The organism is Caldimonas thermodepolymerans, assembly GCF_015476235.1.
GTDB lineage: Bacteria > Pseudomonadota > Gammaproteobacteria > Burkholderiales > Burkholderiaceae_C > Caldimonas > Caldimonas thermodepolymerans.
Window position 1 is genome coordinate 331,010 of the sequence record NZ_CP064338.1, and the last position, 55,240, is coordinate 386,249.

Consider the following 55,240-nt stretch of genomic DNA (forward strand, 5'->3'; position numbering starts at 1 on the left):
CGGAAGCCGCCTGGATACAAAAGGCGCCCCGAACCGATACGCCCAAGCTAGGTGAGGGAGGGTCGGAGAGGGAGGAGCGAACCGGTGTTGACTCGGGGCACCATCAACCGTCGCCGTACTCCAAGCAACGGGCGTGCCCATGACCCCGACCGGCCGGTGCGCCGTCACCGGCGGTGCGGGACGCCCCCGATGCGTCGCGGGGCCGGCCGCCGGCACACTGGCGCGCGATGAACCCGCTTGCCGTCACGCCCGCGTCCACGCTGTCCGAACTTGCCCTGGCCGACGGCACCCGCCTGGCACTGCGCCACTGGCCGGCGCCGGCTGCGCCCGCGCGCGGCACGGTGCTGCTGGTCCACGGCCTGGGCGAGCACAGCGGCCGCTACGAGCATGTCGCGCAGTGGCTGCGCGGGCAGGGCTTCCAGGTGGTGGCCTACGACCATCGCGGCCATGGCCGCTCGCAAGGCCCGCGCGGCGGCCTGCGCCGGCCGGACGACCTGCTCGAGGACCTCGCCGCGGTGCTCGACCAGGTGCGCGCACAGGCCCCGGCGCCGCTGGTCCTGCTCGGCCACAGCATGGGCGGGCTGGTGGCGGCGCGCTTCGTCGCCGGCGCCTTGCGGCCGGTGGAGGGGCTGGTGCTGTCCTCGCCGGCGCTGGACCCGGGGCTGTCCGGGCCGCAGCGCGCGCTGCTTGCGCTGATGCACGCGCTGGCGCCGGACCTGCCGGTGCCCAACGGGCTGCGCGTGCGCGACGTCTCGCACGACGACGCGGTGGTGCAGGCCTACATGGACGACCCGCTGGTGCACGCCACGGTCACCGCCAGGCTGGTGCGCTTCATCGTCGACGGCGGCCGCCAGGTCCGCGCACAGGCCGCGCAGTGGCGCGTGCCGACGCTGCTGATGTGGGCCGGGGCGGACCGCCTGGTCGCGCCGGCGGGCAGCGCGGCATTCGCCGCCCGGGCGCCGGCCGGCGTCGTCGAGGCGCGCTGCTTCGAGGCGATGCGCCACGAGATCTTCAACGAGCCGGACAACGACGCCGTGTTCGCCTGCCTGCAGCGCTGGCTGGACGCGCGCTTCGGTGCGCCCGGGGCCCACTGACGTCGCGGCCTTCGCCGCCGCGCTGCGCACGCGCGCGCCGCGCGGCCTACACTGGTCGGGTTGCCTGCCGATTCCCGAGGAGCCTGTCGTGAACGCCCCCGAACGCCTGCCGCTGGATCCGCTGCAAGATCCCGCCGCCCTGCAGACCTTCGTCGACGAGGTCTGGGACCGCGAGATCGTCCCCGCGCTGACCGACTACATCCGCATCCCGGCCAAGTCGCCGGCCTTCGACGCCGACTGGGTGCGGCACGACCACATCGAGACCGTGGTGCGCAACGCCGCGGCCTGGGTGGAGAGCAAGAAGCTGCCCGGGCTGAAGCTGGAGGTGGTGCGCCTGGCCGACGCCCAGGGCCGGCCGCGCACCCCGGTGATCTTCTTCGAGCTGCCGGCCGCGCGCACCGACAGCACCCAGACCGTGCTGATGTACGGGCACCTCGACAAGCAGCCCGAGTTCAGCGGCTGGCGCAGCGACCTCGGCCCCTGGACGCCCAAGTACGAGGACGGCAAGCTCTACGGCCGCGGCGGCGCCGACGACGGCTACGCGATCTACGCCTCGATCACCGCGCTGCTGGCCCTGGAGCGCCAGGGCCTGCCGCGCCCGCGCGTGGTGGGCCTGATCGAGACCTGCGAGGAAAGCGGCTCGTACGACCTGCCGGCCTACATCGACGCGCTCAGGCCCCGGCTGGGCGACGTCGGCCTGGTGGTCTGCCTCGACTCGGGCGCCGGCAACTACGACCAGCTGTGGCTGACCACCTCGCTGCGCGGCATGGTCAGCGGCGTGCTCAAGGTCGAGGTGCTGACCGAGGGCGTGCACTCGGGCGATGCGAGCGGGCTGGTGCCGTCGAGCTTCCGCATCCTGCGCCAGCTGCTCGACCGCCTGGAGGACAGCCGCACCGGCCGCCTGCTGCCCGAGAGCTTCCACTGCGAGATCCCGGCCACGCGCATCGAGCAGGCCCGAGCGGCGGCGCAGATCCTGGGCGACGAGGTCTGGAAGCGCTACCCCTGGGCCTGCGGCGCCGACGGCGCGTTCACGCTGCCGACCACCACCGACCCGGCCGAGGCGCTGCTGCGCCGCACCTGGCACCCGACGCTGAGCGTCACCGGCGCCGAGGGATTGCCGGCGCTGGACAGCGCGGGCAACGTGCTGCGCCCCTACACCGCGTTCAAGCTCTCGCTGCGCCTGCCTCCGCTGGTCGACGGCGCGCAGGCCACGCAGGAGCTCAAGCGCCTGCTGGAGGTCGATCCGCCCTACCAGGCCCGGGTCACCTTCGAGCCCGACCATGCCGCCACCGGATGGAACGCGCCCGAGCTGACGCCGGCGCTGCACCGCGCGCTGGACGAGGCCTCGAAGGCCTTCTACGGGGCGCCGCTCGGCTTCATCGGGCAGGGCGGGACCATCCCGCTGATGAGCATGCTGCAGGAGGGCTTCCCGAAGGCGCAGATGATGGTCTGCGGTGTGCTGGGGCCCAAGAGCAACGCGCACGGCCCCAACGAGTTCCTGCACGTGCCCTATGGCAAGCGCCTGACCGCCGCGGTCGCGGCGGTGATCGCCGCCCAGCCCTGAGCGGGCGCGTCAGCGCAGGCCCAGCAGCGCTAGCGCCGCCAGCGGCGCGGTCTCGGCGCGCAGCACGCGCGGGCCGAGGCTTGCGGCCCGGAAGCCGGCCGTGCGCGCCAGCGCCTCTTCCGCCGGGGCCAGCCCGCCCTCCGGGCCGCTGAGGAACACCGCGCGCGCGCCCACCGGCAGCGCGGCGAGCGGCTGCGCGTCCTGCAGGCTCAGCACCGCGCGCAGTTCGTCGTCCGCTGCCGCGGGCAACGCCTCGCACCAGGCGCGCAGCGGCTGCACCGGCGCGATCACCGGCACGCGGGTGCGCCCGCACTGCTCGCTCGCGCTGATCGCCACGCCGCTCCAGTGCGCCACCTTCTTCCCGGCGCGCTCGCCCGCCAGGCGCAGCACCGAGCGCTCGCACACCAGCGGCTGGATGGTGGCGACGCCCAGCTCGGTGGCCTTCTCGACCAGCCAGTCCATGCGGTCGTTGGCCGGCATGCCGACCGCCAGCGTCACCGCCACCGGCAACTCCCGGTCCGCCGGGTCGTGCTGCAGCACCTGCGCGTCCACGTCGCTGCGGCCCATGCGCACGATGCGTGCGGCCCATTCGCCGCCGTCGCCGTTGAACAGCGTCACCGCGTCGCCCGGCTGCAGGCGCAGCACCTGGGCATGGCGGCTCGGGCCGGGCGGCAGCGTGAGGGTGAGGCCGGCGGCCAGCGGGGCGGGGACGTACAGGCGGGGCGCGGTGCGGTTCGACATGGCGCGCAGTGTGCCTGAACGCTGCGCCGTCCGCGCGCTGCTGACACGCGTTGTCAGCAGGCTGTGCCACGATGCGGGCCATGAAGGAGGCCCCTGCCGCGCCGCTGCTGAAGGACGGTTTCGACGCCGCCACCGTGCGCGCGATCGCCGAGGCGGTCGCGGCGGCGCATCCCGGCTTCGCGGCCGACCGCTTCACGGCGCACTGCCTGGACGGGTTCGCGGCCCTGAGCCTGATGGCGCGGGTGCACCGCGTCGCGCAGGCGTTGCACGCGCACCTTGCGCTGCCGTTCGGGCCGGCGGTCGCGGTGCTGCGGCAGGCGATGGGCGAGCCCGGGCCGTCGCGCCGCGCGCCCGAGGGCATCACCGTGTTCCGCCACGCGCCGTACCTGCAGTTCGTCGCCGAGGCGGGCCTGGGCGAACCGGAGGCAGCGCTCGACGCGCTGGAATGGATGACGCGCCACTTCACCGGCGAGTTCGCGATCCGCCCTTTCCTGCAGCACCACCTGGAGCGCACGCTGGCGCGCATGCAGCGCTGGTGCGCCCATCCCGACGCGCGGGTGCGGCGCCTGGCGAGCGAAGGCGCGCGCCCGCTGCTGCCCTGGGGGCGGCGCGTGGCGCAGCTGATCGCGCAGCCGGCGCTGACCGTGCCGCTGATCGACGCGCTGGCCGGCGACCCGGACGAGGTGGTGCGCCGCTCGGCCGCCAACCACCTGAACGACCTCAGCCGCCTCGATGCCGCGCTGGCGCTCGAGGTGGCGCGCCGCTGGCAGGCCCGTGCACTGCCCGACGGCGGGCGCACCCTGCAGCGGGCGCTGCGCACGCTGGTCAAGCAGGGCCGCCCCGAGGCGCTGGCGCTGCTCGGCTACGCGGTCGATGCGCCCTTCGTGCTGGAGGAGTTCGAGCTGGACCGCCGCGAGGTGCCGATCGGCGGACGGCTGGTGCTGTGCTTTGCCCTGCGCTGCGCGCCGGGGCGCGGCGGGCGGGCCTGCGTGGACTATGCGATCGGCTATGCGAGCGGCAACGGCCGGCCGCGCCGCAAGGTGTTCAAGGGCACGGTGCGCGAGCTGCCGGGCGGCGCGGTGCAGCGGTTCGCGTTCGCGCGCGACTTCGTCGTGCGCAGCACGCGCCGGCTGTACTCCGGGGCGCACCGCGCCGAGGTGCTGGTCAACGGCCGGGTGCTGGGGGCGCTCGACTTCGAGCTGACCGACGGCGGCGCCTGAACCGGCGCGGTGCCCATGAACGAAACAACCCGCCGCAGGCGGGTTGTCTTCCAGGGGGCTTGCGGCCGGCGTACCGGCCGCGGCATCGTGCGGGATCAGCCGCCGATGTTGTATTCGTCGACGACGTTCGAGCGGCGACGCTCCTGCATGGCCTTGATCGCTTCCTCGCGCACTTCGGCGCGAGTGCGGCCGGGCTGGGCGCTGCGGTCGGCCGGGAAGTAGGTCGCTTCGCCGGCGAACACGGCCTGGCGGCCACCCTGCTTCAGCGCTTCGGCCAGTTCGGCCTTGACCTGCTCGCGGGTCTTGGTCGAGACGATGCTGTCGGCGATCGAGACGTCGTCCTTGGTGGCTTCCTGTGCATAGGCACCGGCCACGGCGAAGGCGGACAGGGCAGCGACGGTGAGGGTCTTCTTGATGTTCATTTGTTGCTCCAGAACTTCGAGTGGACGATCCGGACGGTGGCGAGGCCGCCATCCGCGTCGGTGAGTCACGCGCTTCGGTTCGTCGGGCTCATCGATGGCTCCACTGTAGGGGTTTACCCTGATTGGAAAAATCGCGTTCCGGTCAACGGATAATTGCAGTTTCAGCAACAAACCTCAGGGGGAGCGATGGATCGACTGCATTCGATGCGCGTCTTCGCGAAGGTGATCGAGGAAGGCAGCTTTGCCGGGGCCGCGCGGGCGCTGGACCTGTCCGCGGCGGTCGTGACGCGGCTGGTGGCCGACCTGGAGGCCCACCTCGGGGTGCGGCTGATCCAGCGCACCACGCGCCGGCTGGCGCTGACGGCGGTCGGCGAGACCTACCTGGAGCGGGTGCGGCAGATCCTGTCGGACATCGACGAGGCCGAGGCGCTGGCCAGTGCCTCGGTCAACGACCCCAAGGGCCACCTGCGCGTGCTGGTGCCGGCCTCGTTCGCGGTGCACCAGCTGGCCAAGCACCTGCCGGCGTTCCGCGAGCAGTACCCGCGGGTGACGCTGGACATCGCGGCGGCGGGCATGATCGACACGGCCGACGAGGCCTACGACGTGTCCATCCTCATCGTCGGCCCGCGCCCGCTGAGCGGCGACTTCGTCGCGCGACGCCTGGCGGTCAGCGAGGCGGTGACCTGCGCCGCGCCGGAGTACCTGAAGCGCTACGGCCGCCCGCAGCGGCCCGAGGAGCTGGTGCGCCACGAATGCCTGGTGCCGGACCTGCCGAACACCCCGCGCCTGTGGCGCTTCCAGCGCGGCGCCGAGGGCCAGGCCTCGCCCGAGACGGTGGAGATCGAGCCGCGCGCGACGCTGACCGCCTCGCACGTGGGCACGCTGCGCGCGGCCGCGTTCGCGGGGCTGGGCATCGTCGCGCTGCCCTCGTTCATGGTGGACGACGCGCTGCGCGAGGGGGCGCTGGAGCGCATCCTGCCCGACTGGCGCATCGTGACGCTGACCATCTATGCCGCGATGCCCAGCCGCAAGTACGTGCCGGCGCGCACGCGGGCCTTCATGGATTTCCTGGTGCAGGCCTTCGGCGCCAGCGAGCACGACCCCTGGCTGGCTGCGGCCGGCTGCGAGACCGCGCTGCCCGCCCCGGGCGCCGCGTCGGCGCCGGGCCGGGCGGCGGCCTGAGGCGCCGGCTCAGAAGGTGTAGCCGACCTGCGGCTCCTGCCCGACCAGGCGCTCGAGCAGGCGCGCCAGCGGCGTCAGCACGCTGTAGCGGGTCGCCACCCGGTGGGCGTAGCGCCACACCAGCGGCAGGTCCTTGAGGTAGCCGTCCTTGCCGTCGCGGTAGTTGAGGCGGCAGAAGATGCCCAGCACCTTGAGGTGGCGCTGCAGCCCCATCCATTCGAAGTCGCGCCAGAACTCGCCGAAGTCGGCCGCCACCGGCAGGCCGGCCTTGCGCGCCTTCTCCCAGTAGCGCACCGCCCAGTCGATCTGCTGCTCTTCCTCCCACTCGATGTAGGCGTCGCGCAGCAGCGAGACCAGGTCGTAGGTGATCGGGCCCCACACCGCGTCCTGGAAGTCGAGGATGCCGGGGTTCTCCGGCGAGCCGACCGGGCCGCTGACCATCAGGTTGCGCGAGTGGTAGTCGCGGTGCACCAGCACGCGCGGCTGCGCCAGGCACACGCGCAGGATCAGCGCGAAGCTGCGCTGCAGCTGCTCCTGCTCCCGGGCGCTCAGCTGCAGGCCGCTGTGGCGGTTGATGTACCAATCGGGAAACAGCTGCAGCTCGCGCGTGAGCAGGGCCTCGTCGTAGGGCGGCACCTCGTGCTCCGCGTCGATCTGCTGCATGCGCACCAGCGCGCTGGTGGCGTCGTCGTACAGGCCCGGGGCGCTGCCGGCGTCGAGCTGCGCCAGGTAGGTCGTCGAGCCCAGGTCCGACAGCAGCATGAAGCCCGCGGCCTCGTCCCACTCGAGCACCTGCGGCGCGTTCAGCCCCGCGCCGCGCAGCAGGCCGGCCACCTTCACGAAGGGGCGGCAGTCCTCGTGCGCGGGCGGCGCGTCCATCACGATGTAGCTGCGCGTGCCGCCGTCGACGCGGAAGTAGCGGCGAAAGCTCGCGTCGGCGCTGGCGCTGCGCACCGATTGCGGGTCGATGCCGTGGCGGCCCAGGCGGGCGATCCAGTGTTCGAAGGCGGCCCGGCGGCGGTCGTCGGCCCAGGTGATCGTGGACGTCATCTCGAGAAGGCGATGGCGGGAAGGGGGACTCACATCGCGCAACCCCGTTGCGCGGGCGCCTGCGGTCGGCGCCGGGTGAGGCTCGTGGAATAATCGACGATTCTACAAACCCGCCTTGCAGGCGGTTCCGTTGTCCTCCCTCCCGTTGCCACCGCACCTTGGTCCGCCTGCTGTCCGCAGACTCGTTCCTTCGTCGTCCTGCCGCCGTCGCGGCGGCAGGGCTGCTGGCGGCCGCGTGCGCGGCGCAGGCGCAGGGCCGCGGCGAGGCCCAGCTGCCGATCCGCATCGAGGCCAATGAGCTGACGGGCCGCCCCGACCACTCGACGGTGGCCGAAGGGCAGGTGGAGCTGTCGCGCGGCGCCACCAGCATCCGCGCCGACCGGCTCGAGTACCGCCAGGCCGACGGCATCGCGCGCGCCACCGGCAACGTGCGCATCAGCCGCGAGGGCAACGTCTTCACCGGTCCCGAGGTGCAGATCCAGCTCGACCGCTACGAGGGCCACTTCGTCGAGCCGACCTATTTCTTCTCCGCCACCCAGGCCGGGGGGCAGGCCGAGCGCATCGAGTTCCTCGGCCGCGACCGGCTGGCCGCCAGCAACGCCAGCTATTCGAGCTGCACGCCCGACGATGACGGCGGCTATGCCTGGCTGCTGACCGCCTCGCGCGTGACGCTGGACTTCGAGAACAACGAGGGCACCGCCGAAGGCGCGGTGCTGCGCTTCTACGGCGTGCCGCTGCTGGCGGTGCCGTACCTGAGCTTTCCGGTCAGCGAGCAGCGCAAGTCCGGCTGGCTGCCGCCGACCTTCGGCCTGGACAGCAAGAGCGGCTTCGAGCTGGCGGTGCCGTACTACTGGAACATCGCGCCGAACTACGACCTCACGCTCACGCCCACGCTGATCACCAAGCGCGGCGCGGCGCTGGGCACCGAGTTCCGCTACCTGCAGCCGGGTTTCTCGGGGGAGCTGTCCACCCATGTGCTGCCCGACGACCGCGTCCACGGCGGCACGCGCTGGTCGACGCACTTCCTGCACCGCGGCCGGCTGCCGGGCGACGGCCTGTACGAGATCGACGCGCAGCGCGTCTCCGACGACGACTACTGGAAGGACCTGGACCGCCACATCGACGGGCTGACCGAGCGGCTGCTGGCCGGCAACGCGCGCGCCCAGTGGTGGCACGGCAACACCGAGCTCTATGCGCGGGTGCAGCGCTGGCAGGTGCTGCAGGACCTGGACGCGCCGATCGACTCGCCCTATTCGCGCGAGCCGCAGCTGGGCGTGCGGCACCGCCACGAGTTCGGCGCGGGCCTGCGCGCCTCGGTCGAGGCCGAGGTCAACCGCTTCGCGCAGCACGACCAGGGCGTCCTGTCGCAGCGCCCCGACGCCACCCGTGCCCACGTGCTGGGCAGCCTGAGCTGGTCGGTGGTCGACACCCCGGGCTGGTTCCTCACCCCGAGCGTGAGCTTCAACGCCGCCAGCTACCGCATCGACCGCGACGACGGCCGGCGCAACGTCTCGCGCGTGATCCCCACCTTCAGCGTCGACACCGGCTGGGTGTTCGAGCGGCCGAGCACATGGTTCGGCCGCCGCTACGTGCAGACTCTGGAACCGCGCCTGCTGTACGTGAACACGCCGTACCGCCGGCAGGACGACATCCCGACCTTCGACACCGCGCCGAAGGACCTGAACTTCACCAGCCTGTTCACGCAGAACCCGTTCTCGGGCGTGGACCGCGTGGCCGACGCGCACGAGATCACCGCCGGCGCCTACACCCGCTTCTTCGACGAGGCCACCGGCGCCGAGGCGCTGCGCCTGGGGCTGGCGCAGCGCTACCTGTTCCGCGAGCAGCGCATCACCGCCGAGGGCACGCCCTCGGACGAGCGCTTCAGCGACGTGCTGCTGCTGGGCTCGACCAACCTGATCCCGGACTGGACGCTGTCCGGCTTCGCCCAGTACAACCCCGACCGCGAGCGCACCGTGCGCTCGACCCTGTCGGCGCGCTACTCGCCCGGGCCGTTCCGCACCATCGGCGGCAGCTACAGCCTGGTGCGGAACTCCAGCGAGCAGCTCGACATCGGATGGCAGTGGCCGGTGTACGAGGCGGACCGCTCGGCCGCCGGCTCCGGCGCCTGCGTCGGCTCGCTCTACAGCGTCGGGCGCGTCAACTACAGCATGCGCGACGAGCGCCTGACCGACACGCTGTTCGGCTTTGAGTACGACGCGGGCTGCTGGATCGGCCGCCTGGTGATCGAGCGGCGCTCGATCAGCCGCAGCGACGCCGCCACCCGGCTGATGTTCCAGCTGGAGTTCGTGGGCCTGTCGCGGCTGGGTTCCAGCCCGCTGCGGGCCTTGAAGGACAATATCCCCGGCTACCAGCTGTTGCGCGAGGATCGCGCGCAGCCCTGATGAGAAGGCCCTGGCACCTTCCCGAGACTGCATCCATGACCCGTCTTCCTTCCTTCCGGCGCCACGCCGTCCGCTGGACCGGCGCGCTGCTCGCCGCCTGGTCCGTCCTGCTGTCGCCCGCCGTGCAGGCGCAGCCGGCTGCGGCCGCGCCGCGCACCGTGGACTACATCGTCGCCGTCGTCGACCAGGAGCTGGTCACCAACAGCGAGGTGCAGCAGCGCCTGCAGCGCATCGAGCAGGAGGCCGAGCGCAACGGCGCGCGCCTGCCGCCGCGCGACGAGCTGCGCGCCCAGGTGGTCGAGGCGCTGATCAACGAGCGGGCGCAGCTGTCCTACGCCAAGCTGGTGGGCCTGCGCATCGACGAGGCGGAGATCGACCGCGCGGTCAACAACGTCGCCGCCCAGAACCAGCTGACCCTGCCGCAGCTGCGCGAACGCCTGCGCGAGCAGGGCATGGACTTCGCGCGCTTCCGCAACAACATCCGCGACGAGCTGCTGCTGGTGCGCCTGCGCGAGCGCGAGGTGCAGCGCCGCATCAAGATCAGCGATGCCGAGATCGAGGACTACCTGCGCCAGCTGCGCGCCCAGTCGGGGGGAGCCACCGAGTACGACATCGCGCAGATCCTGATCGCGGTGCCCGAAGGGGCGACGCCCGAGCAGGAGGCCGAGCTGCAGCAGCGCGCGCAGCAGGTGCTGGAGCAGGCGCGGGCCGGCACGCCGTTCGAGGAGCTGGTGCGCTCCCACTCCCAGGGCCCCAACCGCGACCAGGGCGGGCGCCTGGGCCTGCGTCCGGCCGAACGCCTGCCCGACCTGTTCGTGCAGTCGGTGGCCGGCCTGCAGGCCGGCGAGGTGGCGCCGCAGCTGGTGCGCTCCGGCGCCGGCTTCCACATCCTCAAGCTGGCCGACCGCAAGGACCGCCAGGGCCTGGCGATCACGCAGACGCGCGCCCGCCACATCCTGCTGCGCATCTCGCCGCAGCTGACCCAGCAGACCGCGCTGCGGCGCCTGGCCGAGTACAAGCGGCGCATCGAGCAGGGCGAGGCGGGCTTCGCGCAGATCGCGCGCGAGGTCTCCGAAGACGGCAGCGCGCCTTATGGCGGCGACCTCGGCTGGGCCAACCCCGGCCAGTTCGTGCCCGAGTTCGAGCAGGTGATGAACCGGCTCGCGGTGGGCCAGATCTCAGATCCCTTCCTGTCGCGCTTCGGTGCGCACCTGGTGCAGGTCACCGACCGGCGCCAGTCCGAGCTGGATGCGCGCCAGCAGCGCGAGCTGGCCACCAACGCGCTGCGCGAGCGCAAGTACGAGCAGGCCTACCAGGAATGGGCGCGCGAGATCCGCGCCCAGGCCTACGTCGAGATGCGGGAACCGCCCCAGTGAAGCACATCCCGCGCAAGCGCTTCGGCCAGCACTTCCTGGCCGACTCGGCGGTGCTCGACGCCATCGTGCGCGCCATCGACCCGCAACCGGGGCAGGCGCTGGTCGAGATCGGCCCCGGCCTCGGGGCGCTCACCGACCCGCTGGTGCAACGCTGCGAGCGGCTGACCGTCATCGAGCTGGACCGCGATCTTGCCAGGCGGCTGCGCGCGCGGCCCGAGCTGACGGTCGTCGAGGCCGACGTGCTGAAGGTGGACTTCCGCGCGCTGGCCGCGCAGGCCGGGCGCAAGCTGCGCGTGGTCGGCAACCTGCCGTACAACATCTCCTCGCCGATCGCCTTCCACCTGCTGGCCCAGGTCGACGTGGTCGAGGACCAGCACTTCATGCTGCAGAAGGAGGTGGTCGACCGCATGGCCGCCGGCCCCGGCGATGCCGACTACGGGCGCCTGAGCGTGATGCTGCAATGGCGCTACGACATCGAGTCGCTGTTCGAGGTGCCGCCCGAGGCCTTCGACCCGCCGCCGCGCGTCGATTCCGCGGTGGTGCGCATGGTGCCGCTGCCCGAGCCGCCGCAGCTGGACGCGGCCCTGCTCGAGGAACTGGTGCAGGTGGCGTTCTCGCAGCGCCGCAAGCTGCTGCGCCACACGCTCGGCCGCTGGCTCGAGGCGCGCGGCTTTGCCGGCGACTTCGACGTGCAGCGGCGCGCCGAGGAGGTGCCGGTGGCGGAATACGTCGCGCTGGCGCAGCAGGTGCCTGCCGCGGCCTGAGCGCCCGGCCGGCCAGGCCCGGGGCCCCAAACGACGAGGCGGCCACGTGGGCCGCCTCGTTTTCTGGGTGCTTGCGACGGGGCCGCGGCTTACGCGGCGGCCAGCCAGCAGGCGGTGTCGAACGCGCTGCTCATCAGCGGCATGTAGGGTGCGAAGGTCGGCGCGCTGTGCTTGGCGCGGGCCGAGGACCCCGACTTGCCGGCGTTGATCTCGCTGTTCTGGGCCACTTCATTCGCCCGCTCCCATGACCCGATTTCCTGGGAGCGGGCTACAGAAAAGAATAGAAGCACCTGAAGGGGATCTTCCGTTCGGCCCAGAAATCGGCCGCGTCGCGGAACACGTCCAGCAGCTGCTCGCGCGCCTCGCGGTCGAAGCGCGGGTTGTCGGGAATCTGCTCCAGCACGACGATGAAGCCCGGCTGCGGGCCGGCCTTGTGCACCAGGTCGGTCATGCAGTCGTACAGCGCGTCGAAGTTCTTGCCGAAGTGCGGCGGGAACAGGAACGACTCCGCGATGGTTTCCAGCACGTCCTGCTTGGTCTGGGCGTTGCCCAGGTTGGCGTACAGGAAATGCTGACCGGTGTCTTGCGCGGTCTGCATCAGGTCCTCGACGCGGAATGCGCGTATGGCCTGGACGATGTTCGGACGGACGGTCTGCAAAAGCATCACGATCCCCTTTTGAGTCACGATTCAGTCGACGATCCGGCGAAAGCTCGCGTAGTGGTCGTCGGTGTAGTAGCAGTTGTCAGGGGTGGTCGGGATCCTGCCGCCGCAGACGATGCGCCGGGCGCCGCGATGGCGCACGCCAGGCGTCTTCACGGTGTACTCGCGGTAGTAACCGCGCGGAGAGGCAGGCAGCAGCCGCTCGCGGTTGAAGAAGACCGTCCCGTCCTTCTCGTAAGGGAAGGGGCCTCCCTTGCGGATGAGTCGGTGGGTTTCCTGCGCCTGCCTGGGCAGCTCCGTCAACGCGACGGTGGGGAGACTGGCTGCTGCTTCCGGTACTACGCCCTTGGCAGGAGCGAGGCTCGGACTCAAGGCCGCCAGGACTGCTGCGACGACAGCGACTTTGACCTGCTGGAGCGACTGCTTCCGGACTGACCGAGCAGCGGATGCCACGGGTTTTCCCTGAAAACTGAAGGCAAGATGGTATCCGTTTAGGCCTTCAGGGGCAAGGTCGTGCCTCAATTTGCAGCAGTCCCCGAGTGCCCGGCAGGGAAATTTTGTGAGGGCACACTACCGCCAAACCATGCGATCCTGCACGGTGGCGTGCGCTTTTTTGCAGCACGGCTGCGGTGCCGGACGCGGCGCAGGGGCGTCCGGCACCGGCCTGGTGCGTCAGCGGGCGGCGTTGGCGTCCGCGACCGTCAGCGCGGTCATGTTGACGATGCGGCGCACGGTCGCCGAGGGGGTCAGCACGTGCACCGGCTTGGCCGCGCCCAGCAGGATCGGGCCGATCGCGATGCCGCCGCCGGCGGCGGTCTTGAGCAGGTTGTAGCTGATGTTGGCCGCGTCGATGTTGGGCAGCACCAGCAGGTTGGCCTCGCCGGTCAGCGTGCTGCGCGGCATCAGCTCCTGGCGCTGCTCGACGTCCAGCGCCAGGTCGCCGTGCATCTCGCCGTCGATCTCCAGCCAGGGCGCCTGCGCGCGGATCAGCTCGAGCGCCTGGCGCATCTTCACCGCCGAGGGCTGGTTGCTCGAGCCGAAGCTGGAGTGCGACAGCAGCGCCGCCTTGGGATGCAGGCCGAAGCGCATCATCTCCTCGGCGGCCAGGATGGTGATCTCGGCCAGCTGCTCGGCGGTCGGGTCGTAGTTGACGTGGGTGTCGACCAGCATCACCTGCCGCGACGGCAGGATCAGCATGTTCATGCAGGCGTAGACGTTGACCCCGGGGCGGCGGCCGATGACCTGGTCGATGTACTGCAGGTGCATGTGGGTGTTGCCCCAGGTGCCGCACAGCATGCCGTCGACCTCGCCCTTGTGCAGCAGCATCGAGCCGATCAGCGTCAGGCGCCGGCGCATCTCGATCTTGGCCAGCTGCGCCGTCACGCCCTTGCGCTCGGTCATGCGGTGGTAGGTCTGCCAGTAGTCGCGGTAGCGATGGTCGAACTCGGTGTTGACCACGTCGTAGTCGCGGCCCTCCTGCAGGCGCAGGCCGAAGCGCTCGATGCGCTGCTGGATGATCGCCGGGCGGCCGATCAGCGTCGGGCGCGCCAGCCCTTCGTCGACCACCACCTGCACCGCGCGCAGCACGCGTTCTTCCTCGCCCTCGCAGTAGACGACGCGCTTGCGCTCGGCCTTCTTGGCCAGCGAGAAGATCGGCTTCATCGTCGTGCCCGAGGCGTAGACGAAGCTCTGCAGCTTCTCGCGGTAGGCGTCGTAGTCCTGGATCGGGCGGCGCGCCACGCCCGAGTCGGCCGCGGCCTTGGCCACCGCCGGGGCGATGCGCATCATCAGGCGCGGGTCGAAGGGCTTGGGAATCAGGTACTCGGGGCCGAAGCTGAGCGTCGCGCCCGCGTAGGCGGCGGCGACCACCTCGCTCTGCTCGGCCTGGGCCAGGTCCGCGATGGCGTGCACCGCGGCGATCTTCATCGCGTCGGTGATGGTGGTCGCCCCCGAGTCCAGCGCACCGCGGAAGATGTACGGGAAGCACAGGACGTTGTTGACTTGGTTCGGGTAGTCGGTGCGGCCGGTGGCCATGATGGCGTCGTCGCGCACCTTCCTGACTTCCTCGGGCAGGATCTCGGGCGTGGGGTTGGCCAGCGCGAAGATGATGGGCTGGCGCGCCATCTTCGCCACCATCTCGGGCTTGAGCACGCCGCCGGCGGACAGGCCCAGGAACACGTCGGCGCCCTCGATGATCTCGGCCAGTGTGCGGGCGTCGGTCTTCTGCGCGAACATGGCCTTGTCCGGGTCCATCAGCTCGGTGCGGCCTTCGTAGACCACGCCGGCGATGTCGGCCACCCAGATGTTCTCGCGCGGCACGCCCAGCTTGACCAGCAGGTTCAGGCAGGCCAGCGCCGCCGCCCCGGCGCCGGAGGTCACCAGCTTGACCTGGCGGATGTCCTTGCCGACCAGCTTCAGGCCGTTGAGCAGCGCGGCACCCACGACGATCGCGGTGCCGTGCTGGTCGTCGTGGAACACCGGGATCTTCATGCGCTCGCGCAGCTTGCGCTCGATGTAGAAGCAGTCGGGCGCCTTGATGTCTTCCAGGTTGATGCCGCCGAAGGTGGGCTCGAGCGCGGCGATGATCTCGACCAGCTTGTCCGGGTCCTTCTCGTTGAGCTCGATGTCGAACACGTCGATGCCGGCGAACTTCTTGAACAGCACGCCCTTGCCTTCCATCACCGGCTTGGCCGCCAGCGGGCCGATGTCGCCCAGGCCCAGCACCGCGGTGCCGTTGGTCACCACCGCCACCAGGTTGCCGCGCGAGGTGTAGCGGAACGCGTTGACCGGGTCGCTGACGATCTCCTCGCATGCCGCGGCCACCCCGGGCGAATAGGCCAGCGCCAGGTCGCGCTGGTTGACCAGCGACTTGGTCGGCGCGATGGCGATCTTTCCGGGCGTGGGGATCTCGTGGTATTCCAGCGCGGCGCGACGCAGCTGGGCACGTTTCTCTTCGGGGGTGGGCATGGAGGATCCTCCGGGGTCGATACGGACTGCAGGTGCCGCGCGCGGCAGGTCGCTGAAAGCCGTTTGAAAGCCTGGAGCACCTGCGTCGCGAGGCAGGGGGGACGATTGTAGAAGCCCTTGTGTACGTTGCGACAAACGCCCGAGCGGGCGGCCGTGCGAGGCCGCGTGAGTGTGGCAAACGCGCCTCGTCCCGGCATGCGCAAAAGTGCGTACGGGCGACCGGCCGCCGCGTGGTCATAGTGCGGTCTGACGCGCGGCGCACCTACGGCCGCCCGCGCGACAATGTCATGATGCCCGCCGAACCGCTGCCGCCGCCCACGATCCGCAGCCTGCGCCGCGCCTTCCCCTGGATCGCGCTGGTGGGGCTGCTCGTGGTCGCGCAGACCGCCCTGGTGTGGCTGACGCTGGACTACGAGTCCTCGCAGGCCCAGGAAAGCGTCGAGACCGCCGCCGCGGAAGTCGCCAACGAGGTCAAGCAGAACCTCGCCCGCGACCTGCAGAGCCTGCAGGCGCTGCTGTGGAACGACCCGCCGCTGCCGCAGTGGCGTTCCGACACGACCGCGCTGCTGCGCGCGCGGCGGGAGCTGGTGCGCATCGAGCGCCGCGGGCTGGACTTCGGGCTGGAGGCGGCGGTCGAGTCGCCGTACCGCGCGCCGGTGTTCTCCCAGCTGGCGCGCGAGGACATCCTGATCGACGCCGAGGTCGCCTGCGCCAACGCACGGCGGCTGTCCGGCCCGGCCTATTCGCGCAGCTACTTCGTGCCCCTGCCCGGCGGCCTGGGCATCGAGCTGATGGACGTGTGCCTGCCGGTGCTGTCGCATTCGCAGCTGAGCGGCTACCTGATCGCCTCGTACTCGCTGCAGGGGCTGCTCGAGACCAGCGCGCGCGACAGCCGCAAGGGCTACGAGCTGGCCTTCGTCGAGGGCGACGGCACCCGGCTGGCCCGGCTGGGCAGCCTGGAGCGCGGGCGTGGCGTATTCGTCGCGCAGCGCATCATCGACCTGCCGGGCATCTCGCTGCAGCTGCGCCTGGACAGCGCCACCGGCAAGCCGGACCTGATCCCCAACCTGTCCACCGCGCTGGTGCTGGGCCTGTCGCTGGCGCTCGGGGCGGTGGTGGTGCTGCTGGTGCGCGACGTGCGCAAGCGCGCCGAGGCCGAGCGCGGGCTGGCCGAGGCGCTGGCGTTCCGCAAGGCGATGGAGGACTCGCTGGTCACCGGCCTGCGCGCACGCGACCTGGACGGGCGCATCACCTACGTGAACCCGGCGTTCTGCGAGATGGTCGGCTTCTCGGCCGAGGAGCTGATCGGCAAGATGACCGCCGAGGACCCGCCGCCGTACTGGCCGCCGGAGATGATCGCCGAGTACACGCGCCGCCAGAAAGGCCGCATCGCCGGCGAGGCGCCGCCGCGCGAGGGCTACGAGACGACGTTCATGCGCCGCAACGGCGAGCGCTTCCCGGTGATGGTGTTCGAGGCGCCGCTGGTCGACGGCAACGGCAAGCACGCCGGCTGGATGGGCGCGATGGTCGACATCAGCGCGCAGCGGCGCGTCGAGGAGCTGTCGCGCCAGCAGCACGAGAAGCTGCAGGCCGCGGCGCGCCTGGCGACGATGGGCGAGATGGCCTCGCTGCTCAGCCACGAGCTGAACCAGCCGCTGGCGGCGATCTCCAGCTACGCCACCGGCTCGCTGAACCTGATGCAGCAGGGCGAGACCGACCCGCAGACGCTGGGCATGATCATGCAGGCCATCGCGCGCATCGCCGAGCAGGCCGAGCGCGCCGGGCGCGTGATCAAGAGCGTGCACGACTTCGTGCGGCGGCGCGAGCACCTGCACGAGAGCATCCGTGCCGACCGCCTGATCGAGGCGGTGATGCCGCTGGTGAACCTGCATGCGCGCAAGACCGGCACCCGGGTCGAGATCGACGTGCCCAAGGCACCGGCGCCGGTGCCGCGCGTGGTGTGCGACCGCACGATGGTCGAGCAGGTGCTGCTGAACCTGGCGCGCAACGGCATCCAGGCGATGGACCAGGTGCCGCCGGAGCGCCGCGTGCTGCGCTTCAAGGCGCGCCAGCTGCATCCGCGCTGGGTCGAGTTCACCGTCATCGACCATGGCGTGGGCATCCCGCCCGAGGTGGCCGAGCGCCTGTTCACCCCGTTCTTCACCACCAAGCGCGAGGGCATGGGCCTGGGCCTGAGCCTGTGCCGCACGGTGGTCGAGCAGCACGGCGGCGTGCTGACCTTCGAGCCCCTGCCGGCCGCCGAAGGCAGCGGCACGCAATTTCGGTTTACTCTAGCGGCCGACGTCAACAGCGCGGCCAGCCGTGACGCGGCAGCCGGCCGGCCGGCCGAGCCGTCCACCAGCCCATGAGCCCGACACCCTCCTCAGCCATTCCCACGGTCTACCTCGTCGACGACGAGGATGTGCTGCGTGATGCGCTCGCGTGGCTGCTGCGCTCGCGCCGCCTGCTGTCCGAGGGCTATGCCTCGGCCGAGGCGTTCGAGGCCATGCTGGACCAGCGCAGCGCCCAGGGCCCCTACCTGCCGCAGGATCCGTGCTGCCTGCTGCTGGACGTGCGCATGCCCGGCATGAGCGGGCTGGCGCTGTTCGAGCGCCTGATCGAGCGCGGGCTGATCGAGGTGATGCCGGTGATCTTCCTGACCGGGCACGCCGACGTGCCGACCGCGGTCGCGGCGGTCAAGCGCGGCGCGTTCGACTTCGTCGAGAAGCCGTTCTCGGACAACGCGCTGGTCGACCGCGTCGAGCAGGCGCTGGCGCGCAGCGCCGAGGTGATCGCGCAGCGGCGCGAGATGCAGGACGTCGAACGCAAGCTGGCCGAGCTGACCGACCGCGAGCGCGACGTGATGCGGCTGGTGATCGCCGGCCGGCCGAACAAGCTGATCGCCGACGAGCTGGACATCAGCGTGCGCACGGTCGAGGTGCACCGCGCGCGGGTGTTCGAGAAGATGGACGTCAAGTCCGCCGTCGAGCTGGCCAACCTGCTGCGCGACGTCAAGCTGTAGCACGCCGCCCGCGGCCCGCCGGCGCAGGCGGGATGCGGTGACAATCGCGACATGTCCCTCGGCGAATTCGAACTGATCGAGCGCTACTTCATGCGTCCCGCGCGCCGTGCCGCGCTGGGCGTCGGCGACGACTGCGCGCTGCTGCAGCCGCGCCCGGGCATGCAGCTGGCCACCTCGGCCGACCTGCTGCTCGAGGGCCGGCATTTCCTGTCCACCGTCGCGCCCGAGCGGCTGGGCCACAAGGCGCTGGCGGTCAACCTCTCGGACCTGGCCGCCTGCGGCGCCGAGCCACTGGGCTTCCTGCTGAGCCTGGCGCTGCCCGCGGCCGAGCCGGACTGGCTGGAGCGCTTCGCGCGCGGGCTGTTCGCGCTGGCCGATGCGCACGGCTGCGAGCTGGTCGGCGGCGACACCACGCGCGGGCCGCTGGCGATCCACGTCACCGTGTTCGGCGAGGTGCCCGCGGGCCGGGCGCTGCTGCGCAGCGGTGCGCGTGCCGGCGACGACCTCTATGTCAGCGGCACGCTGGGCGATGCCCGGCTGGCGCTGGAAGCCTGGCGCGGCCGCGTCGCGCTGTCCGGCGAGGCCTTCGAGGCCACGCGCGTGGCGATGGAGCAGCCGCAGCCGCGCGTCACGCTGGGCGTGGCGCTGCGCGGCATCGCCAGCAGCGCGATCGACCTGTCCGACGGCCTGGTCGGCGACCTCGGCCACGTGCTGCGCCGCAGCGGCGCGGGCGCGACGCTGCAGGCCGACGCGCTGCCGCGCAGCGCCTGGCTGGCGGCGCAGCCGCCCGAGGTGCAGCGCCTGTGCACGCTGGCCGGCGGCGACGACTACGAGCTGCTGTTCACCGCCGCACCGGCGCAGCGCGAGGCGGTGCAGGCCGCCGCGGCGGCGACGGGCGTGCCGGTCACGCGCATCGGCACCATCGAGGCCGAGCCGGGCCTGCGCGCCGTCGATGCCCAGGGGCGGCCGGTCCCGCTGGCGCTTTCGGCTTTCGACCATTTCCGCCCATGAACCCCGTCGACGTCTCCGATCCCGCGTCCGCCGCGGCGGCGCCCGTGCGCGCCAGCGCGCGCTTCATGTGGCGCCATCCGGCGCACTGGATCGCGCTCGGCTTCGGCAGCGGCCTGAGCCCGGTCGCGCCGGGCACGGTGGGCACGCTGTGGGGCTGGGTCAGCTTCGTCGTGCTGGACCTGTGGCTGACCGACCCGCAATGGGCCGTGGTGCTGCCCGCCGGCTTCGCCATCGGCTGGTGGGCCTGCACCGTGACGGCGCGCCACCTGCGCCAGGCCGACCCGGGCGCCATCGTCTGGGACGAGATCCTGTGCTTCTGGCTGGTGCTGTGGATGGTCACGCCGCCAGGCGGCGCACAGACCTGGTCGGCGGCGTGGACCCAGCTGTGCGCGTTCGCCTGGTTCCGCTTCTTCGATGCCGTCAAGCCGGGCCCGGTGGCCTGGGCCGACGCGCGCTGCAAGGGCGGCGGCTGGCGCGGCGGATTCGGTATCCTGTTCGACGATCTCGTCGCCGCCGGCTGCACGCTGCTGGTGTTCGCGCTGTGGCGCGTCTGGTGGTGAGTCGGGCGCTCGGGCAGGAGGGACACGCATGGGCAGTCTGGGACTGGAACGGCTGGTGGAGGTGCAGGCGCTGGACACGCTGCTGACGCAGCTGGGGCTGGCGCTGACCGCGCGCGGCCTGAAGCTGGTGACCGCCGAGTCCTGCACCGGCGGGCTGATCGCCGGCGCCTGCACCTCGATCGCCGGCTCGAGCGACTGGTTCGAGCGCGGCCATGTGACCTACTCCAACGAGGCCAAGACCGAGCAGCTGGGCGTGCCGGCCGAGGTGATCGAGCGCCACGGCGCGGTCAGCCGCGAGGTCGCGATGGCGATGGCGCTCGGCGCCCTGCAGCACTCGCGCGCGCAGGTCGCGGTGGCGGTCACCGGCATCGCCGGCCCGGGTGGCGGCACGCCCGCCAAGCCGATCGGCACGGTGTGGTTCGGCTTCGCGATCGGGCAGGACTTCGTGCAGACCGAGGTGATGCTGTTCCCGGGCGACCGCGGCCAGGTGCGCGCGGCCACCGTCAAGCACGCGCTGGTGCGGCTGCTGTCGCTGGTCAGCCAGCGCTGAGCGGGCGCGCCGTACAGTACGGCGTCATGAGCCTCCTGCTTGCCGGCCGCCAGGAGACCCTGGCGCCTTACCTCGACGAACTGCAGCGCCTGCTGCCCGACGAGCGCATCGTCCTGTGGTCGCCCGACCTGCCCGAGGCCGAGCGCGAGCACATCGACATCGCCGTGATCGGCAACCCGCCGCCGGGCTGCCTGCAGGGGCTGCCGCGGCTGCGCCTGATCCAGTCGCTGTGGGCCGGCGTGGACCGGCTGCTGGCCGACGCCTCGCTGCCGGCCGACGTGCCGCTGGCGCGCATGGTCGACCCGGCCATGAACGTCGCGATGGCCGAGACCGCGCTGTGGGCCGTGCTGTCGCTGCAGCGCGGCTGGTTCGACTGCCTGGAGCAGCAGCGCCGCGGGCAATGGCGCGTGCCGCCGCAGCCGCGCGCCGACGAGGTGTGCGTGGGCGTGCTGGGGCTGGGCCAGATGGGCCGCACGGTGGCCGCGCGGCTGGCGGCCAACGGCTACCGCGTGCTCGGCTGGAGCCGCAGCGGCGCGCAGCTGCCCGGCATCACCGCGCTGCACGGCGACGCCGGCCTGCAGCAGCTGCTCGGCGAGGCGCACATCGTCGTGAACCTGCTGCCGCTCACGCCGGCCACGCGCGGGCTGTTCGATGCCGCCACCTTCGCGCGCATGCGAGCGGGCGCGAGCCTGGTCAACCTGGCGCGCGGCCAGCACGTGGTGGACGAGGCGCTGCTGGCGGCGCTCGATGCCGGCCACCTGCACCGCGCGGTGCTGGACGTGTTCCACGTCGAGCCGCTGCCGCCCGGGCATCCGTACTGGCAGCACCCGCGCGTGGTGGTGCTGCCGCATGCGGCGGCGCAGACCGACCCGCGCAGCGCCTGCCAGGTGGTGGCCGACAACGTGCGGGCGCTGCGGTGCGGCGCGCCGCTGGCGCACCTGGTCGACCGCGCGCGGGGGTATTGAAGGGAACGCCGGCTCAGGGCAGCAGCGCGAGCCGCCCGCGCAGCGTCGGGCCGGCCACGGCCTCGGTGGCCATCAGCGCCAGCCGGCGCAGCGCCGCCCAGGGCTCGAGCGGCCAGTCGGGGTGCTTCAGGCCCTTGACCAGGCCGTCGCAGATCGCCGCCGCGTCCAGCAGCGCCAGCACGCCGGTGTCGCTCAGGCGCGGCACGGCGCGTTCGAACAGCTTTTCCTTGACGCCCCAGACGCGCTGGTCGCGCAGCGCCACCGGCAGCGGCCGGCCGGCGGCCAGCGCGTCCTTGACCCGCTTGAGCGCGCGGATGTCCTCGGCCAGCGTCCAGTGCACCAGCACCGGCGCCTCGCCCTCGGCCTCCAGGCCGTCGAGGATGCGCAGCACGCGACCGGTCTGCCCGGCCAGCACCGCCTCGGACAGCTTCGCGACGTTGTAGCGCGCCACGTTCAGCACCGCCGCCTCGATCTGCTCGAAGCTCAGTTCGCCGGCGGGGTAGAGCAACCCCAGCTTCTGGATCTCCTGGTGCGCGGCAAGCAGGTTGCCCTCGACCCGGTCGGCGAAGAAGGCCAGCGTGCGCTGGCCGGCCTCGCCCGGCTGCACGCGCTGGCCCTGGGCCGCCAGGCGCTGCGCGATCCATTGCGGCAGCACCTTGCGCTCGACCGGGTCGACGCGCACGGTCAGCCCCGCGCCGTCCAGCGCGGTGAACCAGGCGCTCTTGAGCGCGGCCTTGTCCAGGCGCGGCAGCACCACCAGCGTGACCACGTCCTGGGACAGCGCCTCGCAGTAGCGCTGCAGCGCCTCGGACCCCTCCTTGCCCGGCTTGCCGCCCGGGATGCGGATCTCGATCAGGCGCCGGTCGGCGAACAGGCTCAGCGCCTGCGCGGCGCCGAGCAGCCCGCCCCAGTCGAAATGGGCGCCGACCACGGTGTGCACGGTGCGCTCGGTGTGGCCGGCCGCGCGCGCGGCGGCGCGGATCGCGTCGCAGGCCTCCTGGGCCAGCAGGGGCTCGTCGCCGTGGATGGTGTAGAGCGGGCGCAGCCCGCGCTGCAGGTGGGCGTCGAGCTGGTCCAGCCGCACCTGCATCAGAGCTCCACCGCGGCCAGGCGCCGCATGACCTGGGCGACGATGTCGCGCCGCATGTCGCGCACCAGCTCGGCTTCCTCGCTTTCCTTGCCGAGCGCGTCGGTCTCGTTGTAGCTGAGCAGCTGCGAGAGCACCAGCTCGGTCTCGGGGATGAGCTCGCGCCCGGCGGCGGTCAGCAGCCGGAAGCGCAGCCGGGTGCGCAGCGTGATCTCGCGCACCTGGCCGGCCGCGGTGCTGGCGCTGGCGCTGCGGCTGACGCGGTCTTCCAGCACCTCCAGCACCACCTGGGCGTCCTTGGCTGATTCGACCACCCGGACGTCCGGCGCGGCTGCCAGCTGCCGGCGCAGCTCGTCGCCGATCTCCGAGCGCTGCGCGAAGCCCAGCTTGATGGTCTGGAACGCGAAGCGGTAGTCTCCGCGCAGCCGGAACCCGCAGCCGGCCAGCAGCAGGGCCGGCAGGGTGCCCAGCAGCAGCGTGCGGCGCGTCGGCATGGGGCTCACACCACCACGTTGACCAGGCGGCCGGGCACGACGATGACCTTCTTCGCCGGCTTGCCTTCCGAGAACTTCTGGAACTCGGGGCTGGCCAGCGCAGCGGCCTCGATGGCGGCCTTGTCGGCCCCGGCCGGCACGGTCACCGCGCCGCGGTGCTTGCCGTTGACCTGCAGCACCAGCTGGATCTCGTCCTGCTTGAGCGCGCCTTCGTCGACCGCCGGCCACGGGGCGTCCAGCAGGTCGCCGAGGCGGGCGGCATAGCCCAGCTGCTGCCACAGCGCATGGGTGATGTGCGGGCAGGCCGGGTACAGCACGCGCAGCAGGATGCCCAGGCCTTCCTGCACCGCCCAGGCGGCGTCGGGGCCCTCGGCCTTGAAGTCCTCCAGCGTGTTGAGCATCTTCATGCAGGCCGACACCACGGTGTTGTACTGCATGCGCTCGTAGTCGTAGGTGGCCTGCTGCAGCAGGCGGTGCAGCTCCAGGCGCAGCTTCTTGACCTCGGCGGGCACCGCCCCGGACAGCTGCGCGCCGGCGGCCACGCCCGCGACCTGCTCGCTGCGCGACTGGGCATGGTTCCACAGGCGCTTGAGGAAGCGGTGCGCGCCCTCGACGCCGGCGTCGTTCCACTCCAGCGTCTGTTCGGGCGGCGAGGCGAACATCACGAACAGGCGCGCGGTGTCGGCGCCGTAGCGGTCGATCAGATCCTGCGGGTCGACGCCGTTGTTCTTCGACTTGGACATCGTGCCCACGCCCTCGTAGGTCACCGCCGAGCCGTCGCTCTTGAGCTTGGCGCCGACGATCTTGCCCTGCTCGTCGTAGACGTTCTCGACCTCGTGCGGCCAGAAGTACTCGATGCCGCCCTTCTCGTTGCGGCGCGAGTAGATGTGGTTGAGCACCATGCCCTGGGTGAGCAGCTTCACGAAGGGCTCGTCCACCTTGACCAGTCCCAGGTCGCGCATCACCTTGGTCCAGAAGCGCGCGTACAGCAGGTGCAGGATGGCGTGCTCGATGCCGCCGATGTACTGGTCCATCGGCATCCAGTACTGCGCGCCTTCGCCGACCATCGCGTCGTCCTTGGTCGGGTCGCAGTAGCGCATGAAGTACCACGACGAATCCACGAAGGTGTCCATCGTGTCGGTCTCGCGCCGTGCCGGCTTGCCGCACTTCGGGCAGGCGACGTTCAGGAAGTCGGCGCGCTTGTTCAGCGGGTTGCCGCTGCCGTCGGGCACGCAGTCCTGCGGCAGCACGACCGGCAGGTCCTTCTCGGGCACAGGCACCGGCCCGCAGTCGTCGCAGTGGATGATGGGGATCGGCGTGCCCCAGTAGCGCTGGCGGCTGATGCCCCAGTCGCGCAGGCGCCAGGTGGTCTTCTTCTCGCCCAGGCCCTTGGCGGCCAGCAGCTCGGCGACCTTGTCGACCGCGGCCTTGTGGTCCAGCCCGTCGAGCACGCCGGAGTTGACGCAGCGGCCGCGCTGCTTGTCGGCGTACCACTCGGCCCAGGCGTCGGCCGAGAAGGTCTCGCCCTCGACCGCGACCACCTGCTTGATCGGCAGGCCGTACTTCTTCGCGAACGCGAAGTCGCGCTCGTCATGCGCGGGCACGCCCATCACGGCGCCGTCGCCGTAGCTCATCAGCACGTAGTTGCCGACCCACACCTCGACCTGCTCGCCGGTCAGCGGGTGGGTGACGGTCAGGCCCGTGGGCAGGCCTTCCTTTTCCTTGAGCGCCAGCTCGGCTTCGGTGGTGCCGCCCTTCTTGCACTCCTCGATGAAGGCGGCCAGCCTGGGGTTCGAGGCCGCGGCGTGCCGGGCCAGCGGGTGCTCGGGCGCGACTGCGCAGAAGGTCACGCCCATGATGGTGTCGGCGCGCGTCGTGAAGACGTAGAGCCTGCCGTCCTGGATCAGGTGGCCGCTCGCGTCACGGATCTCGTGCGTGAAGGCGAAGCGCACGCCCTCGCTCTTGCCGATCCAGTTCTCCTGCATCAGCCGCACGCGCTCGGGCCAGCCGGGCAGCTTGTTGACGACGAAGTCGAGCAGCTCCTCGGCGTAGTCGGTGATCTTCAGGTAGTAGCCCGGGATCTCGCGCTTCTCGACCAGCGCGCCGGTACGCCAGCCGCGCCCGTCGATGACCTGCTCGTTGGCCAGCACGGTCTGGTCCACCGGGTCCCAGTTGACGACCTGGGTCTTGCGGTAGGCGATGCCCTTCTCGAGCATCTTCAGGAACAGCCACTGGTTCCACTTGTAGTAGCTGGGATCGCAGGTGGCGATCTCGCGCGACCAGTCGATCGCCAGACCCATCGCCTGCATCTGCTTCTTCATGTAGGCGATGTTGTCGTAGGTCCACTTGGCCGGCGGCACGCCGTTCTTCAGCGCCGCGTTCTCCGCCGGCAGGCCGAAGGCATCCCAGCCCATCGGCATCAGCACGTTGTAGCCGTTCATGCGCAGGTAGCGCGTCAACATGTCGTTGATCGTGTAGTTGCGCACGTGGCCCATGTGCAGCTTGCCCGAGGGGTAGGGCAGCATCGAACAGGCGTAGAACTTCTTCTTGTTCGTGTCTTCGGTGACGCGGTAGGCGTCACGGGCCTGCCAGTCGGCCTGGGCGTCGGCTTCCACCTGGCGGTGGTCGTAAACGGGGAGTTGTCGGGTGTTCATGGGGCGTGGCGCCCGGCGTGAGGCGGGCGCAGGTCCTGCTTCGTGCAAGGAAAAAGGGGGTGGCCGATTATAGGAACCGGGCCTGCGCCGCGGGCCGGGCGCCGGCGGCCGCGGCAGGGGGCGGCACCCGGCGGGCGCCGGGCGGGGGCCGGTCGTCAGGCCATGCCCAGCACGTGGTCCATGCCGTACAGGCCGCAGGCCTTGCCGGCCAGGAAGCGCACCGCGCGCAGGCTGCCCTGGGCGTAGGTGGCGCGGCTGGACGACTTGTGGGTGATCTCGATGCGCTCGCCGGTGCCGGCGAACAGCACGGTGTGGTCGCCGACGATGTCGCCGCCGCGCACCGTCGCGAAGCCGATCGTCGACGGGTCGCGCTCGCCGGTCACGCCCTCGCGGCCGTAGACCGCGCACTGCTTGAGGTCGCGGCCCAGCGCCGCGGCCACCACCTCGCCCATCTTCAGCGCGGTGCCGCTCGGCGCGTCGACCTTGTGGCGGTGGTGGGCCTCGATGATCTCGATGTCGTAGCCCTCCTTCAGCGCGCGGGCGGCCACGTCCAGCAGCTTGAGCACCACGTTGACGCCCACGCTCATGTTGGGCGCCATCACGACCGCCACGTCGCGCGCGATCGCGGCGATCTCGGCCTTCTGCTCGTCGGAGAAGCCGGTGGTGCCGATCACCGCCTTCACGCCGGCGGCGCGGCAGGCGCGCAGGTGGGCCATCGTGCCCTCGGGGCGGGTGAAGTCGATCAGGTAGTCGGCCTGCGCCAGCGCGGCGGGGATGTCCGCGCTGATGGCCACCCCGGTGGCCTGGCCCAGGAAGGCGCCGGCGTCCTGCCCCAGGGCGGGGCTGTCGGGGCGGTCGAGGGCGGCCACGAGCTGGCAGTCGTCGGCGGCCAGCACGGCCTCGATCAGCATGCGGCCCATGCGGCCGGAGCTTCCGGCAATGGCGATACGGTGGGTCATGGTGGAGACGCTCGCGTAGGACGGGTCAGGGAAGGGAGGCGGCTCAGCCGCCGGAGGGTTCCAGCGGCGGGTAGCTGCGCAGCGGCGCCGGCGGGGGCGTCTCCTCGGCCGGGCGCGGCGCGGGCGCCGGCAGGGCCTTGAGCTGTTCCTCGGTCAGCGCCAGCTGCGGCACCTTGCGCGAGCGCTTGAAGGTGTCGATCGAGTCGACGAACTCCTTCTCGCTCGGCAGGTCGTCGGCCTCCAGGCGGGTGAGCTGCTCGCCGTCGAACCAGGCGGTGACCCGGCGCCGCTGCGGCTGCGCGCCCTGGCGCCGGATCGTGAACAGGTAGTCCCAGCGGTCGGCGTGGAAGATGTCGGTCAGCAGCGGCGAGCCGAGGATGTCGCGCACCTGGGTGCGGCTCATGCCCGGCCGGATCGCGGCGGCCATCTCCCGCGTGACCACGTTGCCCTGCACCACCTCGACGCGGTAGGGGGTGATGACGCCCAGGAAGTTGTCTTCGGTGGACTGCAGCGAGCTGCAGGCCGCGAGGCTGCCCAGGGTGACGGCCAGACCGGCCCGGCAGGCCCAACTGAGGATGAGGGACATACTGTAGGGATATGGGAGCTTGAGGTAAGGCAAAGCCCGCAACCTCGATATGATGCGCGGATTCTACCGGCGGGCTGCTGCACCGGCAGCCAGCGGGCCGGATGCGGACGGAGCCGCCCATGACCAACGTCGACGAACTCAAGAGCAGCGGCCTGAAGGCCACCTTGCCCCGCCTGAAGATTCTCGAGGTCTTCCAGACCAGCAAGCAACGCCACATGACGGCGGAAGACGTCTACAAGGCCCTGCTGTCCGACGGGTCGGACATCGGCCTGGCCACCGTCTACCGCGTGCTGATGCAGTTCGAGCAGGCGGGCCTGCTGTCGCGCAACCACTTCGAACCCGGCAAGGCGGTCTTCGAGCTCAACGAAGGCAAGCACCACGACCACCTGGTGTGCGTGTCCTGCGGGCGCGTCGAGGAGTTCTACGACGCCGAGATCGAGCGTCGCCAGCAGGAAATCGCCAAGGAACGCGGCTACGAGCTGCAGGACCATTCGCTGTCGCTGTACGTGGTGTGCAGCGACTGCAAGGGCAAGGGCGGCAACGCGCTGCACCATCACCACGGCGAGCGCTGACCCCGGCCGGCCCGCCGGCGGCTACTCGCCGCGCAGCATCGCGCGCTGGTGGCGCTCGATGAACTCCTTGTAGGTGTCGATGCCGCGCAGCTGCAGGATGGTGTTGCGCACCGCGGCCTCGACCAGCACGGCCAGGTTGCGCCCGGCGTCCACCGCGATCACCACCTTGCGGATCGGCACGCCCAGGATCTCCTCGTACAGCGGCTCGTGCGGCAGGCGCTCGAAGTCGCGCTCGAGCGTGTCCTTGCGCACCAGGTGCACGATCAGCTTCAGGCGCATCTTCCGCCGCACCGCGGTTTCGCCGAAGATGGCCTTGATGTCGAGCAGGCCGATGCCGCGCACCTCGAGCAGGTTCATCAGCAGCTCGGGGCAGCGGCCCTCGATCGCGGTCTGCGAGACGCGGTAGAAGTCGACCGCGTCGTCGGCCACCAGGCCGTTGCCGCGCGAGATCAGCTCCAGCCCCAGCTCGCTCTTGCCCAGCCCCGATTCGCCGGTCAGCAGCACGCCCAGCCCGAGGATGTCCATGAACACCCCGTGCCGCGTGGTGCGCTCGGCGAAGTGCATCGCCAGGTAGCTGCGCAGCACGTCGATCACGAAGCCGGCCGACTCCTGCGTGACGAACAGGGGGATCTCGGCGCGGTCGCACATCGCGACCAGCTGGTCCGGCGGCGTCTGGCCGTCGGCCACCACCACGACCGGCGGCTCCAGCGTGACGATGCGGGCGATGCGCCGCGCCTGGTCTTCCGGCGAGTCCGCGCTCAGGTAGCGCACCTCGCGGTGGCCGACGATCTGTACCCGGTAGGGGTGGATGTAGTTCAGGTAGCCGACCAGGTCGGCGGCGGACTGGGCGTCGCGCACGGCCACCTCGTCGAAGCGGCGCTCGGGGTGCGCGTGGCCGGCGATCCAGTGCCACTTCAGCGTGGACCGCTGGGCTTCGAACAGGGCCTCGGCGCTGATGACGGTCGGTTTCAAGCGGCGCGGGGCGGGCAGTCGTGAAGCAGGACGCTCAGGCCACGGCCTGCTTCATCGGCTCCCAGGATGCAATCAGTTCGTGGACCTTCGCTGCGTCGGGCTCGGTCTTCAGGCGCTCGCGCAGCTCCCGATCGGACAGCAGTTCCGCGATCTCGGACAGGATCTCGAGATGGCGCTGCGTCGCCGCTTCCGGCACCAGCAGGAAGAACAGCAGGCTGACCGGTTCGTCGTCAGGGGCATCGAAGGGGATGGGCTGCTGCACGCGCAGCACCGCGGCATGCGGGTTCTTCAGCCCCTTGATGCGGCCGTGCGGAATCGCCACCCCGTGTCCCAGCCCGGTGGAGCCCAGGCGCTCGCGCGCAAACAGGTTGTCGGTGACCGTCGCCCGGGCGATGGAGAGGGTGTTCTCGAACAGCAAGCCCGCGTGCTCGAAAGCGCGCTTCTTGCTCGTGGCGTCCACATTCACCAGCACGTTGCTGGGCGGCAGGATGGGAGCGAGGCGGTTCATCGGATCACGGCACCGGTTCGGAGGCTGGCCGGTACGGCTCCAGTTACAAGGCGTTGCATTATAGGAAAGCAGCATTGCGGGCCTGCCGGACCTTCCGGCGGGCGCCGCGTGCCAGTCCGGACGATTGTGCTCCCCTTGTTGCGTTGCAGCAAGCGGCCTGTATGGCAACTGTCACAAATGACAAGGCGGCCTCCCGGGCCGCCTTGTCGCTGGAATGGGGAATCAGCTGCTTGCTTACTGGGGGGCCTCCGTGACCGCGCCGTTCAGGCGCTTGGGCGACTCATGGTGATGCTCCTGCAGCCGCGCCTTGTGCTTGATGACCTGGCGATCGAGCTTGTCCATCAGCTGGTCGATCGCGGCGTAGAGATCCTCGTGGGCGGATTCGCAGTAAATGTCCTTTCCCTTCACGCGGACGTTGACTTCGGCCTTCTGCCGACGTTCCTTCTCCTTCAGCTTCTCAACGCTCAACATCACGTTGATGTCCACCACCTGGTCGAAGTGCCGGGTCACCCGGTCCAGCTTGGTGAGCACATACTCTCGCAGGGCGGGCGTGACCTCCAGGTGGTGGCCGCTGATCGTCAGATTCATAAGTCCTCCTTTCCGAAGGGTTGAGGAAGCGACGTCGCAAGGCCAGTGTGCCCCTGCGGGGAGGGGGTGGCAAGCCGGCAAGGGGATTCCCCGGGGCGGGCTTGTCCCTGATCAACAAAGCGCCCCGATTCGGGGCATCATCTGCGTTTGACCCGGCTGCTGCGGCGCATACTTTCCCTTTCTGCGCCCCGGGGCGCCGCCAGCCCGATGCGTGCTTCGGCGCGGGGTCAGCGCGGGGTGCCGCGCGAGGCTTCCAGCTCGGCGGCGGCGGCGCGCGCGACCTGCTGCAGTAGCTGCGCCATGGCCTGCGCCTGCCCTTCGGGCGTGTCCGCGCCGACCGCCAGGGCCTCGCGGTGCACCGTGGTGCGCAGCAGGCGCTGCGGGGCGGCGGGCGCGGCGATCGAGATGCGCGCCTCCCCGTGCACGGTGCGGGCCGCGCGGTCGTAGTCGAACGACGCCAGCTCCACCTTCAGCAGGCGCTCGTCGGGGCCCGACGGGCAGTCCGATTCGCACACCACCCAGCCCGGCAGCGCGGCGCGCAGGCCGGCGACCAGATGGCGGCTCGCGCCGACGTCGATGCGCTCGGCCCAGGCCACATGCGGCCATTCCTCCAGCGTGCTGCTGCCGCTGCGGTAGCGCACGCGGCGCGACTGCAGGTATTCGGGCAGCGCGATGCGGCGCACCACCACGACCGGCCCAGGGGCCATGGTCGGCGTGGCGGCCGCCGGCGGGGTGGGCGGCAGCGTCAGCAGCGTGGCGGCCGGTCGCGGACCGGCGCAGGCGCCCAGCAGCGCGAGCAGGGCGGCGCAGGCCGCGAGGCGCAGCGGGCGCCGCCGCGGGGCGGGCAGGGGCGTGGCAGAGGCGTGGGTCATGGTGTGTCGTTGCCAAAGATCACGGCGTTGGGCCGCTCCTCGAGCACTTCGCTCCAGGTGCGCAGGCTGCGCGCGGCCTGCGCGAGGTCGCGCACCGCGCCGTCCAGGTCGGCGCGCAGCGGCGCGCCCGGGGCGGCCATCTCGCTGACGCGGTCGATCGCGGTCTGAGCGGATTCGGCCGCACGCCGGGCGGCCTGCAGCGTGGCAGCCAGCTCGGTCTGCAGCTGCTGCACGGTCTGGCCCGAGTCCTGCGCGAGGCGGGTCATCGCGCGCAGCGTGGCCTGGGTGTCGGCCTGCACGGCGACCAGCGCGGCCGAGGCGGTGCGCAGCGTCGAGCGCGCCTCGTCCACGGTCTGCGCGATCGCGCCGGCGGTGGTGTCCAGGCTGCCCTGCGTGGCCGCGAGCGTCTGCTGCAGCGTGCGCAGCGTGTCGCGCAGGTCCTGCACCGTCTCGCGCAGCGGCAGCTCGGCCACCTGGTCGATCAGGGCGTCGAAGCGGTCGCCGAGCGCGGGGATCTCCGGCACGCCGCCCCCGCCGGCCAGCACCGCCGGGGTGTCGGGCGCGAAGTCGAGTTCGATGTACTTCTGGCCGGTCACGAAGCTCTGCGCCAGCAACCGTGCGCGCAGCCCCCGTTGCACCAGCGCGGGCAGGTCCAGCTCGGCGTCCTTGCCGCCGCCCGAGTACTGCACGGCGTCGGGGCGCAGCGAGACGTAGACCGGGATGCGGGCGTTCAGCGTGGCGTCGTCGACCTCGATGCCGATCGATTCGACGCGCCCGACCGGCACGCCGCGGAAGGTGACGGGCGCGCCGACGTACAGGCCGTTGACGCTGCCCTTGAAGTAGACCGCGGCACGCAGTTCCTGGTGGAACAGCGCGTTGCCGCTCAACCAGATGATGCCGATCACCAGCAGCACCAGGGCGCCGATGACGAAGCTGCCGACGAGCAGGGCGTGACGTTTCATGGGGTGGTTGCAGGCTGCGGCGGGGCGGCCGGTTCCTCGCGGCGGAGGAAGGCGCGCACCGTCGGGTGGGTGGCTTGTTCGCGCAGGGCGCGCGGGCTGCCGTGCGCGATCGGATGGCGGCTGTCGGCGTCGAGGAAGATGCCGTCGTCGGCCACCGCGAACAGGCTGGGCAGTTCGTGGCTGACCATCACGATCGCGGCGCCGGTGCGCTCGCGCACCTCGAGGATCAGGTCGTCCAGGCGCTTCGAGCTGATCGGGTCCAGCCCGGCCGAGGGTTCGTCGAGGAACAGCAGCTGCGGCTCGGCGGCCAGCGCGCGCGCCAGGCCGGCGCGCTTCTTCATGCCGCCGCTGATGTCGGACGGGTAGTAGCCGGCGAAGCGCTCCAGCCCGACCCAGGCCAGCACCTCGCGCGCGCGGGCCTCGCGCTGCTTCGCGTCGAGCCGGGTGTGCTGTTCCAGCGGCAGGCAGACGTTTTCCAGCAGGGTCATCGAGGACCACAGCGCGCCGCTCTGGAACAGCATGCCGAAGCGCCGGCGGATGGTCGCGCGCGTGGCCTCGTCGGCGCTCCAGTAGTCGGTGCCGTCGTACTCGACCCGGCCGGCGGCCGGTCGCAGCAGCCCGACCAGGTGCTTGAGCAGCGTGCTCTTGCCGCAGCCGCTGCCGCCCATCACCGCGAAGATGGTGCCCGGCTGCACGTCGAAGGCGATGTCGCGCTGGATCAGCCGGTCGCCGAAGCGCATCTCGAGGTCACGCACGCACAGTCGCATGGCTATACCCCCAGGGCGTTCGCGCACACCGCGAACACCGCGTCCAGCGCGATGATGCCGACGATGCTGAACACCACCGAACGGGTGGTCGCCAGGCCGACGCCCGCGGCGTTGCGCTGCGCGTGCAGGCCGAAGTAGCAGCCGGTCATCGCGACCAGCGCGCCGAACACGAAGGACTTGACCAGCCCGAGGTTGACGTGCGCCCAGGACAGCGCCTGGAAGGTGCGCTCGAAGTAGGCCGCCGGGGCGAGGTCGAGCATGCCCACGCCGACCAGCATGCCGCCCACCAGCCCGGTGGCGCAGCCGTAGACGTACAGCAGCGGCATCATCAGCAGCAGGGCAAGCACGCGCGGCACGACCAGGTAGTCCACCGCGGGCAGCCCCACCACCTCCAGCGCGTCGATTTCCTCGTTGGCCTGCATCGTGGCCAGTTCGGCAGCAAATGCCGCACCCGTGCGGCCGGCCATCACGACGGCGGTGATCACTGCGGCCATCTCGCGCGCGACGGCGATGCCGACCAGGTCGGCGACGTAGATGCCGGCGCCGAACTTGACCAGCTGCACCGCGCCGACGAAGGCCAGGATCGCGCCGACCAGGACGTTGACCACCGTGACGATGGGCAGTGCCCGCGCGCTGCAGTCGGCGGTGACCCGCGCCAGCTCGCGCAGCGGGAAGCGCCAGCGCCCGCGCACCCCGGCCGCGGCGGCCAGCAGCACCTGGCCGAGGAAGGCCACGGCGCGCAGCGGCAGCAGGCGGGGCAGGGCGGAGAAGGCGGTGCGCATGAGGCCGGATTGTGCGGGCATTCGGTGACGCGCCACGGCGCGGGCCGGCACCGTGGCGGTTTGAACCTGTTGCCGGCAGGGCCGTGTGGCACCGGAGCGGACGGCCGCGCCGCCGGCGGGCACACTGGGGGCACGATCACTTCCTCCAGGACGGCAGGCCATGCGTCTTTCGGTCGACAAGGACAGGCTCAGGTTCGTGCTGCTCGAGGGCATCCACCCCTCGGCGGTGGAGGCGTTGCACCGCGACGGCTACACCCAGGTGGTCACGCACCCCAAGGCGCTGTCCGGCGAGGCGCTGGCCGAGGCGATCGGCGATGCGCATTTCGTCGGCATCCGCTCGCGCACCCGGCTCACCGAGGCGGTGCTGGCGCAGGCGCCGAAGCTGGTGGCCATCGGCGCCTTCTGCATCGGCACCAACCAGATCGACCTGGAGGCCGCGGCCCGGCGCGGCATCCCGGTGTTCAACGCGCCGTTCTCCAACACCCGCAGCGTGGCCGAGCTGGTGGTCGCCGAGATCGTGATGCTGATGCGCGGCATCCCGCAGAAGAACGCGCTGCTGCACCGCGGCGGCTGGGCCAAGAGCGCGACGCACGCGTACGAGGTGCGCGGCAAGACGCTGGGCATCGTCGGCTACGGCCACATCGGCACCCAGGTCGGCGTGCTGGCCGAGCACCTGGGCATGCGCGTGGTGTTCCACGACATCGAGGCCAAGCTGCCGCTGGGCAACGCGCGCCAGCTGGGGTCGCTGGACGAGGTGCTGGAGGCGGCCGACGTGGTCAGCCTGCACGTGCCCGAGACGCCGGCCACGCTGAACCTGATCGGCGCGCCGCAGCTGGCGCGCATGAAGCCCGGCAGCTGCCTGATCAACGCCTCGCGCGGCACGGTGGTCGACATCGACGCACTGGTCGCCGCGCTCGATGGCGGGCACCTGCTCGGCGCGGCGATCGACGTGTTTCCCGTCGAGCCGCAGGGCAACGACGCGGCGTTCGAGTCCCCGCTGACGCGCTTCGACAACGTGATCCTGACGCCGCACATCGGCGGCTCGACGCTGGAGGCGCAGGAAAGCATCGGGCGCGAGGTGGCGGCCAAGCTGATCCGCTACAGCAACAACGGCTCGACGGTCTCGGCGGTCAACTTCCCCGAGGTCTCCCTGCCGGAGCTGCACGCGGGCGCCTGCCGGCTGCTGCACGTCCACCACAACGTGCCGGGCGTGATGGCGCGGGTCAACGAACGCTTCTCGGCCGCCGGCATCAACGTCGCGGCGCAGTACCTGCAGACCAACGCCCAGGTCGGCTACGTGGTGGTGGACATCGACGCCGCCGCCAGCCAGGTGGCGCTGCACGAGCTGTGCGCGATCGAGGGCACGATCCGCTGTCGCATCCTGTATTGAACCGGCATGGCCGGGCGAGCGCGCAGGCCCTAGGATCGGGGCCTGCCCCGAGCCGATCCGCCGCCGCCATGCCCTCGACCCCCCGCCTGCCCGAACCGAACGATGTCCTGCCGGCCGGGCCGCTGGCCCGCCTGCGCCGGGGCCTGCGGCAGCGGGCGCTGCTCGCGCCGCTGCTGCTGGTCGCCTTCGTCGCGCTGGCGACCTGGGCCTTCATCGAGCTCGCGGACGAGGTCATCGAAGGCGAGATCCACGACCTCGACCGGCGCCTGCTGCTGGCGCTGCGCCACCCCGACGACCCCTCCGCCCCCTGGGGGCCGTGGTGGGTGGAGGTGCTGATGCGCGACCTCACGGCCCTGGGCAGTACCACGGTGCTGACGGTGGTCGCGCTGGGGGCGGTGGGCTACCTGCTGATCGTCCGGCGCTTCGGCATGGCGGTGATGGTGGCGTGCTCGGTGCTGGGCGGGCTGGGGGCGAGCCACGCGCTGAAATGGCTGATCGAGCGCCCGCGCCCGGACCTGGTGCCGCACGGGGTGCCGGTGCTCACGCTCAGCTTCCCGAGCGGCCACGCGACCATGTCGGCGGTGGTCTACCTCACGCTGGCCGCCCTGCTGGCGCGCCTGCAACCCGGCCGCGCCGCCGGTGGCTACCTGCTCGCGGTGGCGGTGCTGCTGACGGTGGGCGTGGGGTTCAGCCGGGTCTACCTGGGCGTGCACTGGCCGAGCGACGTGCTGGCCGGCTGGGCGCTCGGGGCGGGCTGGGCCGCCGCCTGCCTGCTGGTCTGGCATGCCCTCGAGCGGCGGCGTCCGGGGCTCGGCGACGCCTGAAGCACGGATCGCGCGCCCGCGTGTAACCCTGCCGCAAAAGCCCCCGGAGGGCGGTCGGCTTGGCGGGATCGCCGCGAGGCGGGAAAATCGCGGTTTCGTTTCCCTTTCCGAAGGTCTGCCTGGAGGCATCTCATTCATGTCCAAAACCGTCGTCACCCGCATCCACGAGGATGGCCTGCGCTACCGGTCCAAGACGGTCGGGTCGCCGTTCGCGAGCAAGGCCAACACCCGTTCCTGCTTCAAGTGCGGGAAGCACCGGACGCCTGACCAGCTGCAGTCCAAGAAACTGCTCGGCAAGACCGAAATGGTCTGCAAGCCCTCCTGCAAGGAACTGGCCGCCGCCCTCGGCGAATGAGCGGCCCGGCGGCGCGCGCCGTCGCTGCGCGCGCGCCTCTCCCCTCCCTTTCCCCGCCCGTCTTGAGGCGTGCCCGCGCGGCCCGGCCGCACCGCGGCCGCGTCCTCACCAGTCCCGCAGCTTGATGCGCAGCCGGCGCACTGCCTGCGCATGCAGGTGGCAGACGCGGGACTCGCTCACGCCCAGCACCTCGCCGATCTCGCGCAGGCTCAGGTCCTGCTCGTGGTAGAGGCTGAGCGCCTGGCGCTCGCGCTCGGGCAGCGCCTCGATCGCGCGCACCAGGGCCTGGCGGCGCCGCCGTTCGCCCACGTGGTGCACGGGGTCGGCCTGCGCATCGGCGACGTGCCGCTCCAGCGTGCTTCCCTCGTCGTCGTCACCCGTCACCTCGTCGAGCGAGACGAACTGCGATTCGTGCACGCTGGTGCGCAGGGTCTCGTACTCGTCCAGCGTGATCTCCAGCTCGCGCGCGATCTCGGAAGGCTGCGGCGCGCGGCCCAGGCGCTGCTCCAGGCGCTGCACCGCGGCGCCGGCGTCGCGCTGGCGGCGGCGCACGTCGCGGCTGGCCCAGTCGGCCGCGCGCAGCTCGTCCAGCATCGCGCCGTGGATGCGCGGCGTGGCGTAGGCCTCGAACTGCGGACCTTCGGTGAGCTCGCTGCGCGACAGCACCTCGGCCAGGCCGATCATGCCGGCCTGCAGCAGGTCGTCGAACTCCACGTTGGCCGGCAGCCGGGACACCAGCCGCTGCGCCATCCGGCGCACCATCGGCCGGTGCTGGCGCAGCAGCCGGTCCAGGTCCTGGCGTCGGGTGGTGAGGGTGGCGTCGTCCGTCATGGCTGTCGGCTCCAGGCAAAGCCTCGCCCCTCGCGCCATCGGCGCGATGCTCGGCTGTCGGGTTCTGGCAGCGGCCCGGGCAGGGCCGGAAATCACGCGATCGTGGGATCGGCGGCGAGGTCGCCCGGGTGACGGGCCGGCGTCTGGTCCAGCGGGCGGTAGACGCGGCTTTGCAGACTGGCGAGGCGGTCGGACAGCTGCACGGCTTGCAACACGGCTTGCGGATGGGTCATCAACGCGAACGGGTTGGCGGCAAGGTCGAGCGGCTGGGCTCCGATGTCTCCTGGCACCGTCTCGGGCACGTCGTCAAATGTAGTCATTGCTTCTCGAATTCCACAGTAGCCGGGGTCTAGAGTGAATGTCAGGCATTTTCCGACACCTTGACGGCCGGATTGGGACACCGGCCGCTGGCACCCCGGCGAGCGGGCCGTCCGCCGCCGCGGCAGGCTTCAGCGTCCCAGCGGCTGCGTGCGCGCCTCGAGCCAGGCGAGCGCGTCGCCCTGCACCAGCGGCGCGACACGCTCGCGCACCGTGGCGTGGTAGGCGTTGAGCCATGCCAGCTCGTCGTCGCGCAGCAGCCTCAGCTCGATGCAGCGCGTGTCGATCGGGCACAGCGTGAGCGTCTCGAAGGCGAGGTACTCGCCGAATCCGGTCTCGCCCGCGGGCACGTTCATCGCGAGGTTCTCGATGCGCACGCCCCACTGCCCCGGCCGGTACAGCCCCGGCTCGATCGAGGTGACCATGCCGGGCTCCATCGCGGTGTGCGGTTCGGGGGCCGCATGGTACGAGATCACCTGCGGGCCTTCGTGCACGTTGAGGAAATAGCCGACGCCGTGGCCGGTGCCGTGCCCGTAGTCGAGCCCGTGCTCCCACAGCGGCGCGCGCGCGATCGCGTCGAGCAGCGGCGAGCGGATGCCGCGCGGGAAGCGCGCCCGCGACAACGCCATCATGGCCTTGAGCACCAGCGTGAAGTCGCGCCGCTGCTCGGCGCTTGGGGTGCCGATGGGCACCACGCGGGTGATGTCGGTGGTGCCGCCGAGGTACTGCCCGCCCGAGTCGATGAGCAGCAGGCCGTGGCCCTCGATCACCGCGTGCGACTCGGGGGTGGCGCGGTAATGCGGCATCGCGCCGTTGGCGTTGAAGCCGGCGATCGTCGCGAAGCTGGGGCACACGAATCCCGGGCGGCGCGCGCGGGCGGCGGTGATCTGCTCGTCGACGTCCAGCTCGGTGAGGCGCGCGCCGCGCTGCAGCGCCTGCTCGAAGGCGGCGAAGAACTCGGCCAGCGCCGCGCCGTCGTTGGCCATCGTCGTGCGGATGTGCGCCGCCTCGGCCGCGCTCTTGCGTGCCTTGGCCAGCGTGGTCGGGTTCACCGCCTCGATCACCTGCACGTCGCCCGGCAGCGCCTCGCGCAGGCCCAGCGTGACGCGGCGCGGGTCGAGCAGGAGGCTGCCGCGCAGCTGCAGCAGCCGCACGCGCGCCTGCTCGTAGGGAGCGATGTCCACCCCGTCGCGCGCCAGCGCCTCGCGCAGCGCGGCCGGCACCTTGGCCTCGGGGAGGAACAGCGTGGCCGAATCCAGCCCGATGAGCGCGTGGGCGACGAACACCGGGTTGTACGGCACGTCCGCGCCGCGCAGGTTGAACAGCCAGGCGATGTCGTCCAGCGTCGAGATCCAGTGCCACTGCGCGCCGCGCTCGCGCATCGTCGCGCGCAGCCCGGCGAGCTTGTCGGCGCGCGGGCGGGTCGCCTCGGGCGGCCGGTGTTCGGTCACCGGCGCGTCGGGCAGGCCGGGGCGGTCGGGCCAGACCTCGTCCATCAGGTCGAGGTCGGAGCGCAGCTGCACGCCCCGTGCCTGCAGGGCCTCGCGCAGCGCGCGCGCCGCGGCCAGCGCCAGCACCTGGCCGTCGACGCCGACCACCTCGCCGGCCGGCACGTGCTGCGCCAGCCAGTCGATGTGCGCCAGGCTCTGCCCGGAGGGGATCTTCTCCAGCGCGATGCCGGTGCCGGACAGCTGTGCCTCGGCCTGCACCCAGTAGCGGCTGTCGGCGAACAGGCGGGCGTCCGTCGGCGTGACGACCAGCGTGCCCATCGAGCCGGTGAAGCCGCTCAGCCACTCGCGGCTCTTCCAGCGCTCGGGCAGGTATTCGGACAGGTGCGGGTCGGCCGAGGGCACCAGCCAGGCGGCCAGGCGGTGGCGTTGCATCGCGGCGCGCAGCGCGCCCAGGCGCTCGCGGACGGCAGGCAGGCGGGAATCGGGCGTGTTCATCGTGACAAGGATGCGGCACCGGGTGACGAGGCCCCCAGCCTACCCGCTTCCGGCCCCTGTTGCGCGGAGGGTGCGCCAATTGCTGCGGCCCGAGGCGCAGTGCCATAATCGTGGATCGTTCCCATCACGGAGACTTGCCTTGGACAGTTGTCACCCTCGGTGACCGTCCGCTCCAGCCGACGCCACAGCAGCGGTCGGGGCGAGACGGTTCAGTACCTCCCCACGTACCCGCTTGCTCGTTGTTCCGGCCGCTGATGCGCGGCCGGCCTCGGTTGGAGATTGCATGCTCAATGTCTTCACGCTGTCGAACGGACGGCTCTACCAGGAAGAGATCGACCGCCCGGACACGCTGTCTCGCGTGCAGCCGGTGTGGGTCGACCTCGAGTCGCCGACCCCCGAGGAGATCCAGTGGGTCGGCGAGCGCTTCGGCCTGGAGATCCCCAGCGACGCGATCAGCGAGGACCTGGAAGAGTCGGCGCGCTTCTACGAGGAAGACAACGGCGAGCTGCACATCCGCTCCGACTTCCTGATCGAGGACGACGACGGCGCGCGCAACGTGCGCACCGCCTTCATCCTGCGCGACAACGTGCTGTTCTCGATCCACAACGAGGACCTGCCGGTGTTCCGCCTGCTGCGCCTGCGCGGCCGCCGCATGCCGGGACTGATCGAGGGCGCCAAGGACGTGCTGCTCAAGCTCTACGACATGGACGCCGAGTACTCGGCCGACTCGCTCGAGGGCATCTACGACGACCTGGAAGTGGTCAGCTCGCGCGTGCTCAAGGGCGACGTGAGCGACACCGAGGCCGGCGAGGTGCTGGCCGCGATCGCCCGGGCGGAAGACTTGAACGGCCGCATCCGCCGCAACGTGATGGAAACGCGCCGCGCGGTCAGCTTCCTGATGCGCAGCCGCATGCTCAATGCCGAACAGTTCGAGGACGCGCGCCAGATCGTGCGCGACATCGACTCGCTCGACTCGCACACGGCCTTCCTGTTCGACAAGATCAACTTCCTGATGGACGCCACCGTCGGCTTCATCAACATCAACCAGAACAAGATCATCCGCATCTTCTCGGTGGCCAGCGTCGCGCTGCTGCCGCCGACGCTGATCGCCAGCATCTACGGCATGAACTTCCAGCACATGCCGGAGCTGAGCTGGCGCTACGGCTACCCGTTCTCGATCGCGCTGATGGCCGCCTCGGTGATCGCGCCGTTCTGGTACTTCCGCCGCAAGGGCTGGCTCAAGTAAGCGATTCCGCGATGTGGCACGCCAGCGCCCGGCCGCTGGTCCAGGCGCGCTCGGCGCCGTCGGCCCCGTGCGTCCCGCACCAGGCATCGCCGCAGGCGCCCAGGCGCAGCCCGGCGTCCCAGCCGCAGGGCTCGGCCAGCGGCTGCGCGACGCGGGCCTGGCGCCACAGGTGGGCCTGGGCATGCGAGGGGCGCGCCAGCCGCACGCCGATGGCGCGCCCGAACGCATCGAGCAGGCGCTGCACCACGTCGATCGGCCGCACGTCCAGGTTGTTGGCGCTCCAGTAGGCGCTGGCGTGCAGCACCCAGCGCGAGCCCTGGCGGGTGCGCGCGTCGCGCCGGGCGCTGCCCAGCACGTCCTCGGCACCGTTGCCGGCCAGCGCATCGCCGCGCAGCGGCAACGGCATCGGCCAGGCGGCGACGACGCTCCAGCACGGCTCGCTGCGCACCGCGCGCAGCGGCTCGGCCAGCGCCGGCGCCACGCCCAGCAGCGGCAGCGCCTGCTCGGGCGGCATCGCCACCGCGACCGCGTCGTAGTGCAGCTCGAGCCCGCGCGGCGGCGCCTGGTGGGTGCGCAGCCACCACTGCGCGCCGTCGCGCTCGAGCGCGGCGACCTCCAGCCCGGGGACGACCTTCAAGCCTGCGGCCAGCCGGGCCGCGAAGGCCTGCATCGACGGCACGCCCAGCCACCGCCCCGGGCCCGACGGCGCGGGCGCGAGCATTCCGGCGCCGGCCCAGGCCTGCAGCGGCGCGGCAAACCCCGGCGTGGCGGCGGCGAGCTCCGGCAGGCCGTGGTCGCACGGGCCGATCGGGGTGGGCAGGCTGGCGCAGCGCCCGCCGGGGATGCGCTCGCGCTCCAGCACGGTCACGTCGTGGCCGGCCTCCTGCAGCGCGCGGGCGCAGGCCAGCCCGGCCAGCCCGGCGCCGACGACGGCGATGCGGGCGGCGCTCATGCGGGCTGGACCTTGCGGCGCAGCCAGCGCATCAGGTTGCCGACCAGGGGCAGCTTCTCGTAGAACTGGCCGGCCGCGTCCCAGTAGTCCTCGTGGTCGGTGATGCGCCCCTCGGCGTCGAGCACCAGGTGCGAGGAGCCGCGCACCGACTGCTCTTCCCCGCGGCGGCGGAAGCGGAACTGGAAGGTCCAGGTCAGCACGCAGTGGCTGCCCTGCACGACCGCGCGGGTGATGCAAAAGCGCGGCTCGTCCAGCGTCGCGTACATGTGGGCGTAGATGCGGCGCACCGCGTCGATGCCGCGCACCTCGTTGAACGGGTCCTTGAAGCGGCAGTCGGCGGCGTAGATCTCGCCCAGCCGCTCCAGCGCGGCGGGACTGAGGCTTTCGAAGTACTGCACCAGCCGGGCGATGCGGGGCTCGCCCACGAGCGTTTCAGTGACGGACATGCCCGGGAGCTTACCCCGTTGCCGCCGCGGCTGTTACATCTCAGGGCCGGCGCAGCGTGAACTGGACGACGCTGGTGTTGCGCCGGGCAAACGCGGCCTCGCAGTAGGCGAGGTAGAAGGTCCACATGCGCAGGAAGCGCGCGTCGAATCCCAGCGCGCGCACCTGCGGCTCCGCGGCGGTGAAGCGCTCGCGCCAGCGACGCAGCGTCTCGGCGTAGTCGGGGCCGAAGTCCAGCTCGTCGACGATCTCCAGGCCGGCGGCCCGGGCGCGTTCGCGGAACGCCGACGGCGAGGGCAGCAGCCCGCCCGGGAAGATGTACTGCTGGATGAAGTCGGTCGAGTGCAGGTAGCGCGCGAACAGGTCGTCGCGGATCACGATGGTCTGGATGCAGGCGCGGCCCTGCGGCCTGAGCAGCCGGTGCAGCGCGCGGAAGTAGGCGTCCCAGTACTCGCGCCCGACGGCCTCGAACATCTCGACCGAGCAGATCGCGTCGAACGGGCCCTCGTCCAGCTCGCGCCAGTCCTGCAGGCGCAGCTCGACCGACGCGCCCGGCCCGGCGCGCTGCATGGCCTCGCGGCCCCAGGCGAGCTGTTCCTGCGACAGCGTCAGGCCGGTGACGCGTGCCCCGAAGTCCTGCGCCGCCATCGCGGCGAGGCTGCCCCAGCCGCAGCCGATCTCGAGCAGGCGCTGGCCGGGGCCGATGCCGCACTGCACGAGCGCGCGGCGCATCTTGGCGCGCTGCGCGGCCTCCAGCGGGCGGGCGAGGTCGCCCTCGAACCAGGCGCTGGAGTACGACATCGTCGCGTCCAGCCACAGGCGGTAGAAGTCGTTGCCCAGGTCGTAGTGGGCGTGGATGTTCTTGCGCGCCTGGCGGCGCGAGTTGCGCCGCAGCAGGTGGCGCAGCCGGTACAGCAGGCCGGCCCAGCGGCTGCCGTAGATCATCGCCTCCAGCTCGTTGCGGTTGAGCAGGAACAGCTCGAGCAGCCCGGCGAGGTCGGGCGAGGACCAGGCGCCGTCCATGTGGCTTTCGGCAAAGCCGATGTCGCCGGCGCGCAGCGTGCGCGCGCACACCGACCAGTCGTGCAGCTGCAGGCTCGCGTGGGGCGCCGCGCCGCTGCCGAAGCGCAGCGTGCCGACGCCGGCGGGCAGCTGCACCTCGAGCGTGCCGTGGCGCAGGCGTTGCAGCAGCCGCAGCGCGGCGCGCGCGCTGCGCGGGGCATTGGCGGGCAGGGAGGCGGCGGCGGGGATCGTGAGGACGTGGCCCTGGGTCATCGCGAGACGAAGCGGTCGGGAGCGGCGGGTTTGGTGAAGAACGGCACGCGCTTGAGCCACAGCTTCAGCGCGTGCCAGTGGATGCGGGCGATCACGCCGAAGCCGACCGCGGGCGCGCCCCAGGCGGCGCGGCGGATCGCCGCGGCCGACAGCGGCTCGAGCGTGCCGCTCCAGCTGGTCTGCAGCAGCGGCCCGTCGTGGTCGTCCAGGTCCACGCGCACCACGCAGCGCCCGGCGTGCCGCGGGGCGTCGGCCGTGGTGCGCAGGAAGCGGAACCGGTAGCGCCCCTCGACGCGGCAGAACGGCGAGACATGGAACACCTTGCGCGCGCGCAGCTCGGCGCCCCAGGCCAGCTGCGGGCCGTCGAGCAGGTAGCAGTGGCGCTCGCCGAAGGTGTTGTTGACCTCGGCGACGATGGCGGCGAGCCGCCCGTCGGCCCGGTGTGCGTACCAGAAGCTGACCGGCTTGAACGCGTAGCCGAGGATGCGCGGGTAGGTCTGCAGCCAGATCTCGCCGTCGGCCGCGATGCCTTCGGCGGCGAGCAGCGCCTCCATCCAGGCCAGCGCGTCCTCGCCGCCTGCGCCGTGGTCGCGGTCGTGGAACGACAGCAGCGCGAACCGGTTGCGCGCCAGCACCGGGTCGGGCGCCTCGCGCAGCGCGCGCATCGGCAACATGAGGAAGCTGGTCGGGTGCGCGAAGGCGTGCCGCACCGGGCGCAGCCGGGTGTGGCGCACCTGCCCGAAGGCGATCAGCGCGCGCGCGCTCATGCGGCCTCCCGGGTGGTCGTCCCGGCGGTGCCGAGGCGCTCGCGCAACCGCCGTGCGACCTCCAGGCCCGACTTCAGCCCGTCCTCGTGGAAGCCGTAGCCGGTCCAGGCGCCGCAGTACCAGCTGTGCCGCACGCCCTGCAGCGCCGGCACCTCCTGCTGGGCGCGGATCGCCGCGAGGTCGAACACCGAGTGACGGTACTCGAACTCGGCCAGCACGCACTCCGGCCGCGGCTCGCGCGCCGGGTTGAGCGTGACGATCACCGGCTGCGTGAACGGCAGCGGCTGCAGGCGGTTGATCAGGTAATGCAGGCAGACCCCGGCGCGCTCCTGGCCGGCATCGGCGGCGCGCTCGTAGTTCCATGCCGCCCAGGCGCGGCGGTGGCGCGGCAGCAGCGCGGTGTCGGTGTGCAGCACGGCGCGGTTGCTGCGGCAGGCGATGCGCCCGAGCACCGCGCGCTCGGCCTCGGTCGGCTGGGCGAGCAGCGCCAGCGCCTGGTCGGCGTGGCAGGCGAACACCACCTGGTCGTAGCGCTCCGCGCCCTGGTCGGTCAGCACCTGTACGCCGCCGCCCGGGGCGGCGTCGCGCTCGACGCGGCGCACCGGCGTGGCGCGCCGCGCGTCGGGCAGGCGCTGCAGCATGCGTTCGACGTAGGTGCGCGCGCCCCCGGTCACGGTGTACCACTGGGGCCGGTTGGCGATCTGGATCAGGCCGTGGTTGTGGCAGAAGCGGATCAGGGTCGCGACCGGGAAGCGCAGCATCTGCTCGGTCGGGCAGGACCAGATGCAGCCGAGCATGGGCAGCAGGTACCAGTCGCAGAACGCGGCGCTGAAGCGGTGCCGGCGCAGGAAGTCGCCCAGCGGCTCGTGCAGCTCGGCTTCGGCGTGGCGCAGCGCGATGCCCTGCGCCAGTCGGTTGAAGCGCAGCAGGTCGGCCAGCATCCGCCAGAAGCGCGGGCGCACCAGGTTCACCGGCTGCGCGAACACGGTCGCGAGGTTGCTGCCGCTCCATTCCAGCTGCAGCGTGGGCACCTGCACCGAGAACGACATGTCCGACGGCGTCGTGTGCACGCCCAGCTCGTCGAACAGCGCGACCAGCTGAGGGTAGGTGCGGTGGTTGAAGACCAGGAAGCCGGTGTCCACCCCGTGCGTGACCGGGCCGCGGGGCCCCGGCAGGGTCACGTCGACCGTGTGGACGTGGCCTCCGAAGTGATCGGCCGCTTCGTACAGCGTGACCCGGGCATGCGGCTGCAGGTGGTAGGCCGCGGCCAGTCCGGCAATGCCCGATCCGATGACGGCGATGCGCTGCATGCGGTCGACTCAGCCGGTGCCGCCGCCGTGCAGGCAAACGAAAGGCGGCACGGTCTGCACCGTGCCGCCGGTAGAGAAAAACGCCGCGGAGCGTCCCAGAGCGAACGAGGGAGGGAGGGAGGAGGAGGAAAAACGCCCTGGGATTGCAACCGGATGGACCGGAAGGCTCCGCAGCTCAAAACCTGTGTCGACCGTCCTTGGCGCCGTCCACCGGGGACGTTGGCCGCCGCCTTGGCGCCGCAGTGGCTCCCACCCTGACTGGTGCAGCGTTGGAAAGGGGCCGCGGCGGAAAGTTCCCCGAAATACTTTCGATGTGAAGCAACGGTGGAAATTGTCGCGCGCTCGCGGCGTTTGCGGGAGGGAGCGATCCTTGCTGGCCATCAAGTCTGTGCGAAATGTGGAACAGATCGGGGTGATGGACGGGCGCCAGGGCCACATCGGGCGCCAATTGTGACCGACACAAGACCCTGCGCTGCACAAGGTTACATGGTTCTGCACCGGCCCGGCAGCCCCGGCCCGACCCTGGCGTCCGCTTGGCCATTGGGCGCGCGCGGTCAGGATCCGGGACAATGTCGGGTTGGGTGCGGCCGGCTGCGGGCGGCCGCACCCGCCTTCTCCCGCTTTCACGTCGACAGGAACATTGATGCTGTACCCCGAGCTCTTCAAACAACTCGAAGCCGTGCGCTGGAACATGGAACGCGACATTCCATGGGACCAGTTCGACGGCAGCAAGCTCAGCGAGGAGCAGGCGCAGACCGTCAAGATGAACGCCATCACCGAGTGGGCGGCGCTGCCGGCCACCGAGATGTTCCTGCGCGACAACCGCGACGACAGCGACTTCTCGGCCTTCATCAGCGTCTGGTTCTTCGAGGAACAGAAGCACTCGCTGGTGCTGATGGAGTACCTGCGCCGCTTCCGCCCCGAGCTGGTGCCCACCGAACAGGAGCTGCACGAGGTGCGCTTCGAGTTCGACCCGGCGCCGGCGCTGGAGACGCTGATGCTGCACTTCTGCGGCGAGGTGCGCCTGAACCACTGGTACCGTCGTGCCGCGCAGTGGCACACCGAGCCGGTCATCAAGGCGATCTACGAGACGCTGGCGCGCGACGAGGCCCGCCACGGCGGCGCCTACCTGCGCTACATGAAGCGCGCGATCAACCGCTTCGGCGACGAGGCGCGCGCCGCCTTCGCCAAGGTCGGCGTGCTGATGGCCAGCGCGCGCCGCACCGCGCAGGCGCTGCACCCGACCAACCTGCACGTCAACGAGAAGCTGTTCCCGCGCGACACCGTGCAGAGCCGCCTGCCCGACCCCGAATGGCTGGAGCGCTGGCTGGACAAGCAGATCCAGTTCGACGCCAGCTGGGAGACCAAGGTGGTCGAGCGCATCCTGCACAACCTGAGCCTGCTGATGGAGCGCAGCTTCAAGACCGTGCAGGAGCTCAACCGCTTCCGCAAGGAGCTGGCGGCGCAGCTGGCTGCGCAGCAGCCCGTGCCGCAGGCCGGCTGACCGGGTCTTCGCCCGTCCACCTCCTGTCCAAGGCGCCGCACGCGGCGCCTTTTTCGTGTCCGGGCGGTGACCTTGCAGCGCATGGGTGGTTGCCGCGCCACGGCCGCACGGACGCAGGCGCCTTCCTACACTGGCGCCTTCGCGTCACTTCGGACCTCGCAGATGCCCTGGATCATCCTTTTCCTCGCCGGCTTGCTGGAAATCACCTGGGCGGTCGGCCTCAAGTACACCGAAGGCTTCAGCCGCCCGCTGCCCACGGCCCTCACGGTGGTGGCGATGGTCGCCAGCGTGGTGCTGCTGGGCCTGGCCGTGCGGCACCTGCCGGTGGGCACGGCCTATGCCGTGTGGACCGGCATCGGCGCGGTCGGCACCGCGATCTGCGGCATCCTGCTGTTCGGCGATGCGGCCACCCCGGCGCGGCTGGCCTGCCTGGGGCTGGTCGTGGTCGGCATCATCGGGCTCAAGCTGGTCAGCTGAGGCCCGCACGGCGCACGCCCAGCGCGACCGCGCCGGCGAGCCACCCGGCCAGCGCGCCGGTCGCATGCGCGACCACGGCCACCGGGAAGCCCCAGCCCGCGTCGGTGCGCAACGGCGTCTGCCAGGGCGTCTCGAGCAGCAGCTTGAGTGCCACGCCCGCCAGCAGCGCCAGGCCCACCCAGCGGTGGCGGGCCGTGGCGGGCCGGCAGAGCATGTACAGGCCGGCGATCGCCGCGCCGGCGTGCAGCACGCCGGAGAGCCCGCCGTAGCTGTGCAGCGGCGCCACGTACATCAGCGGGGCATGGGTGAGCGGCCAGGCGACCAGCCACGCCAGCGCGGCGGCGCCGGGCAGGCGGGCGGCCCGGCCCAGCGCGGCCAGCAGCGCCAGGCCGGCCAGGTTGGCGCCCAGGTGCAGCGGGGTGCGGTGCACGCCGGCGGCGCTGAACCAGCGCCACACGGCCCACGGCGCGTCGGCGCGCCAGGCGAGTGACTCCGGCGGCAGGGCCAGGCCGGCCAGCGCCAGCAGGCCCAGTGCGGCGGCCAGCCCGGTCCAGGCGAGGCCGGGCTTCACGCTCCGAACACGCAGCGCCACAGCGCCAGCACGGCGGCGCGCTGCGCGGCCATCGCGTCCGGGTCGAACACGGTGCTCTGTTCGTCCAGCCGGGCCTTGTGCTGCGCGCGGCGCAGCTCGCGGTAGGCGTCGGCGGCGGCATCGCCGACCCGGTCGGGCAGCAGGCCGGCGGCCTGGGCGCGCTGCAGCAGCGCGATGTTGCCCACGTTGTCGTGCAGCTCGGGGTGGGTGGGGCCGTGCGCCAGCACCAGGTACTGCACCGCGAACTCCACGTCCATCATGCCGCCCGGGCTGTGCTTGACGTCGAAGCGTCCGTCGCGCACCGGGTGGGCGTCGCGCACCTTCTCGCGCATCGCGCGGATCTCGGTCTTCAGCGCCTCGGGGTCGCGCGGGCTGGCGATCACCATGCGCCGCACCGCCTCGAAGCGCGGCGCGATGTCGGGTGCGCCGGCGCAGAAGCGCGCCCGCGTGATGGCCTGGTGCTCCCAGGTCCAGGCGGTGTTGCTGCCGCGGCCGGCCTGGTAGGCCTCGAAGGCCTGCAGCGAGGTGACCAGCAGCCCGGAGTTGCCGTTCGGGCGCAGCGCGGTGTCGATCTCGAACAGCTCGCCGGCGCTGGTGCGCAGCGTCAGCCAGGTGATCAGCTTGCGCGCGAAGGCGGCGTAGACCTCGGGGGCGCGTTCGTCGTCGTCGTCGAACAGGAACACCACGTCCAGGTCGCTGCCGTAGCCCAGCTCCTTGCCGCCCAGCTTGCCGTAGGCGATCACCGCGAAGCGCGGCTGCTCGCGGTGGCGCTGCTTGAGGTGCTGCCAGGCCCAGCGCATCGAGCACTCGATGGTCGCGTCGACCAGCAGCGACAGGTCGTCGGCCACCTGCTCGACGGTGATGTGGCCCTCGACGTCGCGCACCAGGGTGCGGAACACCTCGGCGTGGTAGGCGCGGCGCAGCGTGTCCAGCAGGGACTCCTCGTCGGCCTGGCCGGAGCGCGCCCAGGCCTCGTGGCGCTGCTCCAGGTCACGCACGAACTCGTCCGGCTCGAAGCGGGTGTAGATCAGCCGCGGGTCGGCCAGCTCGTCGATCACGCCCGGGTGGCGCATCAGGTAGCGCATCGGCCAGCGCGCCAGCCCCAGCAGCCGCAGCAGCCGCTGGTGCACTTCCTGGCGTTCGACCAGCAGCGCGATGTAGCTCTCGCGGCGCAGCAGCGGCTCGGCCCAGTCGACGAAGCGCATCGCGGCCTCCATCGGACAGTCGCCCTGCTGCACCGCCTGCGCCGAGCGCAGGATCAGCTTGCCCAGGCGCTGCTTGGTCTCCTCGCGCAGGGCCTGCACGCGCGGGTGGTCGATCCATGGCCGCACGCGCTGCGCCAGCTCGGCCGGCAGCCGTTCCAGGAAGGTCTCGCTGTCCAGCGGCGCGGGCGGGGTGCCGCACGAGCCCTTGCAGCAGCCGTTGCCGGACGGGCGGCCGTCGTGCAGCAGCGCGTCGAACTCGGTGGCGACGAACTCGCGGACCTGGCACAGCCGGTCCAGCAGCTCGCAGGCCTCGGCGTTGCAGACGAAGCCCATGCTGCGCGCGATCCAGGCCAGGTCGCCGTCGCCGGTGGGCAGCTGGTGGGTCTGCTGGTCGTCGAGGTACTGGATGCGGTGCTCGATGCGGCGCAGGAAGATGTAGGCCTCGGCCAGCTTCTGCGCGGTCTCGGCCTGGATCACCCCGACCGCGGTCAGGCGCTCCAGCGCCCTGAGCGTCGAGCGGGTGCGGATCTCGGGGTACTGGCCGCCGCGCACCACCTGCAGCAGCTGCACGATGAACTCGATCTCGCGGATGCCGCCGCGCGAGAGCTTGACGTCGTTGGCGCGCTCGGGGCGGCCGGCGGCGCGGCGCTGCGCCTCGTCGCGGATCTTGCGGTGCAGGCTGCGCAGGCCCTCGAACACGCCGTAGTCGAGGTAGCGGCGGAACACGAAGGGCACCACCACGTCGCGCAGCTGGTTGGCGCGGCCGGACAGCACCGAGGCGCGCGGCGCGACCACGCGGCTCTTGAGCCAGGCAAAGCGCTCCCATTCGCGGCCCTGCACGAGGAAGTATTCCTCCAGCATCGCCAGGCTCACCACCGGCGGGCCGGAGTTGCCGTTGGGACGCAGCGCCAGGTCGACGCGGAACACGAAGCCGTCCTCGGTGGTGTCGCCGATCAGCGCGTAGAGGCTGCGCGCGACCTGCGAGAAGTACTCGTGCGCGCTGACGCGCCCGGTGCCGTCGGGCCGGCCCCGGGTCTGGCCGTCTTCCTCGTAGACGTAGACCAGGTCGATGTCGGAAGACACGTTGAGCTCGCGCCCGCCGAGCTTGCCCATGCCGACCACCCAGAAGTCGATGCGCTCGCCCGCTTCGTTGAGCGGCGGCCCGAAGCGCGCGTCCTGCTCGGCGCAGGCGGCAGCGAGCGCGCGGTCCAGCGTGACCTCGGCCAGCTCGGTCATCGCGCGCGCGACGTCGCTCATCGGGCAGGCCTGCTCGATGTCCAGCACCGCCAGGCGCTCCAGCGCCAGCTGGCGCGCCACGCGCAGCGCCGAGGGCAGCGGGTGGCCGCGCTCGAGCAGGGTGTCGATCAGGGCCGAGAGGCGGTCACGGTCCGGGAGCCCGGGGGGCAGCAGCGGCAGCTCGGCCCCGTAGCGGCGCCGGATGCGCTGGACGAAACGGGAGTGCTCGGCGGCGGCCGGCAGGACGGCGGAGCCCTCGGCGGGCGGTCGTTCGGTGAAACCCATGGTGCTGCTCGGGGTCTATGCTAGATTGCCCGCGTCCTGGCCGGGGCGTGCGTCGGGCAACCCCCTGGCCGTTGCCGAGTCTTCATGTCTGCGTTTCCCTCCCCGAGTCCCCTGGCGCCCGCCTGGCGCGTGCTGCGCACCGTGCTCAAGGCGGCTGCCGGCGTGGTGCTGTTCGCGTGGATGCTCATCCTGGCGGCGTGGTTGACGCTCCACTGGCTGATTCTGCCGCGAATCGACCAATGGCGTCCGCAGATCGAAAGATCGGCCTCGCAGGCAATAGGGCAGTCGGTGCGCATCGGGCAGATCCAGGTCCGGTCGCACGGCTGGATCCCGACCCTGGAACTGCGCGACGTGGTCGTCGAGGACGCGGCCGGCCGCGAGGCGTTGCGGCTGGCGCGCGTGCACGCGGCGCTGTCGGCTGCCTCGGTGCTGCACTTCGAGCTGCGCCTGCGCCAGCTGCTGCTGGAAGCGCCGACGCTGGAGGTGCGCCGCGACGCGCAGGGTCGGCTGCACGTCGCCGGGCTGGAGCTGCGCGATGACGGCGGCGGCGACGGCGCGCTCGCGGACTGGCTGTTCCGCCAGGACGAGCTGGCGGTGCTGGACGGCACGCTGCGCTGGGTCGACGAGCAGCGCCAGGCCCCGCCGCTGGCCCTGCACGACGTCGACCTGGTGCTGCGCAACGGTTCGTCGATCGGCACGCGCCGGCACGAGATCCGGCTCGACGCGACGCCGCCGCCCGGCTGGGGCGAGCGCTTCTCGCTGCGCGGCCGCTACACCCATGCGCTGCTGGGCCGGCCGGGCGACTGGCGGCACTGGAGCGGGACCACCCACGCCGACCTGCCGCACGCCGACCTGCAGACCCTGCGCCGCTACGTCGACCTGCCGTTCGAGCTGGGCGCGGGCGACGGCGCGCTGCGCCTGTGGCTGGACCTGCGCGACGGCCAGTGGCGTTCCGCCACCGCCGACCTCGCGCTGCGCGCCGTGCATGTGCGGCTGGCCCCGCAGCTGCCGCCGCTGGCGCTGGAGCAGCTGCAGGGCCGGGTGCAGGCGCGGCGCGACGGCGCCGACCACCGGGTCGAGGCGCAGGGGCTCGCCTTCCGCACCGGCGAGGGGCTGGACTGGCCGGCCGGCGACTGGAGCCTGCAATGGCGCGCCGGCGATGCCGGCGTGGCCGACGGCGAGTTCCGCGCCACGCAGCTGGACCTCGCGGTGCTGGCCCAGCTGGCGGAGCGCCTGCCGCTGGGCGACGCGCTGCGCGCGCGGCTGGCCGAACTGCAGCCTCGGGGCCGGGTGCAAGGGGTGCAGCTGCGCTGGGACGGTCCACCCGAGGCGCCCACCGGCTACCGGGCCCAGGGGCGGGTCGAGGGCCTGCACCTGGCCGCACAGCCGCGTCCGGACGACGCCGGGGAGGGCTGGATCGGCCGGCCGGGCCTGGACGGGGCGGCCATCGAGTTCAGCGCCAGCGACACCGGCGGCCAGGCGGCGCTGCGCATCGAGGCCGGGGCGTTGGCGTTTCCCGGCGTGTTCGACGAGGCGGCGATCCCGCTCGAGCGCCTCGAGGCGCGGCTGGACTGGGCCATCCGCCCCGCCGCCGGCGGTGACGGCGCGCTGCCGGCGGTCGAGCTGCACGTGCGCGAGGCGCGCTTTGCCAATGCCGACGCGGAAGGTCGGCTGCAAGCCCGTTGGCGCACCGGCCCCGCGCCGGACGGGCACCTGCCCGGCGTGCTGGACCTCCAGGGACGACTGACGCGCGCCGACGCGACGCGCACCTGGCGCTACCTGCCCGCCTCGATCCCGGCCGACGTGCGCGACTACGTGCGCCGCGCGGTGATCGAGGGCCGCTCGCGCGACGTCGAGTTCGCGGTGCAGGGCGACCTGCGCCAGTTCCCCTTCGCCGATCCGCGGCAGGGCACGTTCCGCATCGCCTCGCGGGTCGAGGACGCGCGCTTCGCCTACGCGCCGCCGGACGACGGCGAGCCGGCCGGCTGGCCGGCGTTCACCGACGTGCACGGGCTGCTGGTGTTCGAGGGCACGGCCATGCACATCCGCGACGCGCGTGCGCGGCTGTACGGCTTCCAGCTGCAGCAGGTGCACGGCGGCATCGCCGACCTGTCGCACGATCCGCAGCTGGTGCTCGACGGGCAGGGCCAGGGGCCGCTGGCGGACGCGCTGCGCTTCGTGCGCGAGACGCCGATCGACGGCTGGACCCAGCACGCGCTGGCCCAGGCCAGCGGCAGCGGCGCGGCGCACCTGAAGCTCGGCGTGCGCATCCCGCTGGACCACATGGACGCCGCGCGCGTCGACGGCGAGGTGACGCTGCAGGGCAACGAGGTGCAGATCACGCCCGACACCCCGCGCATGGCGCAGGCACGCGGCGTGGTGCGCTTCTCCGATCGCGGGTTCTCGATCCAGGGCGGCGCCGCGCGCGTGCTGGGCGGCATGGCGAGCTTCGAGGGCGGCACGCAGAAGGACGGGACCCTGCGCTTCAGCGGCCGCGGCGTCGCCACCGCCGAAGGCTTGCGCCAGGCGCGCGAGCTGGGCGTGGTGCCCTACCTGGGCGAGCACCTGCAGGGGCAGGCCGGCTACCGTGTCGGCCTGGACATCGTGCGCGGGCTGCCCGAGCTGACGATCCACAGCGACCTGGTGGGCCTGGCCATGGCGCTGCCCGCGCCACTGGCCAAGCCCGCCGAGGCCGCCTGGCCGCTGGCGGTGCGCACGATGCTGCGGCCTGCCGTCCCCGGCCAGCCGGCGCGCGACAGCATCGCGGTGCTGCTGTCCGACGTGCTGGAGCTGCGCTACGAGCGCCTGCGCCAGGACGACGGCTGGCGCGTCGTGGCCGGCGCGGTCGGGATCGGCACCCCGGCGCCGGAGCCCGCGCCCGGCGGGATCGCGCGCGTGCGCGTGCCGCGGCTGGACGTGGACGCCTGGCGCGCGGTGGCCGCCTCCTTCGAGGGCAGCCTGGACGACGCCGCGGCGGCGGGGGCGCCGGGCGGCGGCTACCTGCCCGCGATGATCGCGTTGCAGGCCGACGAGGTGCAGGTCGACCACCGGCGCATCGACCGGGTGGTGGCCGGGCTGTCGCAGGTCGACGGGCTGTGGCGGCTGACGCTCGATGCCGAGCAGCTCAGCGGCTACCTCGAATACCGGCCGCCGCGCGGCTCGCGCGGCGGGGCCGGCGGGCGCGTCTATGCGCGGCTGTCGCGCCTGTCGCTGCCGGAAAGCGCCGCCGAGGACCTCGAGACGCTGCTCGACCAGGACCCCGAGACGGTGCCGGCGCTGGACATCGTGGTCGACGACTTCCGCCTGCACGACATGCACCTCGGCCGCGTGGAGGTCGAGGCGAGCAACTGGCGCACCGGCGAGATCCGCGAATGGCGGCTGGACAAGTTCCACCTGACCAACGCCGATGCGCGGCTGGAGGCCACCGGCCACTGGCGCGGCGTGGCCGGCGACACCGGACGGCGCCGCGCGGTGATGGACTTCGAGCTGGCCGTGGCCGACAGCGGCCGGCTGCTGCAGCGCCTGCAGTTCGGCGAGGTGACGCGCGGCGGCAAGGGCCGGCTGCAAGGCCAGGTCAGCTGGCTGGGCTCGCCGCTGGCGCTGGACCTGCCGACCCTGGAAGGCAACCTCAACGTCGACATCCACCAGGGCCAGTTCCTCAAGGCCGACCCCGGCATCGCCAAGCTGGCCGGCGTGCTCAGCCTGCAGGCGCTGCCGCGGCGGCTGACGCTGGACTTCCGCGACGTGTTCCAGGAGGGCTTTGCCTTCGACGCCTTCACGGGCGACGTGAAGATCCAGAACGGCGTGGCCTACACCAACAACCTGCGCCTGCGCGGCCTGACCGCCGCGGTGCTGATGGAAGGCCGCGCCGACATCGCGCGCGAGACGCAGGACCTGCGCGTCGTCGTGGTGCCCGAGATCAACGCCGGCACCGCCTCGCTGGCCTATGCCGCGATCAACCCGGCGGTGGGGCTGGGCACCTTCCTCGCACAATGGTTCCTGCGCAAGCCGCTGATGGAGGCCGGCACGCGCGAGTTCCACGTCACCGGCCGCTGGGACGATCCCAAGGTGGAGCAGGTGCCGCACGCACCCGGGCGGGTGAGCGCGGCCGAGGCCGACGCCGGGGACGGGAGCGCGCCGCCGGCCCAGCCACAGGAGGTGCACTGATGAAGATCGCTGCCGTACAGATGGTCACGTCGTGCTCGGTGCAGGGCAACCTGGAGCGCGCCGAATCGCTGATCGCCGAGGCCGCGGCCGCCGGGGCGCGGCTGGTCGCGTTGCCGGAGAACTTCGCCTTCATGGGGCGCGCCGACCATGACAAGCTGGCCCTGGCCGAGCCGCTGGACCAGGGACCGATCCAGGGCATGCTCAGCGGCGCGGCGCGCCGGCACCGCATCTGGCTGATCGGCGGCTCGATCCCGCTGGCCACCGACGACCCGCAGCGCGTGGGCAACACCACGCTGGTCTACGGCCCGCGCGGCGAGCGCATCGCGCGCTACGACAAGATCCACCTGTTCCGCTACGACGAGGCCCTGCCCGACGGCACGTCACGCAGCTATGACGAGGGCGTGGTGCTGTGCGCGGGCGCGCAGCCGGCGGCCTTCCACGTGCGCGACGAGGACACGCCGCCCGAGACGCCGGGCTGGCGCGTCGGCCTGAGCATCTGCTACGACCTGCGCTTCCCCGAGCTGTACCGGGCGCTGATGCAGCCGCCCTGCGACCTGATCGCGGTGCCGTCGGCGTTCACCTACACCACCGGCCGCGCGCACTGGGAGCTGCTGCTGCGCGCCCGCGCGGTCGAGAACCAGTGCTACGTGATGGCCCCGGCGCAGGGCGGCGTGCACGAGAACGGCCGCCGCACCTGGGGCCACACGATGATCGTCGACCCGTGGGGCGAGGTGCTGCAGGTGCTGCCCGAAGGCGAGGGCG

Annotated in this window: 51 protein-coding genes (1 of these 51 only partly in view); 22 read left to right on the forward strand and 29 right to left on the reverse strand. The window is 72.0% G+C overall.

Annotated features, from left to right (window positions below):
* Window positions 1-227: 227 nt before the first annotated feature.
* On the forward strand, window positions 228-1,094 hold the full coding sequence (locus IS481_RS01640; RefSeq protein ID WP_104357711.1) for an alpha/beta hydrolase: 867 nt from the start codon (window positions 228-230) through the stop codon (window positions 1,092-1,094).
* An 88-nt stretch (window positions 1,095-1,182) separates the two neighbouring features.
* On the forward strand, window positions 1,183-2,658 hold the full coding sequence (locus IS481_RS01645; RefSeq protein ID WP_104357773.1) for a M20 family metallopeptidase: 1,476 nt from the start codon (window positions 1,183-1,185) through the stop codon (window positions 2,656-2,658).
* Window positions 2,659-2,667: 9 nt separating this feature from the next.
* Here IS481_RS01645 and IS481_RS01650 read toward each other — a convergent pair whose 3' ends face one another.
* Window positions 2,668-3,399 carry a 16S rRNA (uracil(1498)-N(3))-methyltransferase gene (locus tag IS481_RS01650; RefSeq protein WP_104357710.1) on the reverse strand — a complete coding sequence of 244 codons (732 nt, stop codon included), beginning with the start codon at window positions 3,397-3,399 and terminating at the stop codon, window positions 2,668-2,670.
* 80 nt (window positions 3,400-3,479) lie between these two features.
* On the opposite strand from IS481_RS01650, the gene IS481_RS01655 reads away from it, so the two are divergent.
* Complete coding sequence (locus IS481_RS01655; protein WP_104357709.1) at window positions 3,480-4,619, forward strand: DNA alkylation repair protein; 1,140 nt, start codon at window positions 3,480-3,482, stop codon at window positions 4,617-4,619.
* 95 nt (window positions 4,620-4,714) lie between these two features.
* Here the strand turns inward: IS481_RS01655 and IS481_RS01660 are convergent, their stop codons facing one another.
* Window positions 4,715-5,041 (reverse strand): DUF4148 domain-containing protein, encoded by a 327-nt coding sequence (locus IS481_RS01660; protein WP_104357708.1) that lies wholly within the window; start codon window positions 5,039-5,041, stop codon window positions 4,715-4,717.
* A 186-nt stretch (window positions 5,042-5,227) separates the two neighbouring features.
* On the opposite strand from IS481_RS01660, the gene IS481_RS01665 reads away from it, so the two are divergent.
* Complete coding sequence (locus IS481_RS01665; RefSeq protein WP_104357707.1) at window positions 5,228-6,223, forward strand: LysR family transcriptional regulator; 996 nt, start codon at window positions 5,228-5,230, stop codon at window positions 6,221-6,223.
* A 9-nt stretch (window positions 6,224-6,232) separates the two neighbouring features.
* On the opposite strand, the gene IS481_RS01670 is transcribed toward IS481_RS01665, so the two are convergent.
* On the reverse strand, window positions 6,233-7,273 hold the full coding sequence (locus tag IS481_RS01670) for an aminoglycoside phosphotransferase family protein (RefSeq protein ID WP_104357706.1): 1,041 nt from the start codon (window positions 7,271-7,273) through the stop codon (window positions 6,233-6,235).
* 158 nt (window positions 7,274-7,431) lie between these two features.
* Here IS481_RS01670 and IS481_RS01675 point away from each other — a divergent pair, with 158 nt between their 5' ends.
* Genes IS481_RS01675 through rsmA form a run of 3 tightly spaced genes read left to right on the forward strand, consistent with a single transcriptional unit; the run spans window position 7,432 to window position 11,815 of the window.
* Window positions 7,432-9,675 (forward strand): LPS-assembly protein LptD, encoded by a 2,244-nt coding sequence (locus IS481_RS01675; RefSeq protein WP_104357705.1) that lies wholly within the window; start codon window positions 7,432-7,434, stop codon window positions 9,673-9,675.
* 35 nt (window positions 9,676-9,710) lie between these two features.
* The gene (locus IS481_RS01680; protein WP_104357704.1) at window positions 9,711-11,051 is read left to right on the forward strand and encodes a peptidylprolyl isomerase; all 1,341 of its coding nucleotides are present in this window, start codon (window positions 9,711-9,713) and stop codon (window positions 11,049-11,051) included.
* Complete coding sequence (rsmA, locus tag IS481_RS01685; RefSeq protein ID WP_104357703.1) at window positions 11,048-11,815, forward strand: 16S rRNA (adenine(1518)-N(6)/adenine(1519)-N(6))-dimethyltransferase RsmA; 768 nt, start codon at window positions 11,048-11,050, stop codon at window positions 11,813-11,815. The genes IS481_RS01680 and rsmA overlap by 4 nt, the downstream gene beginning before the upstream one ends.
* Window positions 11,816-11,904: 89 nt before the next feature.
* On the opposite strand, the gene IS481_RS01690 is transcribed toward rsmA, so the two are convergent.
* The 4 genes from IS481_RS01690 to IS481_RS01705 all read right to left on the reverse strand — a co-directional run bounded on the left by IS481_RS01690 (window position 11,905) and on the right by IS481_RS01705 (window position 15,443).
* On the reverse strand, window positions 11,905-12,042 hold the full coding sequence (locus tag IS481_RS01690; protein ID WP_165908734.1) for a hypothetical protein: 138 nt from the start codon (window positions 12,040-12,042) through the stop codon (window positions 11,905-11,907).
* Window positions 12,043-12,083: 41 nt separating this feature from the next.
* The gene (locus IS481_RS01695) at window positions 12,084-12,479 is read right to left on the reverse strand and encodes a barstar family protein (RefSeq protein ID WP_104357702.1); all 396 of its coding nucleotides are present in this window, start codon (window positions 12,477-12,479) and stop codon (window positions 12,084-12,086) included.
* Window positions 12,480-12,503: 24 nt separating this feature from the next.
* A complete protein-coding gene (locus IS481_RS01700; RefSeq protein WP_419186833.1) occupies window positions 12,504-12,929 on the reverse strand; it encodes a guanyl-specific ribonuclease in 426 nt (141 codons plus the stop codon).
* Window positions 12,930-13,148: 219 nt separating this feature from the next.
* On the reverse strand, window positions 13,149-15,443 hold the full coding sequence (locus IS481_RS01705; protein ID WP_104357701.1) for an NADP-dependent malic enzyme: 2,295 nt from the start codon (window positions 15,441-15,443) through the stop codon (window positions 13,149-13,151).
* Between the two features lie 287 nt (window positions 15,444-15,730).
* On the opposite strand from IS481_RS01705, the gene IS481_RS01710 reads away from it, so the two are divergent.
* Genes IS481_RS01710 through IS481_RS01735 form a run of 6 tightly spaced genes read left to right on the forward strand, consistent with a single transcriptional unit; the run spans window position 15,731 to window position 21,551 of the window.
* Complete coding sequence (locus IS481_RS01710; RefSeq protein WP_104357700.1) at window positions 15,731-17,812, forward strand: ATP-binding protein; 2,082 nt, start codon at window positions 15,731-15,733, stop codon at window positions 17,810-17,812.
* Window positions 17,809-18,465: a response regulator transcription factor gene (locus tag IS481_RS01715; protein WP_104357699.1), complete on the forward strand. Its 657-nt coding sequence runs from the start codon at window positions 17,809-17,811 to the stop codon at window positions 18,463-18,465. Before IS481_RS01710 ends, IS481_RS01715 begins: the two co-directional genes overlap by 4 nt.
* Window positions 18,466-18,516: 51 nt before the next feature.
* The gene (thiL, locus tag IS481_RS01720) at window positions 18,517-19,476 is read left to right on the forward strand and encodes a thiamine-phosphate kinase (RefSeq protein WP_104357698.1); all 960 of its coding nucleotides are present in this window, start codon (window positions 18,517-18,519) and stop codon (window positions 19,474-19,476) included.
* Entirely contained in the window at window positions 19,473-20,036 is a 564-nt protein-coding gene (locus IS481_RS01725; RefSeq protein ID WP_104357697.1) for a phosphatidylglycerophosphatase A family protein, read from the forward strand. Before thiL ends, IS481_RS01725 begins: the two co-directional genes overlap by 4 nt.
* 28 nt (window positions 20,037-20,064) lie before the next feature.
* Entirely contained in the window at window positions 20,065-20,586 is a 522-nt protein-coding gene (locus tag IS481_RS01730; RefSeq protein WP_104357696.1) for a CinA family protein, read from the forward strand.
* Window positions 20,587-20,612: 26 nt separating this feature from the next.
* Window positions 20,613-21,551, forward strand: a complete 939-nt coding sequence (locus tag IS481_RS01735; protein ID WP_104357695.1) for a 2-hydroxyacid dehydrogenase — start codon at window positions 20,613-20,615, stop codon at window positions 21,549-21,551.
* 13 nt (window positions 21,552-21,564) lie between these two features.
* Here IS481_RS01735 and holA read toward each other — a convergent pair whose 3' ends face one another.
* The 5 genes from holA to IS481_RS01760 form a co-directional block, all read right to left on the reverse strand.
* Complete coding sequence (gene holA / locus IS481_RS01740) at window positions 21,565-22,641, reverse strand: DNA polymerase III subunit delta (protein ID WP_104357694.1); 1,077 nt, start codon at window positions 22,639-22,641, stop codon at window positions 21,565-21,567.
* On the reverse strand, window positions 22,641-23,132 hold the full coding sequence (locus tag IS481_RS01745; RefSeq protein ID WP_104357693.1) for an LPS-assembly lipoprotein LptE: 492 nt from the start codon (window positions 23,130-23,132) through the stop codon (window positions 22,641-22,643). Before IS481_RS01745 ends, holA begins: the two co-directional genes overlap by 1 nt.
* Before the next feature lie 5 nt (window positions 23,133-23,137).
* Window positions 23,138-25,786: a leucine--tRNA ligase gene (gene leuS, locus IS481_RS01750; protein ID WP_104357692.1), complete on the reverse strand. Its 2,649-nt coding sequence runs from the start codon at window positions 25,784-25,786 to the stop codon at window positions 23,138-23,140.
* A gap of 155 nt (window positions 25,787-25,941) precedes the next feature.
* A complete protein-coding gene (gene dapB, locus IS481_RS01755) occupies window positions 25,942-26,745 on the reverse strand; it encodes a 4-hydroxy-tetrahydrodipicolinate reductase (RefSeq protein ID WP_104357691.1) in 804 nt (267 codons plus the stop codon).
* A gap of 43 nt (window positions 26,746-26,788) precedes the next feature.
* Window positions 26,789-27,331 carry an outer membrane protein assembly factor BamE gene (locus IS481_RS01760; RefSeq protein WP_104357690.1) on the reverse strand — a complete coding sequence of 181 codons (543 nt, stop codon included), beginning with the start codon at window positions 27,329-27,331 and terminating at the stop codon, window positions 26,789-26,791.
* Between the two features lie 119 nt (window positions 27,332-27,450).
* Here IS481_RS01760 and fur point away from each other — a divergent pair, with 119 nt between their 5' ends.
* On the forward strand, window positions 27,451-27,903 hold the full coding sequence (gene fur, locus IS481_RS01765; RefSeq protein ID WP_104357689.1) for a ferric iron uptake transcriptional regulator: 453 nt from the start codon (window positions 27,451-27,453) through the stop codon (window positions 27,901-27,903).
* A 21-nt stretch (window positions 27,904-27,924) separates the two neighbouring features.
* Here the strand turns inward: fur and hprK are convergent, their stop codons facing one another.
* The 7 genes from hprK to IS481_RS01800 all read right to left on the reverse strand — a co-directional run bounded on the left by hprK (window position 27,925) and on the right by IS481_RS01800 (window position 33,354).
* Entirely contained in the window at window positions 27,925-28,875 is a 951-nt protein-coding gene (hprK, locus tag IS481_RS01770) for an HPr(Ser) kinase/phosphatase (RefSeq protein ID WP_104357688.1), read from the reverse strand.
* A 34-nt stretch (window positions 28,876-28,909) separates the two neighbouring features.
* Window positions 28,910-29,383 (reverse strand): PTS sugar transporter subunit IIA, encoded by a 474-nt coding sequence (locus IS481_RS01775; RefSeq protein WP_104357687.1) that lies wholly within the window; start codon window positions 29,381-29,383, stop codon window positions 28,910-28,912.
* 234 nt (window positions 29,384-29,617) lie between these two features.
* Complete coding sequence (gene hpf / locus IS481_RS01780) at window positions 29,618-29,971, reverse strand: ribosome hibernation-promoting factor, HPF/YfiA family (RefSeq protein WP_104357686.1); 354 nt, start codon at window positions 29,969-29,971, stop codon at window positions 29,618-29,620.
* A gap of 227 nt (window positions 29,972-30,198) precedes the next feature.
* Entirely contained in the window at window positions 30,199-30,843 is a 645-nt protein-coding gene (locus IS481_RS01785; protein WP_104357685.1) for a PqiC family protein, read from the reverse strand.
* Complete coding sequence (locus IS481_RS01790; protein ID WP_104357684.1) at window positions 30,840-31,805, reverse strand: MlaD family protein; 966 nt, start codon at window positions 31,803-31,805, stop codon at window positions 30,840-30,842. The genes IS481_RS01785 and IS481_RS01790 overlap by 4 nt, the downstream gene beginning before the upstream one ends.
* Window positions 31,802-32,560: an ABC transporter ATP-binding protein gene (locus IS481_RS01795; RefSeq protein ID WP_232529419.1), complete on the reverse strand. Its 759-nt coding sequence runs from the start codon at window positions 32,558-32,560 to the stop codon at window positions 31,802-31,804. The genes IS481_RS01790 and IS481_RS01795 overlap by 4 nt, the downstream gene beginning before the upstream one ends.
* Before the next feature lie 14 nt (window positions 32,561-32,574).
* Complete coding sequence (locus IS481_RS01800; RefSeq protein ID WP_198425445.1) at window positions 32,575-33,354, reverse strand: MlaE family ABC transporter permease; 780 nt, start codon at window positions 33,352-33,354, stop codon at window positions 32,575-32,577.
* A gap of 160 nt (window positions 33,355-33,514) precedes the next feature.
* Between IS481_RS01800 and serA the strand changes: the two genes are divergently transcribed.
* The 3 genes from serA (at window position 33,515) to IS481_RS01815 (ending at window position 35,923) form a co-directional block, all read left to right on the forward strand.
* The gene (serA, locus tag IS481_RS01805) at window positions 33,515-34,744 is read left to right on the forward strand and encodes a phosphoglycerate dehydrogenase (protein ID WP_104357681.1); all 1,230 of its coding nucleotides are present in this window, start codon (window positions 33,515-33,517) and stop codon (window positions 34,742-34,744) included.
* Between the two features lie 68 nt (window positions 34,745-34,812).
* On the forward strand, window positions 34,813-35,568 hold the full coding sequence (locus tag IS481_RS01810) for a phosphatase PAP2 family protein (protein WP_104357680.1): 756 nt from the start codon (window positions 34,813-34,815) through the stop codon (window positions 35,566-35,568).
* Window positions 35,569-35,704: 136 nt separating this feature from the next.
* The gene (locus IS481_RS01815; protein WP_104357679.1) at window positions 35,705-35,923 is read left to right on the forward strand and encodes a hypothetical protein; all 219 of its coding nucleotides are present in this window, start codon (window positions 35,705-35,707) and stop codon (window positions 35,921-35,923) included.
* 105 nt (window positions 35,924-36,028) lie between these two features.
* Here IS481_RS01815 and fliA read toward each other — a convergent pair whose 3' ends face one another.
* From fliA to IS481_RS01830, 3 genes are all read right to left on the reverse strand, one after another.
* A complete protein-coding gene (fliA, locus tag IS481_RS01820) occupies window positions 36,029-36,754 on the reverse strand; it encodes an RNA polymerase sigma factor FliA (protein WP_104357678.1) in 726 nt (241 codons plus the stop codon).
* Window positions 36,755-36,846: 92 nt separating this feature from the next.
* Window positions 36,847-37,074, reverse strand: a complete 228-nt coding sequence (locus IS481_RS01825) for a hypothetical protein (protein ID WP_104357677.1) — start codon at window positions 37,072-37,074, stop codon at window positions 36,847-36,849.
* A 129-nt stretch (window positions 37,075-37,203) separates the two neighbouring features.
* Window positions 37,204-39,018: an aminopeptidase P family protein gene (locus IS481_RS01830; protein WP_104357676.1), complete on the reverse strand. Its 1,815-nt coding sequence runs from the start codon at window positions 39,016-39,018 to the stop codon at window positions 37,204-37,206.
* Between the two features lie 283 nt (window positions 39,019-39,301).
* On the opposite strand from IS481_RS01830, the gene corA reads away from it, so the two are divergent.
* Entirely contained in the window at window positions 39,302-40,264 is a 963-nt protein-coding gene (gene corA, locus IS481_RS01835) for a magnesium/cobalt transporter CorA (RefSeq protein ID WP_104357675.1), read from the forward strand.
* Here corA and IS481_RS01840 read toward each other — a convergent pair.
* The 5 genes from IS481_RS01840 to IS481_RS01860 are packed head-to-tail and all read right to left on the reverse strand — an operon-like array spanning window position 40,257 to window position 45,012.
* Window positions 40,257-41,216: an NAD(P)/FAD-dependent oxidoreductase gene (locus IS481_RS01840; protein ID WP_104357674.1), complete on the reverse strand. Its 960-nt coding sequence runs from the start codon at window positions 41,214-41,216 to the stop codon at window positions 40,257-40,259. The genes corA and IS481_RS01840 overlap by 8 nt on opposite strands.
* Window positions 41,213-41,662: a nuclear transport factor 2 family protein gene (locus IS481_RS01845; RefSeq protein WP_104357673.1), complete on the reverse strand. Its 450-nt coding sequence runs from the start codon at window positions 41,660-41,662 to the stop codon at window positions 41,213-41,215. Before IS481_RS01845 ends, IS481_RS01840 begins: the two co-directional genes overlap by 4 nt.
* A 40-nt stretch (window positions 41,663-41,702) precedes the next feature.
* Window positions 41,703-42,935, reverse strand: coding sequence for an SAM-dependent methyltransferase (locus tag IS481_RS01850; RefSeq protein ID WP_104357672.1), 1,233 nt, complete (start codon window positions 42,933-42,935; stop codon window positions 41,703-41,705).
* On the reverse strand, window positions 42,932-43,702 hold the full coding sequence (locus IS481_RS01855; RefSeq protein WP_104357671.1) for a DUF1365 domain-containing protein: 771 nt from the start codon (window positions 43,700-43,702) through the stop codon (window positions 42,932-42,934). Before IS481_RS01855 ends, IS481_RS01850 begins: the two co-directional genes overlap by 4 nt.
* Entirely contained in the window at window positions 43,699-45,012 is a 1,314-nt protein-coding gene (locus IS481_RS01860; protein WP_104357670.1) for an NAD(P)/FAD-dependent oxidoreductase, read from the reverse strand. Before IS481_RS01860 ends, IS481_RS01855 begins: the two co-directional genes overlap by 4 nt.
* Window positions 45,013-45,655: 643 nt before the next feature.
* Here IS481_RS01860 and IS481_RS01865 point away from each other — a divergent pair.
* Window positions 45,656-46,516, forward strand: a complete 861-nt coding sequence (locus IS481_RS01865; protein ID WP_104357669.1) for a ferritin family protein — start codon at window positions 45,656-45,658, stop codon at window positions 46,514-46,516.
* A 162-nt stretch (window positions 46,517-46,678) separates the two neighbouring features.
* Window positions 46,679-46,993: a quaternary ammonium compound efflux SMR transporter SugE gene (gene sugE, locus IS481_RS01870; protein ID WP_104357668.1), complete on the forward strand. Its 315-nt coding sequence runs from the start codon at window positions 46,679-46,681 to the stop codon at window positions 46,991-46,993.
* Here the strand turns inward: sugE and IS481_RS01875 are convergent.
* Together IS481_RS01875 and glnE are read right to left on the reverse strand one after the other, a co-directional pair.
* Window positions 46,986-47,564 carry a rhomboid family intramembrane serine protease gene (locus tag IS481_RS01875; protein ID WP_104357667.1) on the reverse strand — a complete coding sequence of 193 codons (579 nt, stop codon included), beginning with the start codon at window positions 47,562-47,564 and terminating at the stop codon, window positions 46,986-46,988. The genes sugE and IS481_RS01875 overlap by 8 nt on opposite strands.
* A complete protein-coding gene (gene glnE / locus IS481_RS01880) occupies window positions 47,561-50,311 on the reverse strand; it encodes a bifunctional [glutamate--ammonia ligase]-adenylyl-L-tyrosine phosphorylase/[glutamate--ammonia-ligase] adenylyltransferase (protein WP_104357666.1) in 2,751 nt (916 codons plus the stop codon). The genes IS481_RS01875 and glnE overlap by 4 nt, the downstream gene beginning before the upstream one ends.
* Before the next feature lie 84 nt (window positions 50,312-50,395).
* Between glnE and IS481_RS01885 the strand changes: the two genes are divergently transcribed.
* Window positions 50,396-54,478, forward strand: coding sequence for a YhdP family protein (locus tag IS481_RS01885; RefSeq protein WP_104357665.1), 4,083 nt, complete (start codon window positions 50,396-50,398; stop codon window positions 54,476-54,478).
* On the forward strand, window positions 54,478-55,240 hold the 5' portion of the coding sequence (locus IS481_RS01890; RefSeq protein ID WP_104357664.1) for a carbon-nitrogen hydrolase family protein. It continues 86 nt past the right edge of the window; the window shows 763 of its 849 coding nt (coding positions 1-763); its start codon is at window positions 54,478-54,480; its stop codon lies off the right edge, out of view. Before IS481_RS01885 ends, IS481_RS01890 begins: the two co-directional genes overlap by 1 nt.

Excerpts from the sequence above, each read along its gene's own strand:
- IS481_RS01665 (WP_104357707.1), top strand. The coding sequence starts at position 5,228 with ATGGATCGACTGCATTCGATGCGCGTCTTCGCGAAGGTGATCGAGGAA.
- fur (WP_104357689.1), top strand. The coding sequence starts at position 27,451 with ATGACCAACGTCGACGAACTCAAGAGCAGCGGCCTGAAGGCCACCTTG.
- IS481_RS01840 (WP_104357674.1), bottom strand. The coding sequence starts at position 41,216 with ATGAGCGCCGCCCGCATCGCCGTCGTCGGCGCCGGGCTGGCCGGGCTG.
- IS481_RS01845 (WP_104357673.1), bottom strand. The coding sequence starts at position 41,662 with ATGTCCGTCACTGAAACGCTCGTGGGCGAGCCCCGCATCGCCCGGCTG.
- IS481_RS01745 (WP_104357693.1), bottom strand. The coding sequence starts at position 23,132 with ATGCCGACGCGCCGCACGCTGCTGCTGGGCACCCTGCCGGCCCTGCTG.
- IS481_RS01885 (WP_104357665.1), top strand. The coding sequence starts at position 50,396 with ATGTCTGCGTTTCCCTCCCCGAGTCCCCTGGCGCCCGCCTGGCGCGTG.
- IS481_RS01815 (WP_104357679.1), top strand. The coding sequence starts at position 35,705 with ATGTCCAAAACCGTCGTCACCCGCATCCACGAGGATGGCCTGCGCTAC.
- IS481_RS01670 (WP_104357706.1), bottom strand. The coding sequence starts at position 7,273 with ATGACGTCCACGATCACCTGGGCCGACGACCGCCGCCGGGCCGCCTTC.
- IS481_RS01655 (WP_104357709.1), top strand. The coding sequence starts at position 3,480 with ATGAAGGAGGCCCCTGCCGCGCCGCTGCTGAAGGACGGTTTCGACGCC.
- IS481_RS01865 (WP_104357669.1), top strand. The coding sequence starts at position 45,656 with ATGCTGTACCCCGAGCTCTTCAAACAACTCGAAGCCGTGCGCTGGAAC.
- IS481_RS01785 (WP_104357685.1), bottom strand. The coding sequence starts at position 30,843 with ATGACCCACGCCTCTGCCACGCCCCTGCCCGCCCCGCGGCGGCGCCCG.
- thiL (WP_104357698.1), top strand. The coding sequence starts at position 18,517 with ATGTCCCTCGGCGAATTCGAACTGATCGAGCGCTACTTCATGCGTCCC.
- IS481_RS01810 (WP_104357680.1), top strand. The coding sequence starts at position 34,813 with ATGCCCTCGACCCCCCGCCTGCCCGAACCGAACGATGTCCTGCCGGCC.
- IS481_RS01825 (WP_104357677.1), bottom strand. The coding sequence starts at position 37,074 with ATGACTACATTTGACGACGTGCCCGAGACGGTGCCAGGAGACATCGGA.
- serA (WP_104357681.1), top strand. The coding sequence starts at position 33,515 with ATGCGTCTTTCGGTCGACAAGGACAGGCTCAGGTTCGTGCTGCTCGAG.
- holA (WP_104357694.1), bottom strand. The coding sequence starts at position 22,641 with ATGCAGGTGCGGCTGGACCAGCTCGACGCCCACCTGCAGCGCGGGCTG.
- IS481_RS01695 (WP_104357702.1), bottom strand. The coding sequence starts at position 12,479 with ATGCTTTTGCAGACCGTCCGTCCGAACATCGTCCAGGCCATACGCGCA.
- IS481_RS01790 (WP_104357684.1), bottom strand. The coding sequence starts at position 31,805 with ATGAAACGTCACGCCCTGCTCGTCGGCAGCTTCGTCATCGGCGCCCTG.
- IS481_RS01730 (WP_104357696.1), top strand. The coding sequence starts at position 20,065 with ATGGGCAGTCTGGGACTGGAACGGCTGGTGGAGGTGCAGGCGCTGGAC.
- leuS (WP_104357692.1), bottom strand. The coding sequence starts at position 25,786 with ATGAACACCCGACAACTCCCCGTTTACGACCACCGCCAGGTGGAAGCC.
- IS481_RS01705 (WP_104357701.1), bottom strand. The coding sequence starts at position 15,443 with ATGCCCACCCCCGAAGAGAAACGTGCCCAGCTGCGTCGCGCCGCGCTG.
- IS481_RS01640 (WP_104357711.1), top strand. The coding sequence starts at position 228 with ATGAACCCGCTTGCCGTCACGCCCGCGTCCACGCTGTCCGAACTTGCC.
- IS481_RS01680 (WP_104357704.1), top strand. The coding sequence starts at position 9,711 with ATGACCCGTCTTCCTTCCTTCCGGCGCCACGCCGTCCGCTGGACCGGC.
- IS481_RS01850 (WP_104357672.1), bottom strand. The coding sequence starts at position 42,935 with ATGACCCAGGGCCACGTCCTCACGATCCCCGCCGCCGCCTCCCTGCCC.
- IS481_RS01660 (WP_104357708.1), bottom strand. The coding sequence starts at position 5,041 with ATGAACATCAAGAAGACCCTCACCGTCGCTGCCCTGTCCGCCTTCGCC.
- sugE (WP_104357668.1), top strand. The coding sequence starts at position 46,679 with ATGCCCTGGATCATCCTTTTCCTCGCCGGCTTGCTGGAAATCACCTGG.
- IS481_RS01760 (WP_104357690.1), bottom strand. The coding sequence starts at position 27,331 with ATGTCCCTCATCCTCAGTTGGGCCTGCCGGGCCGGTCTGGCCGTCACC.
- IS481_RS01830 (WP_104357676.1), bottom strand. The coding sequence starts at position 39,018 with ATGAACACGCCCGATTCCCGCCTGCCTGCCGTCCGCGAGCGCCTGGGC.
- corA (WP_104357675.1), top strand. The coding sequence starts at position 39,302 with ATGCTCAATGTCTTCACGCTGTCGAACGGACGGCTCTACCAGGAAGAG.
- IS481_RS01735 (WP_104357695.1), top strand. The coding sequence starts at position 20,613 with ATGAGCCTCCTGCTTGCCGGCCGCCAGGAGACCCTGGCGCCTTACCTC.
- IS481_RS01725 (WP_104357697.1), top strand. The coding sequence starts at position 19,473 with ATGAACCCCGTCGACGTCTCCGATCCCGCGTCCGCCGCGGCGGCGCCC.
- hpf (WP_104357686.1), bottom strand. The coding sequence starts at position 29,971 with ATGAATCTGACGATCAGCGGCCACCACCTGGAGGTCACGCCCGCCCTG.
- IS481_RS01715 (WP_104357699.1), top strand. The coding sequence starts at position 17,809 with ATGAGCCCGACACCCTCCTCAGCCATTCCCACGGTCTACCTCGTCGAC.
- IS481_RS01710 (WP_104357700.1), top strand. The coding sequence starts at position 15,731 with ATGATGCCCGCCGAACCGCTGCCGCCGCCCACGATCCGCAGCCTGCGC.
- glnE (WP_104357666.1), bottom strand. The coding sequence starts at position 50,311 with ATGGGTTTCACCGAACGACCGCCCGCCGAGGGCTCCGCCGTCCTGCCG.
- IS481_RS01650 (WP_104357710.1), bottom strand. The coding sequence starts at position 3,399 with ATGTCGAACCGCACCGCGCCCCGCCTGTACGTCCCCGCCCCGCTGGCC.
- IS481_RS01800 (WP_198425445.1), bottom strand. The coding sequence starts at position 33,354 with ATGCGCACCGCCTTCTCCGCCCTGCCCCGCCTGCTGCCGCTGCGCGCC.
- IS481_RS01775 (WP_104357687.1), bottom strand. The coding sequence starts at position 29,383 with ATGAACCGCCTCGCTCCCATCCTGCCGCCCAGCAACGTGCTGGTGAAT.
- dapB (WP_104357691.1), bottom strand. The coding sequence starts at position 26,745 with ATGACCCACCGTATCGCCATTGCCGGAAGCTCCGGCCGCATGGGCCGC.
- IS481_RS01855 (WP_104357671.1), bottom strand. The coding sequence starts at position 43,702 with ATGAGCGCGCGCGCGCTGATCGCCTTCGGGCAGGTGCGCCACACCCGG.
- fliA (WP_104357678.1), bottom strand. The coding sequence starts at position 36,754 with ATGACGGACGACGCCACCCTCACCACCCGACGCCAGGACCTGGACCGG.
- IS481_RS01860 (WP_104357670.1), bottom strand. The coding sequence starts at position 45,012 with ATGCAGCGCATCGCCGTCATCGGATCGGGCATTGCCGGACTGGCCGCG.